This is a genomic window from Pseudoflavonifractor phocaeensis (assembly GCF_016901955.1).
GTDB lineage: Bacteria > Bacillota > Clostridia > Oscillospirales > Oscillospiraceae > Flavonifractor > Flavonifractor phocaeensis_A.
The window spans coordinates 1-56,494 of sequence record NZ_JACJLC010000001.1 but is presented as its reverse complement, the minus strand read 5'-3'; the positions used below and the strand labels follow the sequence as shown (position 1 = coordinate 56,494).

The window sequence follows — 56,494 nt, the reverse complement described above, 5'->3', positions numbered from 1 at the left end:
GGGTGGCCGTGAGCTCATCCATGATCTGATTGTCCCGGGCCATCACCGAATCCACGTCGGCCATCCGGTCCATCAGGTCGGAAAAACTCTCCGCATTGAAGAGGATGGACCAGTAGGACACGGTCCCCTGCTCCTCCATGGCCCGCACCCGCTGGCAGAAAAACTGGTATTGCTCCGCCTCCCGAGCCTCGGCCGCCTTCCGCTCAACTTCCTTTTGGGCGATCTCGCCGTCGTAGTAAGAGATCTGAGCGTCAATGGTGGCGATCTCGTCGTTGATAGCGGCCAACTGCTGGGTCAGGATCTGCCGCTGCTCCTGGGCGGCGGCCTGATCCTTCTGGGCCTCGGCCAGCTGGGCCTTTAGTTCTTCCTGCTTGGCCTGGCTGGCGGCCTGGTCGGCTTTTAATGCGTCGATCTCACTCTGGGTCACCGCCGTTCCCATCTGGAGCGCCGCCGGGACCAGCAGGACGGCGGCCAGGGCGCCGCACAGCAGCCGTCGTATGGCAGTTTTCGGATTCATTGCATCTCCTTTTCTAGAATGGTGCAGGGCCTCTTACACCTGCAGGAACTTGCGGATGGCCAACAGGGAGCCCAGCACACCGATCACCAGACCGATGAGCAGGAAATATCCCAGGACCATCAGGGCCATTGGCTGGAAGTCCATGACCTTCAGCAGCTCAATGGTGTCTGAGCCGCTGACCGCCCGGCCCACCAGGGCGTAGATCCCCCACTGGAGGAAGAAGGCCACGATGCTCCCCACCAGACCCAGGATCATACCCTCGATGACAAAGGGCCAGCGGACAAATCCGTTTGTGGCGCCACACATCTTCATGATGGCGATCTCGTCTCTCCGGTTAAAGAAGGCCAGCTTGATGGTATTGGAAATGATAAACAGGCTCACCAGCAGCAGGATGCCCACCAGAATCAGAGCCACGGCGCTGGCGATGTTGCGGATGACATTGAAGCCCTCGGCGATTTCAGGGGCGGACTTGGTGTAGGCTACTCCGGCCACCTGCTTGACCGCCGTCTCGGTCTCCTCCAGCTTGCTGATATCCTCCAGATAGATATGGAACCGGTCCCGGTACACGTCGGAGGGCAGATCCTCAAAGAGAGGGTTACCTTCATAGTCCTTCTCGAAGTCGGCCTGGGCCTCCTCCTTGGTGACAAACTCCGCCCGGGCCACATTGGGCACCGCCTCAATGTCGTCCTGGAGGGCACGGGCCTCCTCCTGAGGCACAGACTCGTCAATGAAAGCGGAAAACTGGTTTTCATTCTCCAAATCGCTGAAGTTATAAGCGGCGTTTACTGCCACCAGAGAAAAAGAACCCATGATCAGCAGGCAGCAGACGATCATACACACCGCCGCAAAGGACATGAAGCCGTGGGTGAAAATGCTGCGGAAGCCCTCGCCGATCAGATAGCCAAAATTATATCGTTGTCTCATTGTTGTAATACCCGCCTGTCTCGTCGCTGATGATTCTGCCGTTCTCAATTGCCACCACCCGCTTGGAGAAGCGGTTGACCAACTCCCGCTCGTGGGTGACCACCAGCACTGTGGTGCCCAACTCATTGATGCGCTCCAGCAGCATCATGATCTCCAGGGAGCGCATGGGGTCCAGGTTGCCGGTCGGCTCGTCGGCAATGATCATCTGGGGATTGTTCACCAAAGCCCGGGCGATGGCCACCCGCTGCTGCTCGCCGCCGGAGAGCTGGTCGGGGCGCTGATGGCTCTTCTCCAGCAGGCCCACCAGATCCAGCACGTAGGCCACCCGTTTCTTGATCTCCTTGGAGGAGGCCCCCACCGCCTGCATGGCAAAAATCAGGTTGTCCTCCACCGTCTTTTTTTCGATCAGGCGGAAGTCCTGGAATACCACCCCCAGGGTGCGGCGCATATAGGGCACCTGCCGGGGGGTGATGTTGTTGAGATTGTAGCCGTTGACCATGAGCCGACCGCCGCTGGGGGCGATCTCGGCGGTGATCAGCTTGAGGATGGTGGATTTGCCCGAGCCGGACGGCCCCACCAGGAAGACGAACTCTCCGTCGTCTATCCGCATGTTGACCCCTTTCAGGGCCTTGGTCCCGTTGTCATAGGACTTTTCAATGTCGATCAGACGAATCACGCTATGTACCTCTTTGTGTAAAATTCCAAACAAGCTCACGCGCCGCAGAAGACGTCTTTCCGGGCGTCCTCTGCGGCTCGCGTTCTATGTTCAGTTGTCGATCCCCCGGGAGATGAGGTATTTTTTCACCATCAGAGCCACCTTGAAGGTAATGGCATCGTCAAATTCCCGCAGGTCCAGGCCGGTGAGCTTCTTGATCTTCTCCAGCCGGTACACCAGGGTGTTCCGGTGGACAAAAAGCTTTCGGGCGGTCTCGGACACGTTCAGGTTGTTCTCGAAGAATTTGTTGATGGTAAACAGAGTCTCCTGATCCAGGGCGTCAATGGGATTTTTCTTAAAGACCTCCTGGAGGAACATCTCGCACAGGGTGGTGGGCAGCTGATAGATCAGCCGTCCGATGCCCAGATTCTCGTAGTTGATGATGCTCTTCTCGGTGTCGAACACCCGGCCCACGTCGATGGCGATGCCGGCCTCCTTGTAGGCCCGGGCCAGCTCCCGGATGTGGCCCACGATGGTGCCGATGCCGATGACCACCCGGATGTGGAGCTCCTCGGTGATCTTGTCCTCGATCTGCTTGGCAATCTTGTACAGGTCCCGGGTCTCCGCTCCCTCGCTGAGCTGCTTGATGAGGGCCACGTCGGTCTCGCTGATGGAGAGAACAAAGTCCACCTGTTTATCCGGGAAAAGGGCGTGGACCACGTCGATGAGGGCGGGGTCGGTGGTCTCCACCTGCCGGATGAGGAACACCGCCCGGGGGGCCTCGGAGACGAAGTGGAGCTCCTTGGCCCGGACGTAGATGTCGCCCAGCAGGATGTTGTCCGATATGATGTTCTTGACGAAGGTGGCCTTGTCGTGCTTCTCCTCATAATAGGTCTTGGCGCCGTTGAGAGCCACCGCCGCCATGGAACACACCATATGGGCCTCCATGTCCTCGCCCTTGGCAAAGACGGCGTAATCAAACTGAGAGCCCCAGCCCACCAGGGCCTTGAAGATGCGTCCCTCAAAGCGGACGGTATCCCCCTCGCCCCGGTTCACCGCCTCCACCGCATTGGGCCAATGCTCGCCAATGCAGCTGAGCTCATTACAGGCCACCACCGTGCCCTCAGAATCGATCACGCCAATGGCCCGTTCGGTGCTGTCTTTCATCTGCAAGACAACGCTTTGAAAAATTCTGCTGGACATGGTGTCAGCCTCCTTATTGTAGATACCCGCAGGGCCCAGACAGGGGGTGGCTCCTTTCCTCAGACCCGGACCGCCCCTTCCCGTTCCGCTCTCAGGCCGGTCGAACTTATCTCTTTTGCCTGTAAAACAGATATTGGAAAAGCATCAGATTCAACAGCATTTATTATACCGGTTTTTTTTGCTCTTTTCAATAGCATTTTGAAAGTTTTTTGGTGAAATTGACTAAAAGTCTCCCAAAGCGCTGCGCGGAGTCAGTCCTCAGCCTCGCCGGAAGCCAGTTCCTTCAGCTCTTCCGGGGTGAGATAGCGCCACATTCCCGGTTCCAGCCCAGGGTCCAGAGAGAGGCTTCCCATGGTCAGCCGCTTGAGGTAGACCACCGGCTTGCCCCGGGCAGCCAGCATCCGTTTGATCTGATGGTACTTGCCTTCCCGCAGGGTAACGATGGCCTCATCCGGATGTTCCAAACGCTCCAGCCCGGCAGGCATGCACACCAGGCCGTCCCCCAGGGTCATGCCTGCGGCAAAGGCGGCCGCGTCCGCCCCGTCCAGGATCCCCTCCACCCGGACAAAGTAGGTCTTGTCCACATGGCGGCGGGGGGAGAGCAGCCGGTGGGCCAGAGGCCCGTCGTTGGTGAGCAGCAGTAGGCCCTCGGTATCCTTGTCCAACCGTCCGGCGGGAAAGAGCCCCACCCGCCGCAGGTACTCCGGCAGCAGGGTGAGCACCGTGGGCTGGTGGGGGTCCTCAGTGGCCGACACCAGGCCAGCGGGTTTGTGGAGCATGATATACACCAGCCGCTCCCCGGAAATGATCTGGCCGTCCACCTGGAAGTGGGCAGCGGGATCAAATTTCCCCTCGGGAGCCCGAACCACTGCCCCGTCTACCGTGACCCGGCCCGCCCGCACCAGCTCCCTTGCCTCCTTGCGGGACCAGCGCCCCGTGTTGGCCAGTATCTTGTCCAGTCGCTCCATTCTGTCCCTCTCTTCCGTCATATCACGCCCCTCCGCCGCATAGGCTGAATCACCTGCACGTTGGAAAGGGGCGCTGCACTGTGTTTATTGTTACCGCCAGGCTCCGCAAGGGGCCCATCCTGGCTGTGGCCGCCGCGGCAGCGGCGGTATGCGGACTGCTGCTGTTCTCCTCCGGCCTGGCGGCTCGGGAAACCGCGGCCACCGGCGGGGCGGCCGCCCCACAGGTCAAAACCAATGAGGACCGGGTGGCCTATCTGGAAAGCTACGGCTGGCAGGTCTCCCCCGAGCCCGCCGCCGTAGAAGAGCTGCTCATCCCGGATGTCTTTGACGAGAGCTATACCCAATACCTGGAGCTCCAGGCCGCCCAGGGCTTCGATCTGACCAAATACCAGGGCAAGCGGGTAAAGCGGTACACCTATGAGGTTATCAATTACCCCACCGGAGAGGCCGGCATCCAGGCCGGGCTGCTGGTGTACAAAAACACCGTCATCGGCGGCGATGTGCTTTCCCCTCAGCTGGGAGGCTTCATCCACGGCCTGGCCATGCCGGAATAGGCCCGTACTCAATACGGGGCGCTCGATTGAGCGCCCCGTATCATTATTTCGGGTCGATGATATGGACATCCAACCGTCCGAAGGGGATCTGGATCCCCTCCCGGTCAAAGGCGTACTTCACCTGCTCCACCAGGTCATAGTACACGTCCCAATAGTCCTCGGTGGCACACCACGCCCGCACCGTATACTCGATGCTGCTGTCCTTGTAGGCAGAGGTCCGTACAAAGGGTTCCGGGTCTGAGAGCACCTTGGGATGCTCCTCCACCACCCGGCGGATGCAGTTCACCACCTGCTCCAGGGGGTGACTGTAATCGGCGTCAAACTTCAGATCCACCCGGCGGTTCTGGGCGGTGGTATAGTTGGTAATCTTTTCACTGGAAATCTGGCCATTGGGCACTGAGATCACTTTATTGTCCACTGTGGCAAGCTTGGTATAGGCCAGGCCTACCTCCACCACAGTTCCGCCCACACCGCCGGCCTCCACATAGTCCCCCGCCTTGAATGGCTGGGATACCAGCACCTGGATGCCTCCCGCCAGATTGGAGAGCGTCCCCTGAATGGCCAGGGAGACCGCAAGGCCCAGCACACTGAGCACGGCCACCAGGCTGGTCATGGGCACCCCCACATAGTCCAGCACAATGCATATGGTAATTAACCACAGGATCACCCGCAGAGCGGCGTGGATAAAGGTGTGCAGGCCCTTCTCTATCTCCATCCGCTGGAAGGTCTTGTCCACCAGGCGCAGGATCACCTTCATGGCCACCATACAGGCGGCGAAGAGCACCACAATAGTGACGATCTTCTTCAGATTCAAATCGTTGAAAAAACCCGTGACGGTCTGGATGGTCTCCTCCGCGTCCTCCGGGGTCAGATTGGTCAGATTGGTCAGCATGTTCTACTCCTTTCCCGAATCCGCCCTATTTTACCATACCCACTCCTTGGGGGCAATCCCTGGTCCTAAGCCTTTTCCGAAAAGTATTCCCTTACAAAATCCACATCCTCCACCGTAAAGGTCTTTCCTCTCAGGTACTCCAGAAGCCCGGCGTCGGTGGGGAAGGCAAATGTCAGCTTGTAGGAGTACAGGGCCTGGAAGGAACGTCCATACTGCTTGTTGTCCCGCTCCCGGCCATACTTACCGTCCCCCAGCAGGGGGTGGCCGGCGGCGGCGAACTGGGCCCGGATCTGGTGGGTGCGGCCGGTGAGCAGCTCGCACTCCACCAGGGACAGGCCCCGGTTGACCTTCAGTGTCTTATATAAGGTAGCGGCACTCTTTCCTCCGGGCACAGGCCGGGAGAACACCTTCACCTGGGCCCTGTCCTCGTCCTTCAACAGGAAACCCTCCAGCTTGCCCTGGGGCGGGGTCATCCTGCCGTGGATAATCGCCAGATAGTATTTGGCAATCTCCCGGTCCCGGATCTTCTGGTTGAGGATGCGCAGGGTCTCGGCGTTCTTGGCCGCCATGACGATGCCTCCGGTGTTGCGGTCAATGCGGTTGCATAGGGCTGGGATGAAGGAGTGCTCGTCTCTGGGGTTCCACTCCTTCCTTTGGTAGAGGTAGGCCTGGATGTGAGTGATAAGGGTGTTCACCTTCTCATGCTCGTCGGCGTGGCAAAGTAGCCCCGGCCGTTTGTTGAGGAGCATCAGGTTCTCATCCTCATACACGATATCCAGCTTGGGTTTGAACACCGCCAGAAAGGCGTTGTCCTCCCGGGGCTGATCAAAAAACTCGTCGTTGATGTATAATTGCAGCAGGTCCCCCACCTGCAGCCGCACATCCCGTTGGGAGCCCTTGCCGTTGACCTTCACCCGCTTCAGCCGGATATATTTCTGGGCCAGGGGAGCCGGAAGAAGAGGCAGGGTCTTGCCCAGCCACCGGTCCAACCGCTGCCCGGCGTCGTTTTTTCCTATGGTAAATTCCCGCATTGTGACCTCCAAGCCGCCTGTGGGGCGATTTTGTGTTCTGTTTTCCCATTATACCCGCCACCCGGCCGCGGCGCAACCCCGGCCTGAACCCCGGCGGAAAAATGCCATAAAAAAGTTGAAAAAAAGGTTTGACAACCAGTTGACCATTCGCTATAATATTCTGCGTACCATTATGAGGAGGGTATCATGCGCTTAAATTTGAAGGAGATACTTCATGTGCCGGGCGCGTCCCTGCCCTTTCAGTCCCAGCTGGATCTGACCCAGCTGGATTTTTACGGAGAGCGGCCTTTCGCCCACCCTGTGACCATTCAGGGGACGGTACGCAATATGGCAGGCGCCCTGCTGCTGGAGGGCAGCGCGGTCTCCACCCTGGAGTTGGTGTGCGACCGCTGTCTGAAGCCCTTTTCCCAGCCCCTGGACCTGCCGGTCAGCACCCTGCTGGCCGAAACCCTGGAGGACGAGGAGAACGACGAGATCGTGCTCCTGGAGGACGGCTGTCTGGATCTGGACGAGCTGTTCACCACCGCCCTGGTGCTCTCCATGGACTCCAAGCACGTGTGCTCGGAGGACTGCAAGGGCCTGTGCCCCACCTGCGGCACCGACCTGAACCAGGGACCCTGCGGATGCAGGAAAGAGATCGATCCACGTTTGGCTGCTCTTGCGCAGCTGTTGGATAAAGATGAGTAAGATTTGCCCGGCCAGGGCATGAACCTAAGGAGGTGTCATAGATGGCAGTCCCTAAGAGTAAAGTGTCCAAGCAGCGCCGGAATAAGCGCCGCAGCTCCGTTTGGAAGCTGGAGACTCCCGGCGTCACCACCTGCCCCAAGTGCGGTGCGTTCCGTCTGCCCCACCGGATGTGCAAGAGCTGCATGAGCTATAACGGCCATGAGTTCGGCAAGGTGGAAACCGCTGAGGCGAAGTAAATAGCCGAAAAGAACGAGGGGAGCGAAGCCCCTCTTTCTTTTTGCCCGGAATTCGGGTACAATAAAAAACAACCTACCTGTGGGCGGCCCATTTGGCCGCCCCAGGCCACACCTCCGAAGGGGGCACGTCCATGAGCCTGACCAAAATCGCATCTGTTGATCCCCACAGCCCGGCCCACCGGGCCGGTGTTCATCCCGGGGAGACCCTGACCCACATCAACGGCCACCCGGTGGTGGACGTGCTGGACTACAAGTTCTACGCCTACGACCCCCGGCTGGAGCTCACCCTCACCACCCCCGACGGCGGCAGCCGCACCGTCCGGGTGCGCAAGGAGGAGGGAGCCGATCTGGGCCTGAACTTTGAGACCTATCTCATGGACAGGGCCCGCTCCTGCGCCAACAAGTGCATTTTCTGCTTTGTGGATCAGATGCCCCCCGGCATGCGGAAAACCCTGTATTTTAAGGACGACGACGCCCGGCTGTCCTTCCTGATGGGCAACTATATTACCCTCACCAACCTGTCCCAGCGGGAAATCCAGCGGGTGATGGATCTGCGCATCAGTCCCATCAACATCTCCGTCCACGCCACCGAGCCTGCCCTGCGCACCGCCATGCTGAAAAATCCCCAGGCCGGGGAGTGCCTGGACATCATGACCCGGTTCGCCCAGGCGGGGATCACCATGAACTGTCAGGTGGTGGCCTGTCCCGGAGTAAACGACGGCCCTGCCCTGGACCGCACTCTGACCGAGCTGTCCGCCCTCTACCCGGCGGTGAACAGCATCGCCGTGGTGCCAGTGGGGGTCACTAAATTCCGGGAGGGCCTGTGCCACATCGAGCCCTACACCGCCGCCCAGGCCGCCGCCCTGCTGGAGCAGGTGGAGGGCTTCGCCGCCGCCTTTCGAAAGGAGAAGGGCACCAGCCTGGCCTGGTGTTCCGACGAGTTCTACCTGCTGGCCGGCCGATCCTTGCCGGAGAAGTCCTATTATGAGGACATGGCTCAGCTGGAAAACGGGGTGGGCATGCTGCGCCTGCTCACCAGCCAGGCCGCTATGGCCCTGGAGGATGTAGAGAGGGACGAGGCTCCCCTTTCCTTCTCCATCGCCACTGGTCTGTCCGCCGCCCCCTTTGTCCAGGAAATTGTTGACAAGCTTCGGGAAATGTGTGGTAATATAAAAGGCACTGTCTATCCCATCATCAACCGGTATTTTGGGGAGACTATCACCGTGTCCGGCCTCATTACCGGTACCGATCTGCTGGACCAGTTGAAGGGCAAGGACCTGGGGGCCCGGCTGCTCCTGCCGGACAATATGCTCCGGGCGGGAGAGCGGGTGTTTCTGGACGACGTAACCGTGGACCAGCTGGAGGCTGCCTTGGAGGTACCGGTGACCGTCGTGCCCGCCGACAGCGGCTTCGACCTGGTGGACGCCATGCTGGGTCGGGAGATCGAAACCCAGTGTCCCCTCCTGCCGCCGGAGGCGGAATACCATCTCTATAATCCGTAATCCGTAGGGACAGAAATGGAGTGAACCAATGAAACCGTTAATCGCCATCGTGGGCCGGCCCAACGTGGGCAAGTCCATGCTGTTCAATAAGCTGGTGGGCCAGCGGCTGTCCATTGTGGAGGACACCCCCGGGGTCACCCGGGACCGGCTGTACGCCGAGGCCGAGTGGCTGAACCGCAAATTCGACCTGGTGGATACCGGCGGCATCGAGCCGGGCACCGACAGCGAGATCCTGGCCTTCATGCGGCAGCAAGCGGAGATCGCCATCCAGAACGCCACCGTCATCATCTTCCTCTGCGACGTGAAAACCGGCCTCACCGCCTCCGACCAGGAGGTGGCCAACATGCTGCTGCGCTCCGGTAAGCCGGTGGTGCTGGCGGTGAACAAAATGGACCAGGTGGGCACCACCAACCCGGACATCTACGAGTTCTACAACCTGGGCCTGGGCGACCCCATCGCCGTCTCCGCCGTCCACGGCCACGGCACCGGCGACCTGCTGGACGAGTGCTTCAAGTACTTCCCCCCGGAGGAGGAAGAAGAGGAGGAGGACGACGTCATCAAGGTGGCCATCATCGGCAAGCCCAACGTGGGCAAGTCCTCCCTGGTGAACAAGATCCTGGGAGAAAAGCGGGTGATCGTCAGCGATATGGCGGGCACCACCCGGGATGCGGTGGACAGCTATTTTGAGAACCAGAAGGGCAAGTACCTGCTGATCGATACCGCCGGCATGCGAAAAAAATCCAAGGTGGACGATCCCATCGAAAAGTTTTCCGTCCTCCGGGCCACCATGGCCATCGAGCGGGCAGACGTGTGCCTCATCATGATCGACGCCAATGAGGGAGTCACCGAGCAGGACACCAAAGTGGCCGGTCTGGCCCACGAGGCGGGCAAGGCCTGCATCATCGTGGTAAATAAGTGGGACGCCATCGAAAAGGACGACAAGACCATGGACCGGATGCGCCAGGATGTGCGCCGGGACCTGGCCTATATGACCTACGCCCCCATCGTGTTCATCTCTGCCCTGACGGGCCAGCGGGTGGACCGCCTCTTCGACCTGATCAACTACGTCAACGATCAGGCCTCCCTGCGCATCACCACCGGCATGCTCAACTCGGTGCTGGCAGATGCCACCGCCCGGGTCCAGCCCCCCACCGACAAGGGCCGGCGGCTGAAGATCTACTATATGACCCAGATCGGCATCAAGCCTCCCCACTTCGTCTGCTTCTGCAACGATGCCAAGCTGTTTCATTTCTCTTACCAGCGTTACCTGGAAAACCAGATCCGTTCCACCTTTGGTCTGGAGGGGACGCCTGTGCGGCTGACCATCCGCCAGAAGAGCGATAAGGAGAGTTAATATGTTCGTTTTGACCAACACCGCCGGCGTCCTGTCCGCCGATTCCGGCACCCTGGGGTTGCTCACCCAGATCGAGGTGGCCCCCATCCTGCTGGTAGCCATCATCGCCTATTTCTGCGGCTGCTTCAACGGAGCGGTCATCGTCTCCAAGTATATCCTGCGGGACGATGTACGCACCCACGGCAGCGGCAACGCGGGCCTGACCAACTTCTACCGCACCTTTGGCGGCCCCCTGACCCTGGTTGTCATCCTCACCGACGTCATCAAGGCCATCGTGGCCATTCTGGTGGGTGTGGCCATCGTCCGGTATATGGTGGCCGACACCGCCATGCTCCTTGTGCTGGCCAAGTACTGGGCCGGCATGTTCTGCCTGCTGGGCCACATGTTCCCCTGCATGTTCCACTTCAAGGGGGGCAAGGGCATCCTGTCCGGCGGCACCATCGCCATCATGATGGACTGGCGCATCGCCCTGGTAGTGTGGGGCGGATTTATCATCCTGGCCGCCCTTACCAAGTGGGTCTCTCTGGGCTCTATCTGGGCAGGGGCCTCCTTCCCGGTGGCCACCTGGTTCGTGTATCAGGACCTGCTCATCTTCCTGCTGGGCCTGATCGTGGGCGCCCTTGTGGTATGGAAGCACCGTGGCAACCTGATGCGCATCCTGAAGGGCACTGAATCCAAATTCAGCCTGCACCATAAAATGAACGGAGGTACGACAAAATGAGGATCTCTGTGCTGGGCAGCGGCGGCTGGGGCACGGCTCTGGCCCTGGTATTGCTGGATAACGGTCACGACGTGACCCTGTGGTCCTACACCCAGGAGGAGTCCGATGTGCTGGCGGCGCAGCGGGAAAACCCCCTGCTGAAGGGCGTTCCTCTCCCCCAGGAGCTAAAGCTCACCGCCGCGCTGGACTGCGTTAAGGGCTGCGGCGCTGTGGTGCTGGCCACCCCCTCCTTTGCCGTCCGGAGCACCGCCCGGGCCGTGGCGCCCCTGCTGGAGCCGGATACCGTGCTCATCTCAGTGTCCAAGGGCATTGAGAAGGATACCTCTCTCACCCTCACCGAGGCCATCGCCCAAGAGGTGGGGAACCGTTTCCCCATCGTGGCTCTGTCCGGCCCCTCCCACGCCGAGGAGGTGGGCCGCCATGTGCCCACTGTGGTGGTCTCCGCCTCCAAGGACCGCTCTGCCGCCGAGCTGGTTCAGGACCTGTTTATGAATGAGCGGTTCCGGGTGTACGCCTCCGACGACGTGGTGGGGGTGGAGCTGGGCGCCGCCCTGAAGAACGTCATCGCTCTGTGTGCCGGCATCAGCGACGGCATGGGGTTCGGTGATAATACCAAGGCGGCCCTGATGACCCGTGGGCTGACCGAGATCGCCCGGCTCGGAGTAGCACTGGGAGGCCGTCAGGAAACCTTTGCCGGCCTGTCTGGAGTAGGCGATCTGATCGTTACCTGTACCTCTATGCACTCCCGTAACCGCCGCTGCGGCATCCTGATTGGAAAGGGCACCCCCACCGAGCAGGCGGTGAAGGAGATCGGTGCGGTGGTGGAGGGTTACTACGCCGCGGCTACCGCCCGCGCCCTGGCCCAGAAGGCTGGTGTAGAGATGCCTATTACCGAGGCAGCCTATCAGGTGCTTTACAACGGCAAGGATCCCCGAAAGGTCATCGTGGATCTGATGACACGGAAGCGCCGGCATGAGCTGGAGGACAGCTGGGTTTGATCCCTCCGAAAAAAATCTAAAAAAATTCAAAAAAACACTTGCATTCCCCAGAGGTCTGTGGTAATATAATCAAGCCGTCTGAAACAGGCGGCGACTTCCGGGTGTGGCGAAGTTTGGTATCGCGCTTGAATGGGGTTCAAGAGGCCGCTGGTTCGAATCCAGTCACTCGGACCAAAAACCCGCAATCCATTGAAACACAATGGGTTGCGGGTTTTCTGTTATCTTTTTCCATACTTTTGATTGGCAGAATAACGCGCTTGATTTTTCAAAGAAATTTGAGGAATCCGGAGTGTTGAATCATGGCAAAAATCAAGATGAAAAACAGCGTAACCGTAGCGGACACCTTTCACCACATTCTCACGGCAAGGAACGCCTGGGGTCTGAGCGAAAAGGCCATTTCCACATATGGGCAGCATTTTTCCGCATTCAGTAAGCATCTTTCTGCGGATACCCAAATAGACAAACTGAAAAAGGCAGACCTGGAGACCACGATTTCCTCCATGCGGGACGCGGGCCTTGCGGCCAACTCCAGCAAGAGCAATACCCGGACGCTGAAATCCTTCTTTTCCCGGTGCAACGCGGAGGGAGTCACCCGGCTCAACCAGCCTCTCTACAAGGCGGAGGAAACGGTGAAGGAAACCTATACCGAAGAGGAATTAAAAGCCCTGGTCTGCAAGCCCAGTACCAGGAAATGAGATTTCCCCGAATACCGGAATTGGGTCACGGTCAATCTCCTGCTGAATAACGGGTGTCGAGCGGCTGCCATCGGCAATATCAAAATCAGGGATGTGGACTTGGAGAATAAAGCATCGCTCATAGAAGCCGTTAATATGCAGGTGCATCATTTACCGATTTGCGGTATTTCATGTTTACTTGCCTGCTTTCTCACCTTTTGATATACTAAATAAAACACAAAATGGGGAGGGCTTGATGGCCATGGCGGAGTCCAATTTAACAAAGAAGGCACTGGCTTTGGCCTTAAAGAGTCTTGTGCGTAACCAAGCTTTTGAGAAGGTGGGCGTCAACGACATCTGTGAAGCCTGTCAAGTGAGCCGCAAGACCTTTTACTACCACTTTCAGGACAAGTACGCCCTGGTGGAGTGGATCTTTGAGACTGAGTTCATCAGCGTAATGAAGAACTCCCCCGCAGACGACCGCTGGGCCGTGGTGGAGGCCCTGTGCCAATACCTCTATCAGGAGCGGGATTTCTACGGAAAGCTAATGCAGTTCAGCGGGCAGAACTCCTTCCGCCAGTATTTCCAGAGTCTCTTGCTCCACTTTGTGGAGCATTTCATCATGCCGGATCCCGGCGAGCTCCGTATGGTGGCAGTCCAGGGTGGCGTGACGCCCGAGGCAGCCCAGTCCTTCTACTCCCACTTTATCTCGGACGCCGTGTTAGTCGCTATCCTTCGCTGGCTGAATGAAGGGATCGAGTTGCCGCCGGAGGATTTTGTGGCCCTGCTGCGCAGCACCGACGACCTGATCCACCTACAGGGCAGCAAGCAGGTGCAGGAGCCGGACGGGGACGCTGAACAGGCTCCTCTCCGGCATTCAGAATAATAAAACTCAGGAGCTGTCGCGATTTTGCGACAGCTCCTGTTTTCATGTCTCAAACTGGCCTGACCTGGAAAATCGTCGAAATAGCTCCTCCAGCGGCTGCGTCCTGACAGAATATATCGTAGGCTTCTCACGGCCCAGGCAATACTCCGTAACGATACCGTCCGGTAGGACTCCGAAAAAGCAGGGAGCGCCTGAGATACACCGGTCGGCATAGATGTTATCGTGATAGAAATCCAGCATCACCGTGGGATACCGCTGCTTCAGCCGGGCATCCAGCGCATATTCATAGACAGGGGAACCCTTTGGAAACGCCATATCCCCCGCTGCGACCAGCAGGGCTGCCACACCGGCCTGGGGCATAATCCGCTCCGCCCATCGCCCGGATATGATGTCCTCCACATCCTCTGGCGTGGAATAGGCGCGGTAGAGCAGATAGGGGTATTTCCCGTCCCTTAGCCACTGCACCTGCTCCATCCAGTCTTCCCCAGAGGTATCCACACCCAGGATCGTATTGGGGCAGAGCTCGTTCCGGCGCTGCTCTTCCAGACCAGGGGGCAGCATAATACAAAAGGCGCAGCCCCTATTGGACTGGCATAGGTCAATGGAGAACTGAACGGAAGGGCTATCCCTCGGAAACAGGAAATAGGTATAGACGCCCAATTCAGTCCCCTCCCGAATCAGGCAGAGATATTCCTTGGCGGAAAGGCTGTCTGGCCCCGCTTCTATATGAAAGGTTAGTGACCAGGGGATGTTGTGCCCCCGCCGGGCCTCCTCGGTCCGGATCTGCTTGGCGCCCTGGACCAGGCCGTTCCAGCCCAGATTCATTCCGAAGGTAAGTAGGCGCTCCTCATCCACCGACTGGATTGTCTTTTGGATCAGGGTGTAGTAGAGGCTGTCCTCATGGGTCAGGACCTGTTGGGCCATGCCCAGGAACTTTCTCTGAAACTGCCCCCCGGCAGTCTCCTGCCCCAGATCCACCAGATTCCGAAGCGCCCGCTTGGGGTCTCTCCGGATCGCATGGAAGCCCCGACGAACGATGACCTCCGTCATGGCCCGTTTCATTCGTGCTCCCGTCATACTCGTCTGCCACTCCTTTTCCGCAGGCTGTCTCCCCGACCCAGCGTTGGCCTTCGGTGGTTCCGCCTGGATGTCTGCCATTATAAAAAGGAGCCCCGCCGGATGATATAGACAACTTGCCCCAATTGTATAAAAAGGTAACACTTTTGAGAAAACAGCGAAAAATGACACAGTTTTCTCATGGTGTCCCATGACAAGTCCTTTATCCTGTCTTAAAATGTGGGTAATCCAAAACCGTGGAGCATCTGCCCCAACGGCGGATATCCCGCAATATTAGAAAAAGCGAGGTCATTTTTATGAGTATCTCAGACAAGGCCAAAAACGCCGCACTCCGTGTGGCCATCAATCAGGCCTTGAGCTACTTGGAAAAGGATCCGGAGGCCAATATTCCAAAGCTGATGGATCTGGTGGACAAGGTGGTCCCTGACGACTGGTATGTCTCCCAACGGAACGCGTTCCGGAACGTGATTACGGACAAGAACAACAACTGGTACCAGCTTATCATGCGAGTGTATGCCTTGGATCCCGGGGTCCGCAAGGCCTTCTTCCGGAATTTCATACTCAACGCTAGTCTAATGGGCAGCGCCACCCAAGATGAGACGGCAGCCCGGGAAAACTGTAACATACCCTGGGCCATTCTGCTGGACCCCACCTCTGCCTGCAATCTCCACTGCACCGGCTGCTGGGCGGCAGAATACGGCAACAAGCTGAACCTGTCCTTTGATGAGATGGACTCCATCATCACCCAGGGCAAGAAGTTGGGCACCTATATGTATATTTTCACCGGCGGTGAGCCTCTGGTGCGCAAAAAGGACGTTATCGCCCTGTGCGAGAAGCATCCCGACTGTGAGTTCCTCTCCTTCACCAACGGCACCCTCATTGACGAGGATTTCTGTCATGAGATGCTGCGGGTAAAGAACTTCGTTCCCGCCATTTCTCTGGAGGGCTTCGAGGAGGCCAACGACGGTCGCCGTGGACAGGGTATCTATGAAAAGGTACATCAGGCCATGGTCCTGTTGAAGTCCCACGGTCTGCCCTTCGGTATCTCCACCTGTTACACCAGCGCCAACTGGCAGGATGTGAGCAGCGAGGCCTATTTTGATCAGATCATTGATGCCGGCGCTCTGTTCATCTGGTTCTTCCACTACATGCCCGTGGGGAACGGGGCTGTCCCCGCTCTGCTGCCTACCCCCGAGCAGCGAGCGGAGATGTACCGCCGCATCCGGGCTTTCCGCGGCACCAAGCCCATTTTCTCCATGGACTTCCAGAACGACGCAGAGTATGTGGGCGGCTGTATCGCCGGTGGGCGGCGCTACCTGCACATCAACGCCCGGGGCGATGTGGAGCCCTGCGTGTTCATCCACTATTCCAACGTGAATATCCGGAACTCCACTCTGCTGGCGGCTCTGAAATCCCCCATCTTCATGGCCTATCACGACGGCCAGCCTTTCAATAAAAACATGCTCCGGCCCTGTCCCATGCTGGAGAACCCGGAAAAGCTGCGGGCCATGGTAAAGGAGACGGGAGCCAAATCCACCGACTACGAGGCCCCAGAGGATGTGGACACCCTCTGCGACCGCACCACGCCCTATGCGGAGAGCTGGAGGCCCACGGCGGACCAGCTGTGGAGCTGCACCGGATGCCAGCACCCCTGCGGAAATCAAACATAAATAATCAGAGCGGAGGTTCTGTAGCAGCATACTGCTACAGAACCTCCATCCATTAAACGACCCGGATGCGTAAAGCGGGAGCGTTGCAGGTAAATACCGCAACGCTCCCGTTGTCATTGCTCATAATCCATTAGATCATATGGCAGCCCCCCACCGGTTTCGTGCAAGCTGTGCATAATGCTGGTACAGGATCCCAAACCGGCGGATATACTTGGGCTTCCAGGGCTTTTCCTTACCGCAGAAGTGAAGAATCGCCGTGTGCGCCATTACCCACCGCAGGTCGTAAAGGCCTCCACTGCGCAGCAGATAGCTTCTGTAGTAGCGGGCATCGTAATTCCACAGGGCGTCTTCCAGAGGCAGGATCCGCTGGTTGTACAGGGCGTTGAGCACATCCTGATCGGGGAGGATCAGCTCTCTGCCGTGGCGCGCAACATAGTCAAAGAGATGTTGGGGCAGGATCTCCCTCCGCCCAGCCTCCAGATCCATCAGCAGGACCCCGGAGTTGTAGTAATCTCCCTCCGTCCCCAACCGAAGCTGGTTGACGCCACTGGCCAACTCGGTCTTACCCGTATGTGCGGCGGCGGCAAACAAGTTCCCCTTCAGATCGGTCTCCCATAGGGGGCGAATGGGGTTGATGACCAAGGTGTCCGGGTCCAGGTAGAGAACCCGTTTGATCTCCCGGGGCAGTAAATGAGGCGCCAGGAGCCGGTAGTACATCTCCTTGGGGTACTGCCGGGTGACGGGGGCCCCCTGAAACAGACGGTCGTCTACCCGGATAGGGCAAAATGAATATCCGCAGGCGTCGCACTGATTCCGGATGGATGAGAGTCTCTCCTCCGGGATAGCACTATGGAGCAGGACCAGGGTGACAGCCTCTCCCGGGTTATTAACAGCCAGAGAGGTGAGCAGCACCTGGAGCTGGGGTAGGTAATTCTGATCCAAGGTGGTTAAAAGGCACATCGGTTCCACAGGATTGTCTCCTTCCTTACCATCGCTTTCCCATACGGCTGACCGCCATCACCACACTGTCCACACCCAGCAGGATCAAATAGGCACTGGCAAAGCAGCGGATGGTGGTCAGAGTAAACAGCGGATAGACAGCCATTAGGATACCCAAAAACAGTCCGATGATGTTGATGGTCAAAATGAAATAATAGATCCCGTTTCCCGCTACAAAGCGGATATGTCCCAGATGGGCCAGCCGGGAGACACAGTGGGCAATAAACCAGATAGGGAACAGAACAGTGAGCACCAACACTCCCGTACCGGGATATACCACCAGCATCAGGCCGGACATCACGCTCATAATTCCTGAAATCAGGGAGAGCATGGGGCCAAAACCCGTGTATCGCTCCACCCGGATATACAGGATGATGTCCGCCACGCCCATGGCCACCGCGGCGACACCATAGGCGAACACCAAGCCAGTCAGGGCCAGATCCGGCTTGACAAAGGCCAGGACGCCCAGCAGAATCAGCAGAATGCCGATCCCTAACTCCAGCCAGCCAAAGCTTGAGTGCTTCCTCATTGCCGCTCCCCTCCTGTCAGGATCTCCATAAACTCCTCTCCGGTAATGGTCTCTTTTTCATAAAGGAACCCGGCCAGCTGGTCCAGCTGGTCCAGCTTGTCCCGATTGTCCTCCAAGAGCTTTTTGGCCTTTTGATGCTGGGTCTTTACCAGCTCTACCACCTTCCGGTCGATCTCTCGCTGGGTCTCAGGAGCGCAGGCCAGAGAGGAATCGCCTCCCAGGTATTGGTTGTTCACCGTCTCCATTGCCACCATATCAAACTCCTCGCTCATGCCATACCGGCTGATCATGGCCCGGGCCAGCTTGGTGGCCTGTTCGATGTCATTGGATGCGCCGGTGGTGATGGAACCGAAAACCACCTCTTCCGCCGCCCGACCGCCGGTATAGGTGGCAATCTTATCCTCTATCTCTTCCTTGGTCAGCAGGTACTTGTCCCCGGTGTCCACCTGCATGGTGTAGCCCAGGGCGCCGGAGGTGCGGGGGATGATTGTGATCTTCTGTACCGGGGCGGAGTGGCTCTGCATAGCGGCCACCAGGGCGTGGCCGATCTCGTGATAGGCCACCACCTTCTTCTCCCGGTCGGAGAGGACGGCATTCTTCTTCTGATACCCAGCGATGACCACCTCGATGCTTTCCTCCAGGTCAGACTCGTTGACGATAACGCGGCCACCGCGCACCGCCCGAAGGGCGGCCTCGTTGATAATATTGGCCAGTTCCGCACCGGAGGCTCCAGCCGCCATGCGGGCGATGGTGTGGAAGTCTACATCCTCCGCCGTCTTGATCTTCTTGGCGTGGACCTTCAGACGGTACTCGCCGGTCAAACCGGCCAGGGCGGGTGAGAGCAGGGTCCAGGGACTCCGGCCGGTTGGTAGCGGCCAGGATGATGACGCCGGTATTCTCCTCAAATCCGTCCATCTCAGTGAGCAGCTGGTTGAGGGTCTGCTCCCGCTCGTCGTTGCCGCCGTAGCCGCCCCCCGAACTACGCTTCTGGCCGATGGCGTCGATTTCGTCGATAAACACGATACAAGGCGCTTTTTCCTTGGCCTGCTTGAACAGGTCCCGGACCTTGGAGGCCCCCATGCCCACAAACATCTCCACAAACTCCGACCCGGAAATGGAGAAGAAGGGAACGTCGGCTTCACCGGCCACCGCCTTGGCCAGCATGGTCTTGCCGGTACCCGGAGGGCCCACCAGCAAGATTCCCTTAGGCATGGCAGCCCCGGCCTGGCTGTATTTGCCGGGGTTGTGCAGATAATCCACCACCTCGGCCAGGCTTTCCTTGGCCTCGTCCTCGCCGGCTACATCGGAAAAACGGATCCCCTTGGTGGACTGCACATAGATCTTGGCATTGCTCTTTCCCATTCCAAATGCCATGGAGCCTTTGCCGCCACCCGCCTGCTCCATCAGCTTTTTGCTCATATATTGACCCAGGGCGGCAAAGATCAAAATAGGTAGCACAAAGGTGAGCAGGAAGCTCCAAATGGGCGAGATGGGCTCTTCGATCACCCGGGTAAATTCCGCCCCCGTGTCATGGAGACGCTGGGTGAGGGTGGGATCCTCCATCAGGCCGGTTTTATATAATGCGCTCCCATCCTTGTCCGTAAACAGGATCTGGGTATCCTCCACCTGTACCGCGCCCACATCCTCCGCCTCGATCATGTCCATGAAGGTGCCGTAGTCCACCTCCACCACCTGATTGCGGGTAAGCAGAGGAGTCACAAGGATGTTGAACAGAAAAATGATCAGTAATACAATACAGTAATAGTAAACCAGGGGTTTTTTGGGCGTTTTTACTTCTTTCATGACAACGCTTTATCTCCTTTCCGTTCCATATCCTGGGCGTCGATCGCCTCCATAGCCAGTAGCAGAGCCCGGTTGGCCGCCTGGAGAGCAAAATCCAGGGCGTATTCCGCCAGGAGGATCTTTCCCTCCGCCGCGCTCTCCGGGTCACCGCTCTGGGATATCTGCTTTCGCAGCGTGGTCCTGGCTTGTTTCAGGCTCTGCTCCACCTCGCCGTAAGAGCCCGCTAGAACGGACGCCACTTCCGCCCGGGAATGCGTTAGCCTTGTCCGCAGAGTCAGTTCCGTTTCGGCACACTCCCGGCGCAGGGCCCGGATCTCCTGCTGTAATTGCGGGCGGCCGGCTGTTTCGCTCAGATGGATGCGGCTGCTCAGCCGAGCCAGCTGGTCCTCCAGCTCACAGAGCTTGACAGAAAGAATCTCATGGGCCATGCTCCCGCCTCCTTTCTGCTATTATTATAAAGAATGGCCTTTTACCCGCAATGAGCAGAAGTTTCTCCGTGTATAGACACAAAGCGCCGGAGTGTAAAAACCTTTTACACTCCGGCGCTTTTGGCAAGCAAAATATCAGCCGCGGCTATCCCAGGGCGGGATCTCCGCTGTCATGATGTGGTAAACGGTGTGGACAATCTGATCCAGCCGCTCGGTATCCTCCTCCGTCCATTCTTCCAGCAGGCCCAGAATGGCCTGACTGTGATAGCGCAGTATGACCTCCAGCTGGGAATGGGTGCAGTTGGGGTAAAAATGCTTCCGCTGGGAGGCCAGGGCGAAATATCGGTGAAAGCTCTGCCGCAACAGCCGCTCCAGCTCTTCTCCGTAGTTGCTTTTCATCCCATGGATCACATAGGGGGCGGCGTTGATGGCCAGGACAAAAAAGCAGCGCAGCCCCGCCTCTCCGTCCTCCTGGGCCATGGTCTCTTCCATCATCTTCTCAAAGTAGCCGTCGATCATCCAGCGAAGCAACTCGGGGATTCCCTCAAAGTGATAATAAAAGGCCTGCCGGGTAATGTGGCACTGTTCCACGATATCCTTGACTGTCAACTTCTTCACATGACGCTCGGTCAGCAGAGTCTGGGCAGCCTCCGCGATGGTTCTTTTCATATCGGTGGGCACGGCGGCTCAGCCTCCTTTGTACACGGGATCTTATCGGGGTAACAGCCTGTCCGAACCGGCGCTCACCGCTGGTCAAACAGCTTCTGTACCGGTACCCCCAGGGCATCGGCAATATCCAGCAGAGTGGACAGGCTGGGGACGGCAGTAGCCGCCTCGATCCGCTGCATGTGATTCCTGCTCAAATCAACGGCCTCCGCCAATTCCATCTGCGTCCAGCCTCGTTCTTTACGATAATACATGATATTCAGCCCTATTTGAACAAATACTTTATAATGCCTTCCATCCATTGCTCTCGCTCCTTTAAATAAAGTGTAGCGAGAGTCTCTCGCTTTGTAGGCAATTTATTTTATCCCTTATACACCATATTATATTGTATTTTGTCAGTACTTGTGGTACTATGACCATTGAGGCATGGATATGTGCTCCAACAGATTCAAAGCATACTTTGCCTATTTCCCGGACTGAAATAAATATGACAAGGCGGAAAATGTCCTGTTTACCATGACGCGCATCACCTTTTCCGCCGGCGGCGCTCCGTTCCAGCAAGGATGGATCTTCAAGCTACCCCTGTCTCACACCTCCATACCAGGAAGAGAAACCGTAAAATCCCTGAAAAGTCCTGTTTTATTATTGACATTTTTCGCAATACCATATATATTTGTTTCGTCAATAGGGCGTACCCAACCGCCGGTTTGGGTACGCCTTTTAATGCCATTCAGAAATGGGGGAGGATACATGTCCAAGGAACTGATCCGCCTGTCGGATTGCTTCATGAAATTTGACGACGACGTTATCCTGGATCACATCAATCTCTATATCAACGACAAGGAATTCCTCACGCTGCTGGGCCCCTCCGGGTGTGGTAAAACTACGACACTGCGGATCATCGGCGGGTTTCAGAAACCCACCTCCGGCGACGTGTACTTTGACGGTGTGAGGATCAATGACGTTCCCCCCCACAAGCGGAAGGTCAACACTGTCTTTCAGAAATACGCTCTGTTTACTCACATGAACATCTTTGAGAATGTGGCCTTCGGCCTGCGGGTGAATAAGGTACCTGACCCCCAAAACCCGGGTAAGCTGATGAAGGTACCTGAGTCCGAGGTCAAGGAGCGGGTGGAGGAGGCTTTGGCCCTGGTGAATCTGGCCGGCTTCGGCAAACGGTCGGTAAACTCCCTCTCCGGTGGCCAGCAGCAGCGGGTTGCTATTGCCCGGGCCATTGTCAACCGGCCTCAGGTCCTGCTGCTGGACGAGCCCCTGGGCGCCTTGGACCTGAAGCTGCGGAAGGATATGCAGATCGAGCTCAAGCGTATCCAGCAGCAGGTGGGCATTACCTTTGTCTATGTCACCCACGATCAGGAAGAGGCCCTCACTATGTCCGATACCATTGTGGTGATGAACGAGGGCAAAATTCAACAGATCGGCACCCCGGAGGACATTTACAACGAGCCCAAAAATGCCTTTGTGGCCGACTTCATTGGCGAGTCCAACATCATTGACGGCATCATGCACGAGGACTATGTGGTGGGCATGTACGGCCGGAAGTTCCGGTGTCTGGACAAGGGCTTCGCCCCCGGCGAAGCGGTGGATGTGGTCATCCGGCCGGAGGACATCGATATCGTGCCTGAGGCCGAGGGCCAGCTCACCGGCACCGTTACCGAGGTCACCTTCAAGGGCATCCACTATGATATCATCGTGGATTTCCGGGGTTTCAAGTGGCTGATCCAGACCACAGACTACTCCCCCGTTGGGGCAAAGATCGGGGTGAAAATCGACCCAGACGGCTTCCACATCATGAAAAAGAGCCGGTATTCCGGCACCTTTGGCGACTACAGCTCCTATTCCTCCGAGTATGACGAGCTCAACCAGGATGGACCGGAGGAGGGAGACGGCGATGAGGAATAAGTGGCTGGCCGCACCCTACGTGGTCTGGATGGCGATTTTTGTGGTGGCTCCTCTGGTACTGGTGGTGGTCTTTGCCTTCACCGGTCAGGACGGCAGCCTTACCCTGAACAATTTCAGCAATATGGGCACCTACGTGCCCGCCTTCCGCAACTCCTTCGTACTGGCCTTTGTGGCCACCGCCATCTGCATCCTCATCGGCTATCCCCTGGCCTATTTCCTTTCCCGGGAGAGCCTGATGGTGCGCAAGGTGGCCATGATGCTCATTATGCTGCCCATGTGGATGAACTTCCTGCTGCGGACCTACGCCTGGATGACCATCCTGGACGACAACGGTCTTATCAACCAGTTTTTGTCCGCCATCGGCTTTATTGACCTTTGGAACGCCATTTTCGGCACCGATCTGAAATTTTTTCACATGATCAACACCCAAGGGGCCATCGTGCTGGGTATGGTGTACAACTTCCTGCCCTTCATGGTGCTGCCCATCTTCTCGGTCATCGACAAGATCGACCCCAAGGTTATCGAGGCAGCCCAGGACCTGGGGGCCAACAGCTCCATGGTGTTCCGGAAGGTGATCTTCCCCCTGTCCCTGCCGGGGGTGCTGTCCGGGGTGACCATGGTGTTCATTCCCTCAGTATCTACCTTTGCCCTGTCCCGGCTACTGGGCGGGGCCAAGACCCTGCTGCTGGGCGACCTGATTGAGATGCAGTTTTTGGGCAATGCCTACAACCCCCACCTGGGCTCAGCCATCGCCCTGGTGATGATGGTGATCGTTCTGGTACTGATGGCCCTCATGAACCGCTTCGGCGAGGGTGAAGAGGGGGTGGCGGTCCTGTGAGAAAGCATCGGATTCCCTCCCGGGTCTTTACCCTTCTGGTCTATCTCTTCCTCTACGCCCCCATCGTGCTGCTCATCATCTTCTCTTTCAACGCCACCAAGAGTAATCGGGTGTGGGGGGGCTTCTCCCTGGCCTGGTACGGGGAGCTGCTGAACAACGCCCGCCTGCTGGGGGCAGTCCGCACCACCGTGATCCTCTCGGTTCTGGCCGCCTTTATCGCCACCATCCTGGGCACCGCCGCTGCCATCGGCTTCTACTCCATGCGCCGCCGTGCCCGTGGTGTGTGTATGTCCGTCAACAACATTCCTCTGACCAACGCGGACATCATCACCGGCGTGTCCATGATGCTGCTCTTTGTGTTTGCCATCGGGGTGTTCAACGGTAGTTTTCTCAGCGATCTGTTGGGGGTGCGGTGGAGCACCGGCTTTGGCACCCTGCTCATTGCCCACATCACCTTCAACGCCCCCTACGTCATCCTGTCGGTGATGCCAAGGCTGCGGGGGCTGGACCCCAACGTGTACGAGGCCGCCCAGGACCTGGGGGCCTCCGGGTGGTACGCCTTCCGGAAGGTCATCCTCCCGGAGATCATGCCCGGCGTGCTCAACGGCCTGATCATTGCCTTCACCATGTCTATCGACGACTTTGTCATCAGCTACTTCACCAAGGGCTCCGGCGTCACCACCCTGGCGGTGGAGATCTACACGGCGGTGAAAAAGCCGGTGACCCCCGAGATCAACGCCCTGTCCACCCTCATGTTCCTGGTGGTGTTCGCCCTGCTGCTGACGGTGAACATCCGGCAGGTGCGGCAGGAAAACGCCTTTGCCCGGCAGCGGGCCAAGCTGAATCCCGGACAGTAATCGTGGTAACAAGCCCTCCGGGGCTGGTTATAGTAGAAATTTCCGAAAGGGGATAAAGAAAGAAATTGAAAAAGTCTCTTGCGCTCCTGACCGCCTCCGCCCTGGCCTTCGGCCTGCTGGCCGGCTGCGGCGGCACCACCTCCGGCGAAGCCAAAGACCCCGCCTCCGCTGACAAGGGCGTGGTCAACGTGTACAACTGGGGCGTCTATATCGACGAGTCCGTGCTGGAGGACTTCACCGCCGAGACCGGCATCGAGGTGGTGTACGACACCTTCGAGAGCAACGAGTCCATGTACGGCATGCTGAAGAACGAGGGGGCCAGCTACGACGTGGTCATCCCCTCCGACTACATGATCTCCCGGATGATCGAGGAGGACATGCTGGAGCCCCTGAACTTTGACAACATCCCCAACTTTGAGGATATCGACCCCGCCCTGAAGAACCCGGACTACGACCCGGAGAACCTGTACAGCGTGCCCTATATGTGGGGCCTGTTGGGCATCATCTACAACACCACCATGGTGGAGGAGACCCCCACCAGCTGGGCCACTATGTTCGATGAGAAATACGCCGGCCAGATTCTCATGTTCAACAACTCCCGGGACGCCATCGGCGTAGCCCTGAAGTACCTGGGCTACTCCTACAACACCACCGATCAGGCCCAGATCACCGAGGCGGTGGATCTGCTCATCCAGCAGAAGCCTCTGGTGCAGTCCTACGTGATGGACGAGATCTTTGAAAAGATGCAGGGCGGCTCCGCCGCCATCGGCGCCTACTACTACGGCGACTTCCTCACCATGCAGGAAATCAACCCCGACCTGGCTTTCTGCCTGCCGGAGGAGGGCACCAACCTGTACGTGGACGCCATGTGCATCCCCAAGAACGCCGAGAACAAGGAGAACGCGGAGATCTTCATCAACTATATGTGCTCCACCGCCGCCGGCCTGAAGAACTGCGAGGAGATCTGGTACTCCACCCCCCTGCTGTCCGTTCGGGAGGAGCTGGACGAGGAGACCGCCAACGATCCCTACGCCTACCCCGACGAGTCCATCCTGGCCAACTGCGAGAGCTTCCAGAATCTTCCCGCTGACATTCTGGCCTTCTACGACTCTGAGTGGACCCGCCTCATGCTGGCCGCCAGCTGACCGGCCTTATCAAAAAAGCCGCGCCATTAGGCGCGGCTTTTTCCTTGCTATTTGGTAGATCTTGCGGTAGAATAAGGCCAGAACCACCCAATCTGATACAAAAGGAGTCAAATCAAATGCCGATTACCGTTGGACTGAAGGGGAAGGCCGAAACCGTGGTCACCCCCAACAATACCGCCGATGCCGTGGGCAGCGGCCTGGTACCCGTGTTCGCCACCCCCTATATGGTGGCTCTGATGGAAAACGCTGCTGTCAACGCCGTCCAAGACCACCTGGAGGAGGGCCAGGGCACCGTGGGTACCCGGCTGGACGTGACCCACGATGCCGCCACCCCCATCGGCATGAAGGTGTGGGCCGAGGCCGAGGTCACCGCCGTGGAGGGCAAAAAGATCACCCTGGCCGTCCGGGCCTTTGACGAGGCCGGCCCCATCGGCGGCGGCACCCATGAGCGTTTTGTCATCACCGTAGACCGCTTCCTGGCCAAGGCTCAGGCCAAGAAGGGGGGCAACTGAGCCTTGTCCATCGAGAAATGCCGGGCCTACCTGGCCCAGCGGGGCTATGAGGATCGCATCCGGGAGTTTGACGTGTCCAGCGCCACCGTGGAGCTGGCCGCCCAGGCGGTGGGCTGCCAGCCCGCCCACATCGCCAAGACCCTCTCCTTTCTCCATGAGGATGGGGCCGTCCTCATCGTGTGCGCCGGGGACGCTAAAATCGATAACTCCAAGTTCAAGGCTCAGTTTCACCACAAAGCCACCATGCTCAGCCCGGAGCAAGTGGAAACCTTCACCGGCCACCGGATTGGCGGCGTGTGCCCCTTCGCCATCGAGCACCCCAATACAGTTACCTACCTGGACGTGTCCCTCCGGCGGTTTGAGACCATCTACCCCGCCGCCGGCAACGCCGCCTCCGCTGTGAAGCTCAACTGTGACGAGCTGGCCCGGCTGTCCAACAGCCTGGGTTGGATTGACGTGTGCAAGGGCTGGCAGACGCCAGCCCAGTGAAAGGTTGTGTTTTCCCGTGAAAAACCGGCTGAAAAATATGACGGTGAGCTATGTATTCCTGTCTATTCTATACGCTGTTCTAGGCGTGGTGCTTCTCATCTGGCCCACCACTGTGATGAACCTGATTTGTTACCTCTTTGGGGCCATTCTGCTGCTCTACGGTATCTTTGCCATCTGGGGCTACTACCGCAAGGACGACCGGAAGGGCAGCGCCTTTCTGGGCCTCTTCCTGGGGATCGTAGCCGCCGCTGTCGGGGCGGTGATGGTGATCTATCCTCCTCTCATTCAAGGCATCATTCCGGTCATCCTGGGGCTGTACATCGCTATTGACGGTCTGCTCAGCGTCAAGCGGACCCTGGAGCTGCGGCGCATCGACTACGCCCACTGGAACATCAACCTGATCCTCTCCCTGGCGGTGACCGCCCTGGGCATTCTGGTCATCTTCCACCCCCTGCTGGCTGAGGAGACCCTGTTCCGGGTGGTGGGCGCAGTATTGCTGTATACCGGAGGCTCCGACCTGTGGACCCTCTACCAGCTCTCCCACTGCACCAAGGAGTACCGCAAAACCCATCCAGTGGACGTGGACCCGCTGGATCTGTAACAAAAAAGACTTCCGCAATTGCGGAAGTCTTTTTTTCGTTATTCCCAAGGCTGGAACTGGCTGTCCAGCACTGCCCGGCGATGGAACACCGCGTAGTCGGGGGCGGCATCAGGGCAATAGGTCCGAATAGCAGCCACCAACAGTTCGGGGTTGAGTCCCGGGTTCTGCGCTTTCAGAATCAAATCCAAGGCGATGGTGTCCCGCCGCTCCTCCACAGTGGCCTTAGCTACCAGGGGGATGAGATCCACCTCCACCTTGCCGGTCTTTGCCTTTTTGCTCCGCTTCTCCATCACCAGGGAGGGCCGCTCCAGCAGGCTCCGGATGGCGGTCTCCGCCCCGAAGGGGGCTCCCGCCTCGTACTCCAGGGTGACGATATAGTTGACATAGGCCAGTTCCTTTACCGGCCGTACCCCCTCATAGCAGCGATGGACGGTGATCCCGGCGGGGAGAGCGGCGTTCATTCGCTCCGGCACCTCCTCCAAAGGGGTGTTCAACACCTGACACTCCAGCACCTCGCAGCCGCTGGAGAATCCCACCGACAGGGGTAGAGGGATAGATACAAAGGCGTGAGGATTGAAGCCCTCCGTGTGCTTAATGACGATTCCCGCCCGGAGGAAGGACCGCTGGAAGGTGCGCATCAGGTCCAGGTGGGAGATGAATTTGGCGGTGTCCGCCTTGGAAAAGGCCAGTCTATGCATCGCATTTCCCTCCCGGATAGAGCTTGTTGGCCCCGCAGCCGGTGCACTGGACCCGACAGTCCGGGGTAATGACGGCCTCATAGGCCCGCTCCCGCTCCCGCCACAAAAAGTCCTTGGTCACACCCACCGAGGTCACATCCCAGGGCAGCACCTCGTCCTTCTCCCGGGCCCGGTTGGCGTAAAAGGCGGGATCCACACCGCAAGCGGCAAAGGCAGCCTGCCAGCGGTCAAAGTCAAAATACTCGCTCCAGGCATCAAACTTGGCCCCATTGCGCCAGGCAGTCTCGATGACCTGGGCGACCTTCCGGTCACCCCGTGCAAAAACGGCCTCCAGGAAGCTGGTCTGAGAATCGTGCCAGTTGTAGCGGATGGAACGGCCCCGCATATGCTCCCGCAGCAGCTTCACCCGCCGCTGGTACTCCTCCATGGAGATCTGGGGCTCCCACTGGAAGGCGGTGTGGGGCTTGGGCACGAACCAGGCCGTGGACACGGTGATGCTCACTCCCCGCTTGGGGTTGGGGGTGGTCTCCTTCCAGGCCTTGTACACCTTCTCCGCCAGGTCAGCGATGCCCAGCACGTCCTCGTCGGTCTCGGTAGGCAGGCCCAGCATAAAATAAAGCTTTACGCTGCTCCATCCGCCGGAAAAGGCAGTGCGGCAGGACCGGAGCAGATCCTCCTCAGTGACGTTCTTGTTGATGGCGTCCCGCAGCCGCTGGGTGCCTGCCTCAGGGGCAAAGGTAAGCCCTGATTTGCGCACATGCTGCACCCGCTCCATCAGCCCCAGGGAAAAATTGTCCGCCCGCAGGGAAGGCAGGGAAAGCGACACCTTGTTGGGCTCGCACCACTCCAGCAGCCCGTCGCACAGCTGCTCCAGAGGCCGGTAGTCGCTGGTGGACAGGGAGGACAGGGTCATCTCCTGGTAGCCGGAATCCTTGCAGGCCTCAATACCCTGCTGCAGCAGGAGCTCCGGATCCCGGGACCGGACCGGCCGGTAGGCATATCCCGCCTGGCAGAACCGACAGCCCCGGATACAGCCCCGGAAGAGCTCCAGCATCACCCGGTCGTGGACGATCTCGGTAGAGGGCACAATGGTCTTGACTGGGAAATAGCTCTTGTCAAAGTCCTGAACAATCCGCTTGGTCACCACCGCCGGAGCCCCCTCCTGGGGGACCACCCGGTCCAGGGTACCGTCAGGCTTGTAGGTCACCTGGTAGAGGGAGGGCACATAGATGCCAGGCACCTGGGCAGCGGAGGCCAGGAACTCCTCCTTGCTCCAGCACTCCTCCCGGGCCTTGCGGTAGAGGTGGATGAGCTCCACGCTCACATCCTCTCCCTCTCCCAGGACGAACAGGTCCACAAAGGGGGCCAGGGGTTCCGGGTTGTAGGCGCAGGTCCCGCCGGCCACCACGATGGGGGCCAGGCCGTACCGCTCCTCGCTGCGTAAGGGGAGCCCCGCCAGATCCAGCATGTTGAGCACGTTGGTATAGGCCATCTCATAGCCCAGGGAGAAGCCGATCAGATCGAAATCGGCGATGGAGTCGCCGCTCTCCAGGCCGTAGAGCAGAATGCCCTCCCGGCGCATCTCCTCCTCCATGTCCCCCCAGGGGGCAAACACCCGCTCGCACCAGACGCCGTCCATCTGGTTCATCACGCCGTAGAGAATGCGCATGCCCAAGTTGGACATGCCGATCTCATAGGTGTCTGGAAAGCAGAGGGCGTAGCGTACATCCACGCTCCGCCGGTCTTTTACCACCGCATTATATTCACCGCCGGTGTAGCGGGCCGGTTTCTGCACCCGGGGCAGAATATGTTCCAACGTACGATTCATGGTATGCCGAACCCTCTCTGTATGGTATACCGCCCCCGGTGGGGACGGTCAAGTCCGCAAAAGTTGCAGGATAATATTATACTGCAAATGTCAGGCAAACACAAGACGGTATCCCAGTCTTTTTCTCACATTTCGACCCAATTTAGGGAAGGAGCATCCCCATGACCACGGCGGCGCCCCCCAGAATGGCAAGGGCCACCACATTGGCTGCTGTAAAGACCAGCAGATAGCGGCCCGCCCGGGCCCCGAGGGACTTGAGATAGGCCTTCAGGGAAATCAGGCTGGCCAGGGATGCAATGGGGGTGCCCAGGCCGCCGATATTGGTGCCCACCAGCAGGCCCCGCCAGTCGTTGGTGAAGCCGGAGAGTAGCACCGCCGCCGGCACGTTGCTGATGATCTGGCTGGCCACGCCGGAGGTGAGGGCGGTGTTCCGGGCCATCACCTGGGTAAGGGCCTCCCGCACCGGCTGGCAGGCCCCGATGTTGCCTGCGAACAGGAAAAAGCAAAAGAAGGTGGCTAGCAGGCCGTAGTCTACCTTAGCGAAGAGGGGCCGGTCGAAGATGAGCATCCCGGCGAGCACCACCGCCAGCAGAGCGGGATAGGGCAGCACCCGGAACACCGACAGCAGGCAGAGCACAAACAGCAGGGCCATTAGCCCCAGCCGGCCGGGGGCCTGGATCTCCGCCTTCTCGGCAAAGGTGACCTTGATGCCCTCGGGCTTGACGCACAGAGAAGCTACAATGAGTCCCGCCAGACTCACCAGGGACAGGGGGAGCATTACCGAAAAGAACTGCCCGGCGGTAAGCTCGTAATCAGCATATAAAAACAGGTTCTGGGGGTTGCCCACCGGAGTTGCCATACTGCCCAGGTTGGCGGCGATGGTCTGGAGCACCACAATGTAGATCAGCCGCTCGGTGCGGCCGATGAGCCCCAGCACCAGGATGGCAAAGGGTACGAAGGTGATGAGGGCCACGTCGTTGGTCACCAGCATGGACACAAAGAAGGGCAGCAGCACCAGGGTCAGGGTGACGAACCGCATCCGCCGCTCCCCGGCCAGCAGCCGCTGAGCCAGCACGGCGAACACACCGCACTGCTGGAAACCCGCTACCACCGCCATGAGACAGAACAGCAGAGAGAGCACCCGCCAATCTATGTAGTTCAAATAAGCCGCCGAAGGCGGATTGAGGGCTATGGAAGCCACCGCGCACACCGCCGCGATACACAGTACCGGCTCTTTTTTCCAAAAGCCCAGCAGGCCACCTCTGTTTTCTTTCATCTCCCGCTTTCCTCCTCTGAGCGCAAGGAAAAAGCCACCCGGGCGGGTGGCTTTTCATCTGAGCATCATTAGCCTATGGCCTGTTTCAGTTTACCTGATTCTTTGGAAGCGGTCAAGTATCCGGTGGAATTTTTCCCCGGCCTAATTTGAAAATAGCGATATACCCAGCGATGGGGCGGCCATTTTCAGACAGAGCCTAGGACCGGCGAAAATCCTCCACCACGTCTGCCAGGTGGATGGGGGACAGGCCGGCGCTGTTGCAGCACTGGGCCAGCCGGTTGACCTCCTGAAAGTCGGTTGAGATCCGCCCTACCCGGACGCCGCCTCTTCCCTGAATGCCATACATCTGAGGCAGGGATGCCTGATCCAGATAAACCCGGTACGTCATGTGGTTTTGCTTCATGCTTCCTCTCTCCTCGTTTTTTCTGTTCTTGTACTTATTTTCCCCTGTTACGACGGTTTTCGAGGGATTTTTCCCTCGGTCAGAGCTATACTAGCTTCGCTCCTTTCTCCCCCTTTCCAAATCCAGATTCCAATATATTGGTATTTCTTCCCCTCGGCATACTATATACTGTATTTTCTCCCCATTGTCAATTCCAGAGGATGATTTTGCCCGCCGGCCGGGTCCATTTGACCGCATTCGGTCGGCACCAGACCGGAGGTGTGCCTATGTCTATGATGGTGGAAAAGCTGGCCTATGTGAAAAAGCTGCGACATCTGACCTCGGAGGAAATCTCCCGGCTGTCCGGCGTTCCCCTGGGCACACTGAACAAGATCTTCTCCGGCCAGACCAAAAACCCCGCCGTGGGCCCCATGGACAAGATCACCCAGGTGCTGCGGGTACCCATCCGCTATCTGCTGGACGACGAGCTGCCTCCGGAGTGCTGGGTCACCGCCTCAGCGCAGGACGGCATCGTCCTTCTCTCCCCGGAGGAGCTGACGCTTCTTCTTCAGATCCGCCAGCTGGACCCCCGCCGCCGACAGACCGCCGGGCTCATACTGGCCCTGCTGAACACACCCGCTGGCCGGGCCATCGGTTCGGTGCCTGTCAAGCGCACCGTTTGCCTAGCCACCGGCGGCCGCCCGCCGCGGCCCTTGCTGGTGCCCGAGGTGGACCGGGCCGCCCGGGAGGAGGATTTCGCCGTGTTGCTGGGCGACGGCAGCATGGAACCCCTCTATCCCCAGGGGGCCATCCTCCTATGTCGCCAGGGAGAGCCTTCGCCCCAGGAATACGGGGTCTACCTGCTCAACCAGGAGCTGCTGCTGCGCCGACTGGTGCGCCGCCGGGGCACCAGCCGCCTGCTGGCCCCCAGCCTGTCCTTCCCTGACCTGTACCTGTCGCCGGAGGACCGGCTGGACTGCCTGGGCACCGTGCTGGGACAGGCCAAAGGTTGTCGCTGGGAGCAGCTCAAAGATTGAGCCTTGACAAGCATCACTGGCAGTGCTATAGTTCTCCCTGTTGAAAAACGGGAAGGCGCTTCTTCCCCACATAGCGACAAGGGAAGTCCACAGGAAAAAGCCGCAATGCTTACCGAAGGAGCAAAACTCTCAGGTGTCTCCCATGGAGATGAGGACTGTGGATGGATGTGGCTCTGGAGAAGTCCCCTCAGCGGGGATGCCGAAGGTGCAACGGGCCCGGTTTCGGACCCGAATCTCTCAGGCAAAAGGACAGAGTGAATCTCAGCGGCATATGGGCCACCGGAGGCCCATATGCTGTACGTTCAGAGCCAGACCGCCGTAACAGGCGGTCCGGCTCTTTTTCTTTGCCGCAATCCAGACGGAAAGAGGAGATAAACAATGGAGTTGATCGAAAGCGTCGTGGGGGCGGTCAATACCGTCCTGTGGGACTATGCGCTGCTGTTTCTTCTGGTGGCCACCGGCATCTATTTTACGGTACGTCTGGGCTTTATCCAGATCCGCAAGTTTGGCGAGGGTATGAGACGACTCTTCGGTAACTTTTCCCTGTCGGGCAAAAAAGCGGGCAAGGACGGTATGTCCTCCTTCCAGGCTCTGACCACCGCCATCGCCGCCCAGGTGGGCACCGGCAACATTACCGGCTGCGCCACCGCCCTGTACTCCGGCGGACCCGGGGCCATCTTCTGGATGTGGCTGTCCGCTTTCTTCGGTATGGCCACCATCTACTCCGAGGCGGTTCTGGCCCAGAAATTCCGCACCACCGACGCCGACGGCCACGTCACCGGCGGTCCCTTGTACTATATCCGGGCCGCTTTCCGGGGTAAGTTCGGCAAGTTCCTGTCCGGGTTCTTTGCCATCGCCATTATCCTGGCTCTGGGCTTTATGGGCAATATGGTCCAATCCAACTCCATCAGCGACGCCTTCTACACCGCCTTCGGCGTCCCCCATCTGGCGGTGGGGATCGTGGTGGCCGTCATCGCCGCCTTCATCTTCCTGGGGGGTGTGCGGCGTATCGCCTCCTTCACCGAGAAGATCGTTCCTGTCATGGCCCTGTTCTACATCGTGGGCAGCCTCATCATCCTGTGCATCAACCGGGCCAACCTGCTGCCCGCCCTCCAGTCTATTTTCGTGTGCGCTTTTGATCCCCAGGCTATGCTGGGCGGCGCCCTGGGTCTGACCATGCGGGAGGCCATGCGATACGGCGTGGCCCGAGGCCTCTTCTCCAATGAGGCCGGTATGGGATCCACCCCCCACGCCCACGCCATGGCCCAGGTAAAGCGGCCCCAGGATCAGGGGATCATTGCCATGATGGGGGTGTTCATTGACACCTTTATTGTCCTCACCCTCACCGCCCTGGTGATCCTGTCCTCTGGCCTGTTGGAGCCGGTCACCGGCGCTCTCAAGGGCACCCCCCTGGCTCAGGCTGCCTTCAACACCGCCTTTGGCCCCTTCGGCAACGCCTTTGTGGCTATTTGTATGTTCTTCTTCGCCTTCTCCACCATCATCGGCTGGTATTTCTTCGGCGAGGTCAACGTGAAGGCTCTCTTTGGCAAGGGAGCTGTCAAGGTATACGCCCTGCTGGTAGTGGTCTTTATCGTTATCGGCTCCATGCAGAAGGTTGATCTGGTGTGGAACCTATCCGATATGTTCAACGGCCTGATGGTACTGCCCAACCTGATTGGCCTGCTGGCCCTCAGCGGCCTGGTGGCCCGAATCACCAGGGGTAAGGAGGAAACCCACAAGCTGTCCTGACTCCACAACTATAAATAGCCTGCCGCGGGCATTGCGGCAGGCTATTTTTAATTAGTCTGGCAGCAGTTCCATGGGGTCCACCGGCTCTCCCGCCCGGGTGACGGAGAAGTGCAGGTGAGAGGGCAGAGCGCTCTCTGAGATGGCGGTCTCCCCCACCGCGCCGATGATGTCCCCTACCGACACCTGGTCTCCCACCTCCACAGTGGGAGTAGCGGCCAGGTTGGCGCAGGTGGTGCGCAGGTCCCCACCGTGGTCAATGACCACCGTGGTACCCAGCATCACGTCCTGAGTCACCAAGACCACCTCTCCGGCGGCGGGGGCCCGCACTTCGGCGCCTACCGCGGCGGCAATGTCCACCCCCGCATGGGTACGCCAATCTCCCATGGTCACGTCATAGGCCAGAGTCTCCAGGCTATGGCCGGTCAGCACCTCTCCCGTCACCGGCCAGGCCAGGGATGTGGGGGCGCTCCTGGGAGTAGCAGTGGGCTGAGGCGTGGGAGAGGGGGTGGATGATACCACGGCCGCAGCGGTAGACGTAGGTTTAGGCGTGGCGGTCAGTACGGGCTTTTCCGGCGTAACGGCAACAGTGGCCACAGGGGTAGGCATGGGGGTAACGGTGATCACCGCATTTCCCCCCACCGGGGTCTCAGGCTGGTCCGGAGTCAGTGAGGAGAAGAGCACCCAGCCAGACACGCCGATGGCCGCCAGGCAGAGCGCCAGGACAATGTAAAACCCTTTCCCCTCGATGAAGTCACCGACCTTGTGATAAAAGGATTTTTTCATACAAACACCTCCGAGCCCTAGTTTTGACAGGCCGGAGGCGGCTTATACCTGCTCCTGGGAAAATTTGTACGCTGACAGCAAAGGGCCTGCCGCAAAATACGCAAAGTACACAGACCCCGTCATTCCGAGAAAAACGGCCGCCCACCGGGCGACCGTTTTTCGTGGGGATCCGTCTCCGTTTGCTGCAAAAACGGATTGCCACGCCAGTGCGCGCACTGGCTCGCAATGACAGGCTTGTGCAAACCGTCAGTTCTGCAACAGGCCCCTGTTTCTCTAGGTCACGGGCCGGGCCACGATCACCCGGATGCGCCCGCCGTCCTTCTGCTCCTTGTCGTACCAGCCGGTGAGGGTGTACTCCCCGTTGAGGATGTGCTGCAGGTCAGAGATCCGGTAGATCCCGTTTTGATAGAGGTAGACCACCACCGACTGGGACAGCTTGTAGGTCTGGTTGTTGGTGCCCACAGCAAAGGTGTCGCTGACGCTGTTCAGCTTCCGCTCGGTCAGGTTGTAAGGCCGGTCCACCTCCGTGTCGCTCTCCAACACCACCTGGCAGGGGCCCACCTTCAGCCGGTAAATGGTGTCAGGCACCACCAGCGTCGTGCGCTGGCCTCCGATGTCATAGACATAGGTGCCGGTAAGGGTGAGGTCGCCGTTGGGCTGGAGGATCTCCTGTTCGTCGCAGGTGGTGAGGATCCCGTATTGATGGATGTCTCCGGTGGCGTCGTTGAGGATCAGATGGGAGATCTCTCCCTGCTCATTGAGGGCATAAAACCGTACCATATCCTTGGTGAGGGTCATCCCGGCCAGGCGGCTGGGGTAGATCCGCAGGGGGGTGCACGCCTCGTAGGTGTCGATGATCTGCACATCGGCGGCCACGGTCTTCAGGCCGATCTTGGAACCGTCGGAATTGACCCGCCCCTCGATCCGGGTATTGGACAGCCGGGTCACCGACACTCCCCCGGAGCTCTGGACCACCTGCACCATGTCTCCCTCATCCAGGTAGGTGTCGGACACCGCATACCAGTAGGTGTTGCCGTCGGTAGCCGTCATTGACACCGAACGGGCGGTATAGCTGCCGCCGTCCCCGTCGTCATAGGTCCGGTCCTCCACCGCGGTGATCACACCGTACAGCAGGGCCTCCTGCTCTTCCGCCGAGCCCACCGCTGCCACGCCGCCGTCCCGGCCCAGCAGCAGGGTAACGGTATCGCCGATGGCATACCCGCCCAGATCGGACAGGGCATAGGCGGCCTCCATGGATTCAATGGCGTAGGTCCTGCCCGCCACCGTCACCGAGGTGGGGGAGGAGGCGCTGGGGGAGCGCCCCTCCAGCAGCCCGGTGACCTTGTCGGAATAGGCCCAGACCGTGCGGACGATCTCTGAATAGTACAGCACGTCCTGGGTCTGGATGGCGTCCGCCATGGAAACCTTGCCGTTGCGGTAAATGACGGCGTCCTCCAGGTCGAAGGGGATGGAGGCTTCCCATCCCCGGCCTGCCACCAGGGGACCCTCCATATCGGAATTGATGAGGGCCATCCGGTCAAAGTCCCCGTCGGCGGTGACCAGATCGCGGTCGGGCTCCAGCACGTTGAGATAATAGGCCCCCGCCTTGGTTTTGGTGAACATCAGATTGGTGAAGAGGGTCTGGGCGTCCTGACGGGTCATGCTGTCATTCTGCCCGCAGGCGATCCCCTCGTCCAGCTCCAGGGCCCGGTACTGGGCCATCTGGCCGGCGGGCCACGTCCCCGCGAAGTCGCCGTCCTCATAGCCCAGCAGCCGCAGCACCATGGTGACCCCCTCGGCCAGGGTGATCTCCCGGTCCGGGTTGAACAGCCCCGACAGGTCCCCCTGCACCAGCCCCATGTCGGTGGCCACCTTGATGTAAGAGGCGGCCCAGTGGGTCTGGGGCACGTCGGGATAGGGCTTCACCGTCACCGTGTCCCCCACCGTGTCCCGGCTGGTGGAGGCGGCCACAGCCATTTTGGTGAACTCCGCCCGGGTAATGGTACGGTCCAGGGCCAGATCTCCCTTGTCGTCTCCCACCATGATATCCAGGGCTGCCAGCAGCTGGGCGGATTCCGTCTCCGTGAGCTCGGCTGCCAGAGCGGCGGAGGCCAGTCCAAGGGCAAGAGCCGCCGCCAGCAGGACGGACAGAAATCGTTTTTTCATACCATTTCCCTCCATTTTATCCCGGTATACGGGGACCGCAGGCCTGATCTGTCATTTTTATTTTAATCTGTCCGTCCACCCCTGTCAACGGACCGGTCTGCTCTTCACAATTTCTTTTCATTTGCCTTCCAACTCCAGGTCCATTCTTCAGGCTGGTTTCAGGGTAAAACAGTATGCTGAAAGAAATGCCCCTCCAACTATGACCAGAAAGGATCTCAGATATGAAAGTTTTGATCGTGGAAGACGAAACGCGCCTGGCGGAGGCCCTAGGCCAGATTATGGGTGAACAGCATTACCAGGCGGAGCTGGCCCATGATGGAGCGAAGGGGCTGGATCTGGCCCTTACCAATCCGTACGACGTGATCATTCTGGACGTGATGCTGCCCGGGCTGAATGGGCTGGAGGTGGACCAGCGACTGCGGTGTGCCCATGTGACCACTCCGATCCTCATGTTGACCGCCCGAGATGAGACCCGGGACAAAATTGTCGGCCTGGATCAGGGGGCCGACGACTATATGACCAAACCCTTTGACGCGGAAGAGCTGCTGGCCCGGGTACGGGCCCTGACCCGCCGTCAGGGCGAGGGATCGGGCGACCGGCTGGCGGTGGGAGACCTGTCTCTGGAGCTTTCCTCCCGCTGCCTATACCGGGATCAGCAGTGGGTGCGGCTGGGCTTCAAGGAGTTTGACGTACTGCGGCAGCTAATGCTCCATCCCCGGGCCGTGGTACCCAAGGAGGATATCATCAACCAGGTGTGGGGGCTGAATTCCTCCGCTGACGACAACAATGTGGAGGTATACATCTCCTTTCTGCGGAAAAAGCTGGTATACCTCCACTCCACCGTGGGCATTGGCACTGTGCGCAAGGTGGGCTACTACCTGGAGCTTCCTGCACTATGATCCCCCGTCTGCGCCGGAAGTTTACCCTCATCAATCTGCTGCTGGTGGGCATGGTGCTGACGGTGGGGCTGGCCCTACTGCTGGCTGCCAACGCCCGACGTCTGGAAAACCAAACCTACTCCGCCCTGGAAGTGGCCCTGGAGCTGGGAGACGGGGACAGCCCGCCCCGGCTGGAGGTGGGCGCCTCCCTGCCCAACCAAGAATCATTGGATGAGGGCTACAGCTTCCTGATTCCCTTTTTCCTGGTCTCGGTCCAGGAGGATACGGCGACCCTTCTCATCAGCAGCGGACAGCTCCAGGTTTCCCAGGAGACCGCCCGGCAGGCGGCGGAGCTGGCTATGGACAGCGGTCAGGAGGCCGGGGTGTTAAAGGAGCTCCACCTGCGCTATCTGATCAGAACTCAGGCTGACGGCAGTGTGCGCATCGCCTTTGCCGACCGCAGCTGGGAGAGTGACACTATGGGCAGCCTGCTGCTCACCTGCCTGCTGATCTGGGGGCTGGCCATGGCCGCCTTCTTCTTTGTCAGTCGGTTTCTGGCCACCCTGGCACTCAAGCCCGTGGAGCGGGCCTGGCAGCAGCAGCGACAATTTGTGGCCGACGCCTCCCATGAACTGAAAACCCCGCTGACAGTGATCCTGGCCAGCACCGACATCGTCCTCTCCCACCCGTCGGATCTGGTGTCCGATCAGGCCAAGTGGCTATCCAACACCCGGGAGGAGGCCAGGCAGATGAAGGGGTTGGTGGAGGACCTGCTCTTCCTGGCCAGGTCGGACGATGCCCGGCTGGCCTTCCGCCCCATGGAGACCGACCTGAGTCAGCTGGTGGAGGGCTGCCTGCTCCCCTTTGAGCCGGTGGCCTTTGAGGCCGGGGTGACGCTGACGGCGGAGCTCTCTCCCGGCCTCACCGTCCAGGGTGACGAGAGCCAGCTGCGGCGGCTAGTCCGCATTCTGCTGGACAACGGCGTCAAATACGCCGGCGGCCCTCAGCCCGCCGTCACCGTCACCCTTGTCCGCCAGCAGGACAAGATCCGCCTCACCGTACACAACACCGGCGACCCCATCCCGCCAGAACACCTGCCCCACCTGTTTGAGCGTTTCTACCGGGCGGACCCCTCCCGGGACCGTGCCCAGGGGGGCTACGGCCTGGGCCTGGCCATCGCCAACAGCATCGTTCTCTCCCACCGGGGCAGGCTCACCGTCACCAGCACCCGGGAGGCAGGCACCTCCTTTGCCGTGCTTCTTCCCCGGGGGTAGGCTTGTAATTTCCCACCGGTTCCCGTATACTGATGTCAACAAAAACGCGAGGTGTGCTATGGATCTTTGCAACAGCAATGACATCAGGGCCCTGCTGGGCCGACACGGGTTCCGTTTCTCCAAGAGCATGGGCCAGAACTTTCTTATCGAGGGCTGGGTACCCCGGGACATTGCCGACGCCTCCGGCGCCGACGGGGACTGCGGGGTGCTGGAGATCGGCCCGGGCATCGGCCCCCTCACCGTCCAGCTGGCCCGGCGGGCGGGTAAGGTGGCGGCGGTGGAACTGGACCGCTCCCTCCTGCCCATCCTGGCCGAGACCCTGGCCCCCTATGACAACGTAACCGTCATTCCCGGGGATGTGATGAAGCTGGATCTGTCCGGCCTGGCCGCGGAGCAGTTCCCAGGCCTCATCCCCATGGCCTGCGCCAACCTGCCCTATAACATCACCACTCCGGTGCTCACCGCCCTCATTGAGGCAAACTGCTTTGCCGCCATCACGGTGATGATCCAGCGGGAGGTGGCCCTGCGCATCTGCGCTTCTCCCGGCACCGCCGACTACGGGGCCTTTTCGGTGTTCTGCCAGTACCACACCCAGCCGGAATTTCTCTTTGAGGTGCCCCCGGAGTGTTTCCTCCCCGCCCCCAAGGTAACCTCGGCGGTAATCAGGCTGGTCCCCCGGAAGGAGCCTCCTCAGGATCTGGTGGATGATGCCTTCTTCTTCCAGGTAGTGAAAGCCGCCTTTGCCCAGCGGCGCAAAACGCTGCTCAACGGCCTGACCTCCGCCTTTGGGGACAGGCTGAGCCGGGACCAGTTACGGCAGGCCATCGCCGGCGCTGGATTGCCGGAAACCATTCGGGGAGAAAGGCTTGGCATCCCGGAGTTTGCTGCCCTGGCCCGAGCCCTTCGGGCTTTGGGGGCCTGAACGTCCCGGCTGGCCACAAGCTGATTTGAAACCGTCCGAAAAGAGAATTGCAAAATTGTCCATGCCAGAGAATTGACTTTGGCTCCAATCCTGTGTATGATTATGGTCATAGCATTGACAGCTTCCGGGGCTTGACCGCCCCTGAGAGATCACTACGGGAAAAGAGGTCATGTATTATGGCAAATATTGATTTGAGTCAATACGGCATCACCGGCGTTACCGAGATTATCCACAACCCCTCCTATGAGTTCCTGTTCCAGGAGGAGACCCGCCCCGATCTGGAGGGCTATGACAAGGGTCAGGTCACCGAGCTGGGCGCCGTTAACGTCATGACCGGCATCTACACCGGCCGTTCCCCCAAGGATAAGTTTATTGTTATGGACGAGAACTCCAAGGACACCGTGTGGTGGACCTCCGACGAGTTCAAGAACGACAACAAGCCCGCTTCTCAGGAGGCCTGGAGCGCCTGTAAGGAGCTGGCCATTAAGGAGCTGTCCAACAAGAAGCTGTACGTGATGGACGTGTTCTGCGGTACCAACAAGGATACCCGCATGGCTATCCGCTTCATCATGGAGGTGGCCTGGCAGGCTCACTTCGTGAAGAACATGTTCATCCAGCCCACTGCCGAGGAGCTGGAGAACTTCAAGCCTGACTTCATCTCCTACAATGCCTCCAAGGCCAAGGTGGAGAATTACAAGGAGCTGGGCCTCAACTCCGAGACTGCTGTCGTCTTCAACATCACCTCCCGTGAGCAGGTCATCCTGAACACCTGGTACGGCGGCGAGATGAAGAAGGGCATGTTCTCCATGATGAACTACTACCTGCCTCTCAAGGGCATGGCCTCCATGCACTGCTCCGCCAACACCGATATGAACGGCGAAAACACCGCCCTGTTCTTCGGTCTGTCCGGCACTGGCAAGACTACCCTGTCCACCGATCCCAAGCGTCTGCTCATCGGCGATGACGAGCACGGTTGGGACGACAACGGCGTGTTTAACTTCGAGGGCGGCTGCTACGCCAAGGTCATCAACCTGGATAAGGAGTCTGAGCCCGACATCTACAACGCCATCAAGCGCAACGCCCTGCTGGAGAACGTCACCGTGGACGCTGAGGGCCGCTGCGACTTCAACGACGGCTCTGTTACCGAAAACACCCGTGTCTCCTACCCCATCGACCACATTGAGAAGATCGTGCGTCCCGTCTCCGCCGGCCCCGACGCCAAGAACGTGATCTTCCTGTCCGCCGACGCCTTCGGCGTGCTGCCTCCCGTGTCCATCCTGACCCCGGAGCAGACCGAGTACTACTTCCTGTCCGGCTTCACCTCCAAGCTGGCCGGCACCGAGCGGGGCATCACTGAGCCCACCCCCACCTTCTCCGCCTGCTTCGGCCAGGCCTTCCTGGAGCTCCACCCCACAAAGTACGGCGAGGAGCTGGTGAAGAAGATGCAGAAGAGCGGCGCCAAGGCCTATCTGGTGAACACCGGCTGGAACGGCACCGGCAAGCGCATCTCCATCAAGGATACCCGGGGCATCATCGACGCCATTCTGGACGGTTCCATCCTGAAGGCGGAGACCAAGACCATCCCCTACTTCAACTTTGAAGTGCCCACCGCCCTGCCCGGTGTGGATACCAACATCCTGGACCCCCGGAACACCTACTCCGACCCCACTGAGTGGGACACCAAGGCCAAGGATCTGGCCACCCGCTTCGTGAAGAACTTTGCCAAGTACACCAGCAACGACGCCGGCAAAGCCCTGGTGGCCGCCGGACCCAAGGTGGACTAAGCCCCCAAGTACATAGGTTCCAAGGGCCTGCTGCGGCGCACGCGGCAGGCCTTTTCTCTTATCCCCTCATCTCCGCCCTGCGCGTTGTGCACAAATATACACCCCGTCCTATTGGTGTAGAATGTACAAAAATTTATACATAATGGTCATCCATCCTGGAATTTCTCTTCTAAAAATGCTAAAATAGCATCAAAAGAAAGGAGGGATCCCATGTTCCAGGTGGGAGATCTGATCGTTTACAGCGGCAGCGGCGTCTGCCGGGTGATGGCAGTGGGACAGCAGACCGCCCGTACCGGCACCCAGCGGACCTACTACACCCTACGCCCCCTCCAGGGCACCGAGATTATCTACGCTCCGGTGGACTCCTCTGTATCCATGCGCCCCGCCCTTACCAGGGGGGAGGCCGACGCCCTCATCCGCCGTCTGCCCACCATTCAAGCGGCCGCCGTCACCGGGACCAATGCGCAACTGCTGAATCACAGCTACCAGGCTCTTTTTCAGTCCAACAGCTGTACCGACCTGGTAGGACTGTTGAAGTGCATCCACGGCAAGGACATCGCCGCCCGGAAACAAGGCAAGCGCCCTGGCAAGGTGGAGGAACGCTACCGCAAGCGGGCGGAGGAGCTGCTGTATGGAGAGCTGTCGGCAGCATTAGAGTTGCCGGTGGAGGAGATTCCAAATTATATCCGCCACCGGCTGGGAGAGCAGACCGAGGCGGGCTAAGCACCATTATCAGGACCTCCTTTTTGCGCATAGTATGGGCAAAAGGAGGTCTTGCTATGCCCATCATTTACCTTTCTCCTTCCACCCAGGAGAACAACCTGTATGTCAGCGGAGGCACTGAAGAGGAGTGGATGAACCGCCTGGCCGACGCCATGGAGCCCTACCTCACCGCCTCCGGCATCCGCTATTCCCGCAATACCCCGGACATGACTGCCGCCTCCTCTATCCGGGCCTCCAACGCCGGGACCTACGACCTCCACCTGGCCCTCCACTCCAATGCCGCCCCGGAAGGGATCTACGGCCAGGTGCGGGGGGTGCTGGTCTTTTACTATCCCGGTTCTACCCAGGGGAAGCGGGCGGCAGAGCTCATCGCCAACGGCCTGAAAACCATCTATCCCCTGCCCAACAAGGTGCGGGCGGAACCTACCACCACCATCGGCGAGGTAAAGCAGGTGCGCGCCCCCGCCGTCTTTCTGGAGTTGGGCTACCACGACAACCCAGACGACGCTGCCTGGGTTAAGGGCAACCTGGATGCCATCGCCCGTAACCTGGTACTCTCTCTCACCGAGTTTTTCGGCCTGCCCTTCCTGGAGCCCCAGAACCCCCGCCCCGCCGTGGTGGACGTAAACTGGGGATACCTAAACCTGCGGGACCGCCCCTCCGTCAACGCCCCGGTTCTGGCCCGGGCCTACGACGGAACGGCCCTGACGGTGCTCAATCAGTGGGAAGAATGGTATGTAGTGCGGTTGGACGGTCTGGTGGGCTGGGCCAACGAGCGGTACATCACCCTGCTGTAGCTGGCGTTGTTCACAAATCATTCACACTAAGTTCCAAAACGGTTCATCACTTCCCACAGAAACATGGTATGATAAATAGCGTCAGGACGAAAGATAACAAACAAAACTCCTCCTCTCTCTTCTCTCTTTTCAAGCACCAACACACTGTCTCTCCGCGGGGCGGCAAGGGTCCCCCGCGGAGTTGACAGACAAACGGGACGCGTCTCCGCCGGAGGCGCTTTTTTGCTGTGTAAAGGCATAGCAAAAAATATAATGTGCCCTTTTCCCCCTCCGGGACAACCGAAAATGATGCATAAAAACTTCATACGCAAGGCTTTCGCATCCATCGTGTGCGCTGCAATACGCATGAAGTTTCATGCCCTGGTATGGGCTCTCACAGATGAGGGCATACTTTCCTTGCCTGTATCCACAGGCGGGAGGTGAAGCATGGCATACGTAGATCCCTTTGTCCGGCCCCAGTTCGACGCCCTGCCCTTCTGTGTTCAGGAGGGCATCTTGGCCATGGGCACCCGGCTGGAGACCGGCGCCGACCTGGCCGGCTGCCTGGCCCGGTTGGCTTCCAGACGGCGGCAGGAAAATTTTTTTGGAAAATTCTAAATTTCCTCTTGCATTCTGTCATGAGCTGTGGTAGTATAATTAAGCTGTCAGCGAGAGATGATTTCCTGACATGCGGCTGTAGCTCAGTTGGATAGAGTGTTTGGCTACGAACCAAAAGGTCGGGGGTTCGAATCCCTTCAGCCGTACCAAAAGCGCGCCTGCGATAGCGGGTGCGTTTTTATTTTCTCAATGTTTTGGTTTATAAAGCAAAGCCTTACCGCAACAGAAAGCGGCAAGGCTTTGCTTTATATATCTTTGTATCAATGTTCAGGACAACAGACCGGAGGCCTTGCTCTCCCGCCCCAGCCGTCCACACAGCAGAACGCCCCCCAGCAGCAGCACTGGAAACACAATGGCCATCAGGATACCCACCCGCAGGTCATCCCCGAAAAGACTGGATATCGCCCCCACCAAAGTAGGACCTCCACCGCAGCCCAGGTCCCCGCCCAGGGCCAGCAAAGCAAACATGGCAGTGCCTCCCCTGGGCAGTGCGGCCGCCGCCTTGCTGAAGCTGCCCGGCCACATACAGCCCACCGACAGGCCGCACAGCCCGCAGGCCACCAGACTGAGCTGGGGGATGGGCAGCAGGGAGATCCCCAGGTAGGACGCCACACACAGCACGCTGCTGGAGATCATAAACCTGTCCAGGGGGATGCGCTCGCCGTACTTTCCGTAAAAAGCCCGGGACAGCCCCATGAGGATGGCAAAGAGCATGGGGCCTGCCAGGTCCCCCATGGTCTTGGAGATGCCCAGTCCCTGCTCGGCAAAGGTGGAGGCCCACTGGGCCACCGCCTGCTCGCTGGCCCCGGCGCACACCATCATCACCATCAGCACCCAGAACACCTTCAGGCGGAAGAGATCCCGCACCCGCAGCCCCTGCTCCCCCTCGTCCAGCAGAGAGGCGATGGGCACCCGGGTAAACACCAGAGCGTTACCCAGTGGGATAAGGGCCCACAGCAAGGCCAGCACCCGCCAGTTCTCCACACCAAAGAGCTGGAAAAACAGCGTGGAGAAGAATACCACCCCTACGTGGCCCCAGCAATAGAAGGAGTGGAGCAGGCTCATGGTCCTTTCCTTGTTGTCCGATGGACAGGCCTCCACCATGGGACTTACCAACACCTCCAGCAGTCCGCCACCCACAGCGTATACCGTCACCGCCGCCAGGATGCCTGCGAAAGGGTCGGGCAGTAAGTCCGGGAGCACAGCCAGCAGGGCGAGCCCTCCGGCGGACAGCAGATGGGCCAGCACCATGGCAGCCCGGTAGCCGATCCGGTCCACAAATTTTACTGATACCAGATCCACCAACAGCTGCACTCCAAAGTTGAAGGTCACCAGCAGCGTGATCTGGGCCAGAGGGATATGATAGCTCTTCTGAAAGGTGAGAAACAGCAGGGGCGCAAAATTATTCACAACCGCCTGCACGATATACCCCACAAAGCAGGCCCGGATGGTCTTTTCATACGAGGGTCTCATAGAACCCCTCCCTTCCGGAGGTGATTATACCATAGTTCGCCGGGAATGTCACCGGAAAGCAGCTCAAAAATCTCCTGAGGATTGTAGCATACTTATCATTCTTTTTTCTTCAAATTATGGTATGATAGACAAGACAATTTATCTGCGCGGCCCCCAGGCCGTTTTCAGGATAGAGATCCATCACACAGGAGGAATCAATATGCGCAGCGACAACGTGACAAAGGGCGTGGAGCGCGCCCCCAACCGCTCCCTCTTCTACGCTCTGGGCTACACCAAGGAGGAGTTGGAGCGCCCTCTCATCGGCGTGGTGTGCTCCTATAACGAGATCGTCCCCGGCCATATGAACCTGGATAAGATCGCTGAGGCCGTCAAGGCCGGTGTCCGTGCCGCCGGCGGCACCCCGGTGGAGTTCCCCGCCATCGCCGTGTGCGACGGCATTGCCATGGGTCACATCGGCATGAAATATTCTCTGGTCACCCGGGACCTCATCGCCGACTCCACCGAGGCAATGGCCCTGGCCCACCAGTTTGATGGTCTGGTCATGATCCCCAACTGCGACAAGAACGTGCCCGGCCTTCTGATGGCCGCCGCCCGGGTGAACATCCCCACCATCTTCTGCTCCGGCGGCCCTATGCTGGCCGGTCGGCTCAACGACGGTCGCCGCTCCTGCCTCTCCCACATGTTTGAGGCGGTAGGCGCCTACAAGGCGGGCAAGCTGGACGAGGCCGGCGTGGAGGACTACGAGAACAACGCCTGCCCCACCTGCGGCTCCTGCTCCGGCATGTACACCGCCAACTCCATGAACTGCCTTACCGAGGCCATTGGCATGGGTCTGCGGGGCAACGGTACCATTCCCGCCGTGTGGTCCGCCCGGCTGCGGCTTGCCAAACACGCCGGCATGCAGATCATGGAGCTGGTGAAGCGGAATATCCGGCCCCGTGACATCATGACCCCCGCCGCCTTCCACAACGCTGAGACGGTGGACATGGCCTTGGGCTGCTCCACCAACACCATGCTCCACCTGCCCGCCATCGCCCATGAGTGCGGCATTGAGCTGGATCTTGACATGTCCAACGAGATCTCCTCTAAGACCCCCAACCTGTGTCACCTGGCGCCCGCCGGCGACACCTATATGGAGGATCTGGAAGGGGCTGGCGGCGTGTACGCCGTGATGAAGGAGCTGACCAAGAAGGGCCTGCTGGACACCTCTGTCATGACCTGCACCGGCAAGACCCTGGAGGAGAACCTGGAGGGCGTGGTCAACCGCAACCCCGAGCTCATCCGCCCCATTGAAAATCCCTACTCCCAGGACGGCGGCATCGCCGTGCTCAAGGGCAACCTGGCCCCTGAGGGCTGCGTGGTGAAGCGTTCCGCCGTGGCTTCTGAGATGATGACCCACACCGGCCCCGCCCGGGTGTTTGACAGCGAGGACGAGGCCATCGCCGCCATCTATGAGGGCAAGATCGTCTCCGGCGACGTGGTGGTCATCCGGTACGAGGGCCCCAAGGGCGGCCCCGGCATGCGGGAGATGCTCAACCCCACCTCCGCCATCTGCGGCATGGGCTTGGGTGAGTCTGTGGCACTCATCACCGACGGCCGGTTCTCCGGCGCAACCCGGGGAGCCTCCATCGGCCACGTGGCCCCTGAGGCCGCCCTGGGCGGCCCTATCGCCTTCGTGGAGGAAGGGGACATTATCTCCATTGATATTCCCAGCTGCTCCATCACCTTGCAGGTGGACGAGGCCACCCTGGCGGCCCGCAAGGCCAAGTGGGTTTGTCCGGAACCCAAGGTCAAGACCGGCTATCTGGCCCGGTACGCCAAGCTGGTCACCTCTGCCGCCCGGGGTGCGGTACTGGAGTAATCAATCTGTCCCAAACGCGGGACGGCGCAAGCCGTCCCGCGTTTTCTTCCGTTGGACATAAAAAACGGCTGCCGTATGGCAGCCGTTTTTTATGTCTAACTATCCAATCAGTCCAGGGGCTTCATGGTGGGGAAGAGGATCACGTCCCGGATGGAGTCGGAATCGGTGAGCAGCATGACCGCCCGGTCGATGCCGATGCCCATGCCACCCGTGGGCGGCAGGCCGTACTCCAGGGCGTTGATAAAGTCCTCGTCCATCATGCCGGCCTCATCGTTGCCCATGTCACGGAGCGCCAGCTCATGCTCGAAGCGGCCCCGCTGGTCGATGGGGTCGTTGAGCTCGGAGAAGGCGTTGGCAAACTCACAGTGGTTGATGAACAGCTCGAAGCGCTCGGTGAGGCGGGGATCCTTGGGAGAGCGCTTGGTCAGCGGGGAGACCTCCACCGGGTACATGGTGATGAAGGTGGGCTGCACCAGCTTCTCCTCCACCCGCTGGTCAAAGGCCTCATACAGGGCGGTGCCCCAGGTGCGCTCGCAGCCCTCCATGTCGATGCCCTTGGCCTCCACGGCCTTGCAGGCCTCCTCGTCGTCGGAGATGGCGTCAAAGTCCACGCCCACGTACTGCTTGACCGCGTCGATCATGGTCAGGCGGGGCCAGCCGGGGGTCAGGTCGATGTCCACCCCCAGCCAGTTGACGTGATAGGACCCCAGGATCTCCTGGGCGGCGGTGGACAGGATGCCCTCGGCGATGTCCATCATGTCGTGGAAGTCGGCGTAGGCCTCGTAGAGCTCGATGGTGGTGAACTCCGGGTTGTGCTTGGGATCCATGCCCTCGTTGCGGAAGATGCGGCCGATCTCATACACCCGCTCAAAGCCGCCCACGGTGAGCCGCTTCAGGTTCAGCTCGGTGGCGATGCGCATATACATGTCGATATCCAGGGTGTTGTGGTGGGTAATGAAGGGCCGGGCGGTGGCGCCGCCGGAGATGGTGTTCAGGACGGGGGTCTCCACCTCCAGGTAGTCCCGGTCATCCAGATACTTGCGCACATGCTTGATGAAGGCGGTGCGGATCTGGAAGGTGCGGCGCACGTCCTCGTTCATGATGAGGTCCACGTACCGCTGGCGGTAGCGGGTCTCCTTGTCGGTCAGGCCGTGGAACTTCTCAGGCAGGGGCTGGAGAGACTTGGAGAGGAGCGTCACGCTGTGGGCCTTCACGGAGATCTCGCCCCGCTTGGTCTTGAAGACCTCCCCTTCCACGCCCACGATGTCGCCGATGTCCAGCTTCTTGAACTTGGCGAAGGCCTCCTCACCCAGCTCGTCGATGCGGACATACAGCTGGATACGGCCCTTCACATCCTGCAGATCGCAGAACACGGCCTTGCCCATGCCACGCTTGGACATGATGCGGCCGGCGATGGAGGTCTCAGTGCCCTCCAGGGCCTCAAAGTTCTCCTTGATATCGGCGGAGTGGTGCTTCACCACATACTTGGTGATGTGAAAGGGATCCTGGCCCGCGTCCTGAAGCTCCTTGAGCTTGGCACGGCGAATCAGGCGCTGCTCGGACAGGTTCTGCTGCTCCTCAGTCTGGTTGACGCTTCTCTCTTCAGTACTCATCGTTCTTGCTCCTTACTTTTGAATCTCTAGGATACGATACCTTAATACGCCGGCGGGAGCCTCGACCTGGACCTCCTCGCCCACCGCTCTGCCCAGCAGAGCCTTGCCAAAGGGAGAATCCTCGGAAATGCGGCCGTTCATAGGATCAGCCTCCTGGGAACCTACCACCTGATAGGTCTCCTCCTCCTCAAATTCCAGATCCAGCACCTTGACGCTGGAGCCCAGGCGGACGGAATTGGGATCGCTCTCGTGCTCCTCGATGACCACGTAGTTGGCCAGGATGTTCTCCACCTCCGCAATGCGGGAGTAGAGCTTACCCTGCTCGTTCTTGGCCTCATCGTACTCGCTGTTTTCCGACAGATCTCCGAAGGAGCGGGCCTCCTTGATCTGATCTGCCACCTCTTTTTCCCGCACCGTTTTCAGATAGGTGAGCTCCTGTTTCAGTTCCTCCAGGCGCTCGGCGCTCAGTTTGTATTCCTTTGCCATGTCGATCGTGCACACCTTTCTTGTTTGCATTGCGATATTGATAAGGGCCCGTTCCAGGGCCTCCGGCAAATTCAGAACGGAAACACTCCGCCACGTTAATACGATATTATATGTACTTTCCCCCCTCCTGTCAAGTCAATTGTCCGGGACGGGGTGGTAAAAAAGTCACCTGCTCCGTATCCAGCTGTCCCGCCTCCCACAGCAGCGCCAGCAGGGGCAGCCGCGCCAGGCCGGCGGGCAGTCTGGCTCCCCGGACCACCGGCACAAAGCCTGCCAGATCCGGCCTGGGACCGTAGAGGCGGAAGGTCACACCGCCCCCGGCGCATCCCGGCCCGAAGGCCAGCGATATATCCGGACACATCCCATCCGGCGGCTCCACTCCCGCGCCAAACTCCAGCCGAAGCCACTGGGCCAGTTCCTCTCCCGCTTCTCCCGCGTCCACCGCCAAGCGGCGCACTCTGGGGCACAAAAGCTCCGCTGCCTGGACCAGCGCGGGGGTCACCCGGGGCGCTGTCAGCAACACCGCCGCCCGCTCCGGGGCTTTGTCCCGCCAGGTAAGGGCGGCCAGCGTCAGGGGCTCCGCCAGCGTCTGGGTAAAGGTCTCCGGCTCCACCGGCCGCAGGCCGGCCCCCTCCAGTACCTCCCAGTAAGGAAAGTCCTCCGCCGTCAGTACCCGCCGTGTCCCTGCCCGTACCAGGGCCGCCGCGCCCCTCCTCACCTGTCGGAGCAGCCGCTTCTCCTTCCAACCCACCCGGACCGGCACTGTAACCGCCGCCCACCGCAGGCCCAGCATCCGCCGCTCCTCCAATTTCGGCCGTCCCCGGCCCTCTTCCAGCTCCAGGATCCCTACCATGCGTCGCTCACCCCGGCTACAGCCTATGCGCTTCCCCTCCGGTTATGCGGCCCCTTGTTTTGTTCTTTACAAAGCCTTACCGGGATTTTTCACTTCTTTACCTGGGCATGATAGCAGCGGCGTAAGTCCTCAGGTATGATATGCCCGTCTCTTGAAAAGAGGAACCTGACAACTGTTTTGGAGGAATCATTGTATGAACTGGAAGCGACCCCTTGCCCTCTCTCTGGCCGTCCTCTCCCTGGGCGGCTCCCTGACCGCCTGCGGCAACACCCCCGCCGGCTCCACTCCCTCTCCCTCCGCCCAGCCTGTGGTGGAGTCCCCCGCGGCGGAGTCCCCTGCGGTAAACACCAGCGGCGAAAAGAGCCCCAAATACGTATTCCTGTTTGTGGGCGACGGCATGAGCTATCCCCAGATCCAGTCCACCGCCGACTTCCTGGGCGCCCTGGAGGATGACGACTACTGGCAGGCCGCCCCCAGCCTGGACGACAATGGCGGCGCCATCCTGGACGGTCCCTCCTATCTGAATTTTATGAATTTTGAAGCCGCCGGCTCCGCCGTCACCTATGACTCCAACAGCTTCTGCCCCGACTCGGCCTCCACCGCCACCTCCATTTCCACCGGCCACAAGACCTACTCGGGCACCATCAACATGGACGAAACCGGCTCTACCGCCTACGAGACCATTGCCGAGAAGGTCCACGACCAGTTGGGCATGAGCGTGGGGGTCATCTCCTCTGTGAACCTGAACCACGCCACCCCCGCCGCCTTCTACGCCCACCAGGCCAGCCGCAACGACTACTACGAGATCGGCCTGGAGCTGGTGGAGTCCGGCTTTGAGTACTTCTCCGGCGGCGGCCTGCTGAAGCCCACAGGCGCCGAGGAGGATCAGGAGGATCTGTACACCCTGGCGGAGCAGGCGGGCTACACTGTGGTCAAGACCCAGGCCGAGGCGGAAGCCGTCACCGAGGGCCCCGTCATCATCGTCGACGAGCATCTGGCCGACGGGGACGCCATGGCCTATGAGCTGGACCGCACCGACGACATGTGGTCCCTGGCTGACCACGTGAAAAAGGGCATTGAAGTACTGGAGAAGGACGAGGATGGCTTCTTCATGATGTGCGAGGGCGGCAAGATCGACTGGGCCTGCCATGCCAACGACGCCGCCTCCACCATCCACGACACCCAGGCCCTGGCTGACGCGGTGCAGGTAGCCATCGACTTTGCCGCCGAGCATCCCGATGAGACCCTCATCCTGGTCACCGGCGACCACGAGACCGGCGGCCTGACCATCGGCTTCGCCGGCACCGATTACGACACGTACCTGGACCTGTTGGAGGCCCAGAAGATCTCCTTCGCCAAGTTCGACAGCGATTATGTAGCGGCCTACAAGGAGAACAAGACCTCCTTTGAAGATGTGCTTAAGGACGTGGAGGAGCTCTTCGGCCTGAAGGCCCAGGGCGAGGAGGGGGACAAGCTGGTGCTCACCCCCTACGAGCTGAGCCAGCTCAAGACCGCCTATGAAAAGAGCGTCAACGAGACCGACACCGGCATGGACGAGCAGCAGGAATATGTGCTCTACGGCACCTACGAGCCCCTGTCCGTTACCATTACCCACATTATCAACAACAAGTCCGGTGTGTCCTTTACCTCCTACAGCCACACCGGTCTGCCGGTTGCCGTGCTGGCCCAGGGCGTCAACGCTCAGGTATTTAACGGCTACTACGACAACACCGAGATCTTCCACAAGCTGGCCGATATGCTCAACGTGGCCTGAGTTTCCCTTCTCTCTCCGCCGCGGCCCCGCCCAAAAGGCGGGGCCGCGGTAATCTTGTACAAAGAGGTATCACTATGAAATTACCTTCCATCTCCTGGTCGGTCCGCTACCACGCCCCCGTGCTGGTGTGTCTGCTGGCCATCGCACTTTTATGGTTTCTGCCTACTGGGTACGAGGGGGCTCTGCTCTACCAGGAGGCCGAACGATGCACCGCCCAAGTGGTGGCCACCGACGATTCCGCCATCATTGACACCGGTCTGGTCCGCTCGGGGGAGCAACGCTGTACCCTGAAGCTTCTGAACGGGGCCTTTGCCGGCCAGACTGTCACCGGGGTCAATATGCTCAACGGCTCCCTGGAGCAGGACAAGCTGTATGTCCCTGGGGATCAGGCCCTGGTGGTGGTAAGCCACGACGGGGATATCATTACCAACGTCACCATGTCCGATCACTACCGGCTGGGCTGGGAGGGGGTGCTGGCCGCTCTCTTCGCTCTCTTCCTCATTCTCTTCGCCGGGCGCACCGGGATCCGTGCCATCGCCTCCTTTGCCCTGACGGTGCTTACCCTGTGGAAGGTGCTGGTGCCGCTCTACCTAAAGGGGTTCAACCCCATCTGGGTGGGGCTGGTCATCACCCTGTTCCTCACCGTGCTCATCATCGCCCTGGTGTACGGCTTTGACCGCCGGTGCGCCGCCGCCGTGTCCGGGGCCTGTCTGGGTGTCCTGGTGACCTGCGTGCTGGGCCTTGTGTTCACCAACCTGTTTCAGATCCACGGGGCTGTGATGGCCTACTCGGAGAGTCTGCTGTACGCCGGCTACCAGCACCTGAACCTGACCCAGATCTTCATGGCCTCCATTTTCATCGGGGCCTCCGGGGCAGTGATGGACCTGAGCGTGGACATCACCTCGGCTGTGTACGAGGTGGTGGAGAAACGGCCCGACATCTCCCGATGGGAGGCTGCCCGCTCAGGGATGAACGTGGGCCGGGCCGCCATGGGCACCATGACCACCACCCTGCTGCTGGCCTACTCCGGGGGCTATGTGGCCCTGCTGATGGTGTTCATGGCCCAGGGCACCCCGGTGGACAACATCCTCAACTATAAATATGTGGCCTCGGAAATCATCCACACGGTGGTGGGCTCCTTCGGCCTGGTCACCGTGGCCCCCTTTACCGCCCTCACCAGCGGCTTTCTGCTGGCGGGCCGGGGGGAACGGCAGGCCCTGCCCCAGGCGGAATGATCCGCCTGCTTTTTCGTTCCGCTCTTGCTTTTTTTCGCCGCAGGAGTTACAATATGGTTTCGTATCAAAGAGAAGGAGTGAAAGACTATGCCAGAAGAGCTGAAAGCCACCATGACGCAGAACTTCATCCATGATTTCATCGACGAGGACATCGCCCAGGGTGGTCAGTTCCAAGGCATGACCGTCCACACCCGGTTCCCGCCGGAGCCCAACGGCTACCTGCACATCGGCCATGCCAAAGCCATCTTCATCGACTTCGGCACCGCCGAGAAGTACGGCGGCCTGTGCAACCTGCGCATGGACGACACCAACCCCACCAAGGAGGACGTGGAGTACGTGGAGGCCATCCAGGAGGACATCCACTGGCTGGGCTACGACTGGGGCGACCGCTTTTTCTACGCCTCGGATTACTTTGAAAAGATGTATGAGTACGCCGTGGAGCTGATCAAGAAGGGCCTGGCCTATGTGTGTGAGCTCACCCCCGAGCAGTTCCGGGAGTACCGCGGCGACGTGAACACCCCCGCCCGATCCCCCTACCGGGACCGGCCTATCGAGGAGTCCCTGGACCTGTTCGCCCGGATGCGGGCGGGCGAGTTCCCCAACGGGGCCATGACCCTCCGGGCCAAGATCGACCTGGCCAGCGGCAACTTCAACATGCGGGACCCGGTGATCTACCGCATCAACCACATGCACCACCACCGCCAGGGGGACAAGTGGTGCATCTACCCCATGTACGACTTCGCCCACCCCCTGGAGGACGCCCTGGAGGGGATCACCCACTCCCTCTGCTCCCTGGAGTTTGAGGATCACCGGCCCCTGTACGACTGGGTCATCGCCAACTGCCCCGTGCCCGCCAAGCCCCGGCAGATCGAGTTTGCCCGACTGGGCATCAACTACACCGTCATGAGCAAGCGCAAGCTCCGCCAGCTGGTGGAGGAGGGCCGGGTGTCCGGCTGGGACGACCCCCGGATGCCCACCCTGTGCGGCCTGCGCCGCCGGGGCTACACCCCCCGGGCCATCCGCAGCTTCTCCGAGCGCAACGGCGTGAGCAAGGCGGCCTCCACTGTGGAGTTTGCCTTCCTGGAACACTGCCTGCGGGAAGACCTGAACCTCACCGCCCAGCGGGTGATGGCGGTGCTCCGCCCCATCAAGTTGACCATCACCAACTACCCCGAGGGCCAGAGCGAGACCTTCTCCGTGGAAAACAACCCCAATGACCCCGCCGCTGGTAGCCGGGAGATCACCTTCTCCCGCACCCTGTATGTGGAGGCCGAGGACTTCCTGGAGACCCCGGTGCCCAAGTACAAGCGGCTTTATCCCGACGGACCCGAGTGCCGCCTGAAGGGCGCCTATCTCATCCGCTGCACCGGCTGCGCCAAGGATGAGAACGGCAATATCACCGAGATCTTCGCCACCTATGACCCGGAGAGCCGGGGGGGCGACCCCGCCGACGGCCGCAAGGTGAAGGGGGCCACCATCCACTGGGTGGACGCCGCCACCGCCGTGGACGCCGAGGTCCGGCTGTATGACAACCTGTTCACCGACGCCGATCCCGACGCCGGGGACAAGAACTTTCTGGACTGCCTGAACCCCAACTCCCTGGAGATCCTGTCCAACGCCAAGGTGGAGGCCGGCCTGGCCAATGTGGAGGCACCCGCCTCCTTCCAGTTCCTGCGGCAGGGCTACTTCTGCGCCGACAACAAGGACAGCGCCCCCGGCCACCTGGTGTTCAACCGGTCTGTGAGCCTGAAGGATTCCTTTAAATTTTAAATGACCGGCGGGCGGCCACAAGGCCGCCCGCCCTTTTGATGGAGGGAAAGGACATGAAATACTGGTTCCGCAACGACTACTCCTTCGGGGCCCACCCCAAGGTGCTGGAGGCGGTGTGCGCCGCCAACCTGGAGGGCAACATCGGCTACGGCGACGACAAGTACACCGACCGGGCCAAGGACCGCATCCGGGAGGTGTGCGGCTGCCCCGACGCCATGGTGGAGTTCCTGGCGGGAGGCACCCAGACCAACGTGGTGGCCTGCGCCTTCCTGCTCAAGCCCTGGGAGGCCGCCATCTGCCCCCACTCCGGCCACCTGAACGGCCATGAGGTAGGGGCCTTCGAGGCCACCGGCCACAAGATCCTCACCGTGGAGGCCGACGCCGACGGCAAGATTGCCCCCGACCAGCTGGTCCCCCTGCTGGAGCTCCACAAGGACCCCCACCTGACCAAGCCGGGGCTGGTGTACATCTCCAACGCCACCGAGAACGGGGCGGTATACACCAAGGCGGAGCTCACCGCCCTGTCGGAATTCTGCCATGCCAACGGCCTGTATCTCTTTGTGGACGGGGCCCGGCTGGGATGCGCTCTGGCCTCCGACGCCAACGACATGACCCTGCCCGAGTTTGCCGCCCTGTGCGATGCCTTCTACATCGGCGGCACCAAAAACGGCGCCATGTTCGGCGAGGCCCTGGTCATTACCCGGCCCGAGCTCACCGACGGTTTCTTCCGCATGAAAAAGCGGCTGGGGGCCGTCATGGAAAAGGGCTGGATCCAGGGGGCCCAGTTCCTGGCCCTCTTTGAGGACGACCTGTACTTCAAGATGGGCCGCCAGGCCAACCAGATGGCCGCCCGGCTCCAGGCCGGTCTGAAAGCCAAGGGCTGGCGGCTGTGGGTGGAATCCCCCACCAACCAGGTCTTTGTCATTGCCCCCAACGACAAAAAGCCGGTGCTGGACGAGGTGTGCCAGTATGAGGACTGGTGCCCCTACGACGAGACCCACACTGTGGTTCGCTTCGTGTGCTGCTTCCACACCGGCGAGGCAGACGTGGACGGCCTGCTGGCCGCCCTTCCCAATTTGGACTAAGGATAAAGGTTGAAACATTGTAATTTAGGCACCATTCCGAAAAAAGGCGCACAAAACCCAGCCCCCTAAAAGCGGGCAAAATTGAAGTCATGCTTAAAGTCTACGCAGTAGGAG

At 59.8% G+C, this 56,494-nt stretch carries 53 protein-coding genes, 2 tRNA genes, 2 pseudogenes and 2 riboswitches (1 of these 59 cut by a window edge); of the genes and pseudogenes, 33 read left to right on the top strand and 24 right to left on the bottom strand.

Going from position 1 to position 56,494, the window contains the following annotated elements; all coding sequences use genetic code 11:
- The 5 genes from H6B51_RS00285 to H6B51_RS00265 all read right to left on the bottom strand — a co-directional run.
- Window positions 1-517, bottom strand: partial view of a murein hydrolase activator EnvC family protein gene (locus tag H6B51_RS00285; protein ID WP_204881773.1) — the 5' end (the start) only. 806 nt of this gene lie to the left of the window's left edge; the window shows 517 of its 1,323 coding nt (coding positions 1-517); its start codon is at window positions 515-517; its stop codon lies off the left edge, out of view.
- A 33-nt stretch (window positions 518-550) separates the two neighbouring features.
- A complete protein-coding gene (gene ftsX, locus H6B51_RS00280; RefSeq protein ID WP_204881772.1) occupies window positions 551-1,441 on the bottom strand; it encodes a permease-like cell division protein FtsX in 891 nt (296 codons plus the stop codon).
- The gene (ftsE, locus tag H6B51_RS00275; RefSeq protein WP_204881771.1) at window positions 1,425-2,117 is read right to left on the bottom strand and encodes a cell division ATP-binding protein FtsE; all 693 of its coding nucleotides are present in this window, start codon (window positions 2,115-2,117) and stop codon (window positions 1,425-1,427) included. Before ftsE ends, ftsX begins: the two co-directional genes overlap by 17 nt.
- A 90-nt stretch (window positions 2,118-2,207) precedes the next feature.
- Window positions 2,208-3,299, bottom strand: coding sequence for a PucR family transcriptional regulator (locus H6B51_RS00270; RefSeq protein ID WP_204881770.1), 1,092 nt, complete (start codon window positions 3,297-3,299; stop codon window positions 2,208-2,210).
- A gap of 251 nt (window positions 3,300-3,550) precedes the next feature.
- Window positions 3,551-4,267, bottom strand: a complete 717-nt coding sequence (locus H6B51_RS00265) for a pseudouridine synthase (RefSeq protein ID WP_204881838.1) — start codon at window positions 4,265-4,267, stop codon at window positions 3,551-3,553.
- An 80-nt stretch (window positions 4,268-4,347) separates the two neighbouring features.
- Here H6B51_RS00265 and H6B51_RS00260 point away from each other — a divergent pair, with 80 nt between their 5' ends.
- A complete protein-coding gene (locus tag H6B51_RS00260) occupies window positions 4,348-4,821 on the top strand; it encodes a DUF4830 domain-containing protein (protein WP_204881769.1) in 474 nt (157 codons plus the stop codon).
- 43 nt (window positions 4,822-4,864) lie between these two features.
- Here the strand turns inward: H6B51_RS00260 and H6B51_RS00255 are convergent, their stop codons facing one another.
- Both H6B51_RS00255 and H6B51_RS00250 read right to left on the bottom strand, forming a co-directional pair.
- Entirely contained in the window at window positions 4,865-5,713 is an 849-nt protein-coding gene (locus H6B51_RS00255) for a mechanosensitive ion channel family protein (RefSeq protein WP_204881768.1), read from the bottom strand.
- Between the two features lie 65 nt (window positions 5,714-5,778).
- The gene (locus H6B51_RS00250; protein ID WP_204881767.1) at window positions 5,779-6,744 is read right to left on the bottom strand and encodes an RluA family pseudouridine synthase; all 966 of its coding nucleotides are present in this window, start codon (window positions 6,742-6,744) and stop codon (window positions 5,779-5,781) included.
- 186 nt (window positions 6,745-6,930) lie between these two features.
- Here H6B51_RS00250 and H6B51_RS00245 point away from each other — a divergent pair, with 186 nt between their 5' ends.
- From H6B51_RS00245 to H6B51_RS00205, 9 genes are all read left to right on the top strand, one after another.
- Window positions 6,931-7,431 (top strand): YceD family protein, encoded by a 501-nt coding sequence (locus tag H6B51_RS00245; RefSeq protein WP_204881766.1) that lies wholly within the window; start codon window positions 6,931-6,933, stop codon window positions 7,429-7,431.
- Window positions 7,432-7,472: 41 nt separating this feature from the next.
- Window positions 7,473-7,667: a 50S ribosomal protein L32 gene (rpmF, locus tag H6B51_RS00240; RefSeq protein ID WP_130869493.1), complete on the top strand. Its 195-nt coding sequence runs from the start codon at window positions 7,473-7,475 to the stop codon at window positions 7,665-7,667.
- A 131-nt stretch (window positions 7,668-7,798) separates the two neighbouring features.
- A complete protein-coding gene (locus H6B51_RS00235) occupies window positions 7,799-9,169 on the top strand; it encodes a DUF512 domain-containing protein (RefSeq protein ID WP_204881765.1) in 1,371 nt (456 codons plus the stop codon).
- A gap of 28 nt (window positions 9,170-9,197) precedes the next feature.
- Window positions 9,198-10,523 (top strand): ribosome biogenesis GTPase Der, encoded by a 1,326-nt coding sequence (gene der, locus H6B51_RS00230; RefSeq protein ID WP_204881764.1) that lies wholly within the window; start codon window positions 9,198-9,200, stop codon window positions 10,521-10,523.
- 1 nt (window position 10,524) lies between these two features.
- Window positions 10,525-11,244 (top strand): glycerol-3-phosphate acyltransferase, encoded by a 720-nt coding sequence (locus H6B51_RS00225; RefSeq protein WP_204881763.1) that lies wholly within the window; start codon window positions 10,525-10,527, stop codon window positions 11,242-11,244.
- The gene (locus tag H6B51_RS00220) at window positions 11,241-12,242 is read left to right on the top strand and encodes an NAD(P)H-dependent glycerol-3-phosphate dehydrogenase (protein WP_204881762.1); all 1,002 of its coding nucleotides are present in this window, start codon (window positions 11,241-11,243) and stop codon (window positions 12,240-12,242) included. Before H6B51_RS00225 ends, H6B51_RS00220 begins: the two co-directional genes overlap by 4 nt.
- Before the next feature lie 97 nt (window positions 12,243-12,339).
- Window positions 12,340-12,416, top strand: a tRNA-Pro gene (locus H6B51_RS00215).
- Between the two features lie 125 nt (window positions 12,417-12,541).
- Window positions 12,542-12,937, top strand: a complete 396-nt coding sequence (locus H6B51_RS00210) for a site-specific integrase (RefSeq protein ID WP_204881761.1) — start codon at window positions 12,542-12,544, stop codon at window positions 12,935-12,937.
- A gap of 295 nt (window positions 12,938-13,232) precedes the next feature.
- Window positions 13,233-13,802, top strand: coding sequence for a TetR/AcrR family transcriptional regulator C-terminal domain-containing protein (locus tag H6B51_RS00205; protein ID WP_204881760.1), 570 nt, complete (start codon window positions 13,233-13,235; stop codon window positions 13,800-13,802).
- A 42-nt stretch (window positions 13,803-13,844) separates the two neighbouring features.
- On the opposite strand, the gene H6B51_RS00200 is transcribed toward H6B51_RS00205, so the two are convergent.
- A complete protein-coding gene (locus tag H6B51_RS00200; RefSeq protein ID WP_204881759.1) occupies window positions 13,845-14,879 on the bottom strand; it encodes a hypothetical protein in 1,035 nt (344 codons plus the stop codon).
- A 296-nt stretch (window positions 14,880-15,175) separates the two neighbouring features.
- Here H6B51_RS00200 and H6B51_RS00195 point away from each other — a divergent pair, with 296 nt between their 5' ends.
- Entirely contained in the window at window positions 15,176-16,549 is a 1,374-nt protein-coding gene (locus H6B51_RS00195) for a radical SAM/SPASM domain-containing protein (RefSeq protein WP_204881758.1), read from the top strand.
- A 135-nt stretch (window positions 16,550-16,684) separates the two neighbouring features.
- On the opposite strand, the gene H6B51_RS00190 is transcribed toward H6B51_RS00195, so the two are convergent.
- The 6 genes and pseudogenes from H6B51_RS00190 to H6B51_RS00165 form a co-directional block, all read right to left on the bottom strand.
- Window positions 16,685-17,509, bottom strand: coding sequence for a glycosyltransferase family 8 protein (locus H6B51_RS00190; protein ID WP_204881837.1), 825 nt, complete (start codon window positions 17,507-17,509; stop codon window positions 16,685-16,687).
- A 25-nt stretch (window positions 17,510-17,534) separates the two neighbouring features.
- Window positions 17,535-18,077 (bottom strand): HdeD family acid-resistance protein, encoded by a 543-nt coding sequence (locus H6B51_RS00185; protein WP_204881757.1) that lies wholly within the window; start codon window positions 18,075-18,077, stop codon window positions 17,535-17,537.
- Window positions 18,074-19,880 (bottom strand): annotated as a pseudogene (ftsH, locus tag H6B51_RS00180) (ATP-dependent zinc metalloprotease FtsH). Before ftsH ends, H6B51_RS00185 begins: the two are co-directional and overlap by 4 nt.
- Window positions 19,877-20,308, bottom strand: coding sequence for a hypothetical protein (locus H6B51_RS00175; protein ID WP_204881756.1), 432 nt, complete (start codon window positions 20,306-20,308; stop codon window positions 19,877-19,879). The pseudogene ftsH and the gene H6B51_RS00175 overlap by 4 nt, the downstream one beginning before the upstream one ends.
- Before the next feature lie 135 nt (window positions 20,309-20,443).
- Complete coding sequence (locus H6B51_RS00170) at window positions 20,444-20,989, bottom strand: TetR/AcrR family transcriptional regulator (protein ID WP_204881755.1); 546 nt, start codon at window positions 20,987-20,989, stop codon at window positions 20,444-20,446.
- Window positions 20,990-21,051: 62 nt separating this feature from the next.
- Complete coding sequence (locus H6B51_RS00165) at window positions 21,052-21,228, bottom strand: helix-turn-helix transcriptional regulator (RefSeq protein ID WP_335342072.1); 177 nt, start codon at window positions 21,226-21,228, stop codon at window positions 21,052-21,054.
- A 496-nt stretch (window positions 21,229-21,724) separates the two neighbouring features.
- On the opposite strand from H6B51_RS00165, the gene H6B51_RS00160 reads away from it, so the two are divergent.
- From H6B51_RS00160 to H6B51_RS00130, 7 genes are all read left to right on the top strand, one after another.
- Window positions 21,725-22,894: an ABC transporter ATP-binding protein gene (locus tag H6B51_RS00160; RefSeq protein WP_204881753.1), complete on the top strand. Its 1,170-nt coding sequence runs from the start codon at window positions 21,725-21,727 to the stop codon at window positions 22,892-22,894.
- On the top strand, window positions 22,884-23,732 hold the full coding sequence (locus H6B51_RS00155; RefSeq protein ID WP_204881752.1) for an ABC transporter permease: 849 nt from the start codon (window positions 22,884-22,886) through the stop codon (window positions 23,730-23,732). Before H6B51_RS00160 ends, H6B51_RS00155 begins: the two co-directional genes overlap by 11 nt.
- Entirely contained in the window at window positions 23,729-24,589 is an 861-nt protein-coding gene (locus tag H6B51_RS00150; protein ID WP_204881751.1) for an ABC transporter permease, read from the top strand. Before H6B51_RS00155 ends, H6B51_RS00150 begins: the two co-directional genes overlap by 4 nt.
- A gap of 65 nt (window positions 24,590-24,654) precedes the next feature.
- Window positions 24,655-25,734, top strand: coding sequence for an ABC transporter substrate-binding protein (locus H6B51_RS00145; RefSeq protein ID WP_204881750.1), 1,080 nt, complete (start codon window positions 24,655-24,657; stop codon window positions 25,732-25,734).
- Between the two features lie 116 nt (window positions 25,735-25,850).
- On the top strand, window positions 25,851-26,246 hold the full coding sequence (locus H6B51_RS00140) for a thioesterase family protein (RefSeq protein ID WP_204881749.1): 396 nt from the start codon (window positions 25,851-25,853) through the stop codon (window positions 26,244-26,246).
- A gap of 3 nt (window positions 26,247-26,249) precedes the next feature.
- Window positions 26,250-26,735, top strand: a complete 486-nt coding sequence (locus H6B51_RS00135) for a YbaK/EbsC family protein (RefSeq protein WP_204881748.1) — start codon at window positions 26,250-26,252, stop codon at window positions 26,733-26,735.
- A gap of 16 nt (window positions 26,736-26,751) precedes the next feature.
- Window positions 26,752-27,336, top strand: a complete 585-nt coding sequence (locus tag H6B51_RS00130) for an HdeD family acid-resistance protein (protein ID WP_335342071.1) — start codon at window positions 26,752-26,754, stop codon at window positions 27,334-27,336.
- A 38-nt stretch (window positions 27,337-27,374) separates the two neighbouring features.
- Here the strand turns inward: H6B51_RS00130 and H6B51_RS00125 are convergent, their stop codons facing one another.
- The 4 genes and pseudogenes from H6B51_RS00125 to H6B51_RS00110 all read right to left on the bottom strand — a co-directional run.
- A complete protein-coding gene (locus H6B51_RS00125; RefSeq protein WP_204881747.1) occupies window positions 27,375-28,034 on the bottom strand; it encodes a TIGR03936 family radical SAM-associated protein in 660 nt (219 codons plus the stop codon).
- A complete protein-coding gene (locus tag H6B51_RS00120) occupies window positions 28,027-29,862 on the bottom strand; it encodes a TIGR03960 family B12-binding radical SAM protein (RefSeq protein ID WP_204881746.1) in 1,836 nt (611 codons plus the stop codon). The genes H6B51_RS00125 and H6B51_RS00120 overlap by 8 nt, the downstream gene beginning before the upstream one ends.
- A gap of 142 nt (window positions 29,863-30,004) precedes the next feature.
- Window positions 30,005-31,138 carry an SLC13 family permease gene (locus H6B51_RS00115; RefSeq protein ID WP_204881745.1) on the bottom strand — a complete coding sequence of 378 codons (1,134 nt, stop codon included), beginning with the start codon at window positions 31,136-31,138 and terminating at the stop codon, window positions 30,005-30,007.
- Window positions 31,139-31,334: 196 nt separating this feature from the next.
- Window positions 31,335-31,562, bottom strand: a pseudogene (locus H6B51_RS00110) (DUF6514 family protein); the annotation flags it as partial.
- Between the two features lie 245 nt (window positions 31,563-31,807).
- On the opposite strand from H6B51_RS00110, the gene H6B51_RS00105 reads away from it, so the two are divergent.
- Entirely contained in the window at window positions 31,808-32,557 is a 750-nt protein-coding gene (locus H6B51_RS00105) for an XRE family transcriptional regulator (protein ID WP_204881743.1), read from the top strand.
- Between the two features lie 80 nt (window positions 32,558-32,637).
- A riboswitch (glycine riboswitch) is annotated at window positions 32,638-32,725 on the top strand.
- Window positions 32,726-32,728: 3 nt separating this feature from the next.
- Window positions 32,729-32,812: riboswitch (glycine riboswitch) on the top strand.
- A 123-nt stretch (window positions 32,813-32,935) separates the two neighbouring features.
- Window positions 32,936-34,306 carry an alanine/glycine:cation symporter family protein gene (locus H6B51_RS00100; RefSeq protein ID WP_204881742.1) on the top strand — a complete coding sequence of 457 codons (1,371 nt, stop codon included), beginning with the start codon at window positions 32,936-32,938 and terminating at the stop codon, window positions 34,304-34,306.
- A gap of 51 nt (window positions 34,307-34,357) precedes the next feature.
- On the opposite strand, the gene H6B51_RS00095 is transcribed toward H6B51_RS00100, so the two are convergent.
- Entirely contained in the window at window positions 34,358-35,089 is a 732-nt protein-coding gene (locus H6B51_RS00095; protein WP_204881741.1) for a peptidoglycan DD-metalloendopeptidase family protein, read from the bottom strand.
- A 273-nt stretch (window positions 35,090-35,362) separates the two neighbouring features.
- Window positions 35,363-37,255 carry an S-layer homology domain-containing protein gene (locus tag H6B51_RS00090; RefSeq protein ID WP_204881740.1) on the bottom strand — a complete coding sequence of 631 codons (1,893 nt, stop codon included), beginning with the start codon at window positions 37,253-37,255 and terminating at the stop codon, window positions 35,363-35,365.
- A 221-nt stretch (window positions 37,256-37,476) separates the two neighbouring features.
- On the opposite strand from H6B51_RS00090, the gene H6B51_RS00085 reads away from it, so the two are divergent.
- The 8 genes from H6B51_RS00085 to H6B51_RS00050 all read left to right on the top strand — a co-directional run bounded on the left by H6B51_RS00085 (window position 37,477) and on the right by H6B51_RS00050 (window position 44,379).
- The gene (locus H6B51_RS00085; RefSeq protein WP_204881739.1) at window positions 37,477-38,154 is read left to right on the top strand and encodes a response regulator transcription factor; all 678 of its coding nucleotides are present in this window, start codon (window positions 37,477-37,479) and stop codon (window positions 38,152-38,154) included.
- The gene (locus tag H6B51_RS00080; protein ID WP_204881738.1) at window positions 38,151-39,407 is read left to right on the top strand and encodes a sensor histidine kinase; all 1,257 of its coding nucleotides are present in this window, start codon (window positions 38,151-38,153) and stop codon (window positions 39,405-39,407) included. Before H6B51_RS00085 ends, H6B51_RS00080 begins: the two co-directional genes overlap by 4 nt.
- A 58-nt stretch (window positions 39,408-39,465) precedes the next feature.
- Complete coding sequence (gene rsmA, locus H6B51_RS00075; protein ID WP_204881737.1) at window positions 39,466-40,329, top strand: 16S rRNA (adenine(1518)-N(6)/adenine(1519)-N(6))-dimethyltransferase RsmA; 864 nt, start codon at window positions 39,466-39,468, stop codon at window positions 40,327-40,329.
- A gap of 176 nt (window positions 40,330-40,505) precedes the next feature.
- The gene (pckA, locus tag H6B51_RS00070; protein WP_204881736.1) at window positions 40,506-42,113 is read left to right on the top strand and encodes a phosphoenolpyruvate carboxykinase (ATP); all 1,608 of its coding nucleotides are present in this window, start codon (window positions 40,506-40,508) and stop codon (window positions 42,111-42,113) included.
- Between the two features lie 210 nt (window positions 42,114-42,323).
- Window positions 42,324-42,836: a CarD family transcriptional regulator gene (locus H6B51_RS00065; RefSeq protein ID WP_204881735.1), complete on the top strand. Its 513-nt coding sequence runs from the start codon at window positions 42,324-42,326 to the stop codon at window positions 42,834-42,836.
- Window positions 42,837-42,892: 56 nt separating this feature from the next.
- The gene (locus H6B51_RS00060; RefSeq protein ID WP_204881734.1) at window positions 42,893-43,633 is read left to right on the top strand and encodes an N-acetylmuramoyl-L-alanine amidase; all 741 of its coding nucleotides are present in this window, start codon (window positions 42,893-42,895) and stop codon (window positions 43,631-43,633) included.
- Between the two features lie 426 nt (window positions 43,634-44,059).
- Complete coding sequence (locus H6B51_RS00055; RefSeq protein WP_204881733.1) at window positions 44,060-44,230, top strand: hypothetical protein; 171 nt, start codon at window positions 44,060-44,062, stop codon at window positions 44,228-44,230.
- Window positions 44,231-44,302: 72 nt separating this feature from the next.
- A tRNA-Arg gene (locus H6B51_RS00050) sits at window positions 44,303-44,379 on the top strand.
- Between the two features lie 118 nt (window positions 44,380-44,497).
- Here H6B51_RS00050 and H6B51_RS00045 read toward each other — a convergent pair.
- Window positions 44,498-45,703, bottom strand: coding sequence for an MFS transporter (locus H6B51_RS00045; protein WP_204881732.1), 1,206 nt, complete (start codon window positions 45,701-45,703; stop codon window positions 44,498-44,500).
- Between the two features lie 199 nt (window positions 45,704-45,902).
- On the opposite strand from H6B51_RS00045, the gene ilvD reads away from it, so the two are divergent.
- Complete coding sequence (ilvD, locus tag H6B51_RS00040; RefSeq protein WP_204881731.1) at window positions 45,903-47,564, top strand: dihydroxy-acid dehydratase; 1,662 nt, start codon at window positions 45,903-45,905, stop codon at window positions 47,562-47,564.
- A gap of 107 nt (window positions 47,565-47,671) precedes the next feature.
- On the opposite strand, the gene lysS is transcribed toward ilvD, so the two are convergent.
- The 3 genes from lysS to H6B51_RS00025 all read right to left on the bottom strand — a co-directional run bounded on the left by lysS (window position 47,672) and on the right by H6B51_RS00025 (window position 50,516).
- A complete protein-coding gene (gene lysS, locus H6B51_RS00035; RefSeq protein ID WP_204881730.1) occupies window positions 47,672-49,177 on the bottom strand; it encodes a lysine--tRNA ligase in 1,506 nt (501 codons plus the stop codon).
- Window positions 49,178-49,189: 12 nt separating this feature from the next.
- On the bottom strand, window positions 49,190-49,663 hold the full coding sequence (gene greA, locus H6B51_RS00030) for a transcription elongation factor GreA (RefSeq protein ID WP_204881729.1): 474 nt from the start codon (window positions 49,661-49,663) through the stop codon (window positions 49,190-49,192).
- 130 nt (window positions 49,664-49,793) lie between these two features.
- The gene (locus H6B51_RS00025) at window positions 49,794-50,516 is read right to left on the bottom strand and encodes a hypothetical protein (protein WP_204881728.1); all 723 of its coding nucleotides are present in this window, start codon (window positions 50,514-50,516) and stop codon (window positions 49,794-49,796) included.
- A gap of 193 nt (window positions 50,517-50,709) precedes the next feature.
- Here H6B51_RS00025 and H6B51_RS00020 point away from each other — a divergent pair, with 193 nt between their 5' ends.
- From H6B51_RS00020 to H6B51_RS00005, 4 genes are all read left to right on the top strand, one after another.
- On the top strand, window positions 50,710-52,290 hold the full coding sequence (locus H6B51_RS00020) for an alkaline phosphatase (RefSeq protein ID WP_204881727.1): 1,581 nt from the start codon (window positions 50,710-50,712) through the stop codon (window positions 52,288-52,290).
- Between the two features lie 74 nt (window positions 52,291-52,364).
- Window positions 52,365-53,525: a YibE/F family protein gene (locus H6B51_RS00015; RefSeq protein ID WP_204881726.1), complete on the top strand. Its 1,161-nt coding sequence runs from the start codon at window positions 52,365-52,367 to the stop codon at window positions 53,523-53,525.
- Window positions 53,526-53,612: 87 nt separating this feature from the next.
- Complete coding sequence (locus tag H6B51_RS00010) at window positions 53,613-55,295, top strand: glutamine--tRNA ligase/YqeY domain fusion protein (protein ID WP_204881725.1); 1,683 nt, start codon at window positions 53,613-53,615, stop codon at window positions 55,293-55,295.
- 53 nt (window positions 55,296-55,348) lie between these two features.
- Window positions 55,349-56,380 (top strand): threonine aldolase family protein, encoded by a 1,032-nt coding sequence (locus H6B51_RS00005; RefSeq protein ID WP_204881724.1) that lies wholly within the window; start codon window positions 55,349-55,351, stop codon window positions 56,378-56,380.
- Window positions 56,381-56,494: the final 114 nt, after the last annotated feature.

Bases quoted from the DNA above. Each gene is read 5' to 3' on its own strand.
- ftsX (WP_204881772.1), bottom strand. From the start codon at position 1,441: ATGAGACAACGATATAATTTTGGCTATCTGATCGGCGAGGGCTTCCGC.
- H6B51_RS00270 (WP_204881770.1), bottom strand. From the start codon at position 3,299: ATGTCCAGCAGAATTTTTCAAAGCGTTGTCTTGCAGATGAAAGACAGC.
- H6B51_RS00265 (WP_204881838.1), bottom strand. From the start codon at position 4,267: ATGGAGCGACTGGACAAGATACTGGCCAACACGGGGCGCTGGTCCCGC.
- H6B51_RS00255 (WP_204881768.1), bottom strand. From the start codon at position 5,713: ATGCTGACCAATCTGACCAATCTGACCCCGGAGGACGCGGAGGAGACC.
- H6B51_RS00250 (WP_204881767.1), bottom strand. From the start codon at position 6,744: ATGCGGGAATTTACCATAGGAAAAAACGACGCCGGGCAGCGGTTGGAC.
- H6B51_RS00245 (WP_204881766.1), top strand. From the start codon at position 6,931: ATGCGCTTAAATTTGAAGGAGATACTTCATGTGCCGGGCGCGTCCCTG.
- rpmF (WP_130869493.1), top strand. From the start codon at position 7,473: ATGGCAGTCCCTAAGAGTAAAGTGTCCAAGCAGCGCCGGAATAAGCGC.
- H6B51_RS00235 (WP_204881765.1), top strand. From the start codon at position 7,799: ATGAGCCTGACCAAAATCGCATCTGTTGATCCCCACAGCCCGGCCCAC.
- der (WP_204881764.1), top strand. From the start codon at position 9,198: ATGAAACCGTTAATCGCCATCGTGGGCCGGCCCAACGTGGGCAAGTCC.
- H6B51_RS00225 (WP_204881763.1), top strand. From the start codon at position 10,525: ATGTTCGTTTTGACCAACACCGCCGGCGTCCTGTCCGCCGATTCCGGC.
- H6B51_RS00220 (WP_204881762.1), top strand. From the start codon at position 11,241: ATGAGGATCTCTGTGCTGGGCAGCGGCGGCTGGGGCACGGCTCTGGCC.
- H6B51_RS00210 (WP_204881761.1), top strand. From the start codon at position 12,542: ATGGCAAAAATCAAGATGAAAAACAGCGTAACCGTAGCGGACACCTTT.
- H6B51_RS00200 (WP_204881759.1), bottom strand. From the start codon at position 14,879: ATGACGGGAGCACGAATGAAACGGGCCATGACGGAGGTCATCGTTCGT.
- H6B51_RS00195 (WP_204881758.1), top strand. From the start codon at position 15,176: ATGAGTATCTCAGACAAGGCCAAAAACGCCGCACTCCGTGTGGCCATC.
- H6B51_RS00190 (WP_204881837.1), bottom strand. From the start codon at position 17,509: ATGTGCCTTTTAACCACCTTGGATCAGAATTACCTACCCCAGCTCCAG.
- H6B51_RS00185 (WP_204881757.1), bottom strand. From the start codon at position 18,077: ATGAGGAAGCACTCAAGCTTTGGCTGGCTGGAGTTAGGGATCGGCATT.
- H6B51_RS00175 (WP_204881756.1), bottom strand. From the start codon at position 20,308: ATGGCCCATGAGATTCTTTCTGTCAAGCTCTGTGAGCTGGAGGACCAG.
- H6B51_RS00165 (WP_335342072.1), bottom strand. From the start codon at position 21,228: ATGTATTATCGTAAAGAACGAGGCTGGACGCAGATGGAATTGGCGGAG.
- H6B51_RS00160 (WP_204881753.1), top strand. From the start codon at position 21,725: ATGTCCAAGGAACTGATCCGCCTGTCGGATTGCTTCATGAAATTTGAC.
- H6B51_RS00155 (WP_204881752.1), top strand. From the start codon at position 22,884: ATGAGGAATAAGTGGCTGGCCGCACCCTACGTGGTCTGGATGGCGATT.
- H6B51_RS00140 (WP_204881749.1), top strand. From the start codon at position 25,851: ATGCCGATTACCGTTGGACTGAAGGGGAAGGCCGAAACCGTGGTCACC.
- H6B51_RS00125 (WP_204881747.1), bottom strand. From the start codon at position 28,034: ATGCATAGACTGGCCTTTTCCAAGGCGGACACCGCCAAATTCATCTCC.
- H6B51_RS00120 (WP_204881746.1), bottom strand. From the start codon at position 29,862: ATGAATCGTACGTTGGAACATATTCTGCCCCGGGTGCAGAAACCGGCC.
- H6B51_RS00115 (WP_204881745.1), bottom strand. From the start codon at position 31,138: ATGAAAGAAAACAGAGGTGGCCTGCTGGGCTTTTGGAAAAAAGAGCCG.
- H6B51_RS00105 (WP_204881743.1), top strand. From the start codon at position 31,808: ATGTCTATGATGGTGGAAAAGCTGGCCTATGTGAAAAAGCTGCGACAT.
- H6B51_RS00100 (WP_204881742.1), top strand. From the start codon at position 32,936: ATGGAGTTGATCGAAAGCGTCGTGGGGGCGGTCAATACCGTCCTGTGG.
- H6B51_RS00095 (WP_204881741.1), bottom strand. From the start codon at position 35,089: ATGAAAAAATCCTTTTATCACAAGGTCGGTGACTTCATCGAGGGGAAA.
- H6B51_RS00090 (WP_204881740.1), bottom strand. From the start codon at position 37,255: ATGAAAAAACGATTTCTGTCCGTCCTGCTGGCGGCGGCTCTTGCCCTT.
- H6B51_RS00085 (WP_204881739.1), top strand. From the start codon at position 37,477: ATGAAAGTTTTGATCGTGGAAGACGAAACGCGCCTGGCGGAGGCCCTA.
- H6B51_RS00080 (WP_204881738.1), top strand. From the start codon at position 38,151: ATGATCCCCCGTCTGCGCCGGAAGTTTACCCTCATCAATCTGCTGCTG.
- rsmA (WP_204881737.1), top strand. From the start codon at position 39,466: ATGGATCTTTGCAACAGCAATGACATCAGGGCCCTGCTGGGCCGACAC.
- pckA (WP_204881736.1), top strand. From the start codon at position 40,506: ATGGCAAATATTGATTTGAGTCAATACGGCATCACCGGCGTTACCGAG.
- H6B51_RS00065 (WP_204881735.1), top strand. From the start codon at position 42,324: ATGTTCCAGGTGGGAGATCTGATCGTTTACAGCGGCAGCGGCGTCTGC.
- H6B51_RS00060 (WP_204881734.1), top strand. From the start codon at position 42,893: ATGCCCATCATTTACCTTTCTCCTTCCACCCAGGAGAACAACCTGTAT.
- H6B51_RS00055 (WP_204881733.1), top strand. From the start codon at position 44,060: ATGGCATACGTAGATCCCTTTGTCCGGCCCCAGTTCGACGCCCTGCCC.
- H6B51_RS00045 (WP_204881732.1), bottom strand. From the start codon at position 45,703: ATGAGACCCTCGTATGAAAAGACCATCCGGGCCTGCTTTGTGGGGTAT.
- ilvD (WP_204881731.1), top strand. From the start codon at position 45,903: ATGCGCAGCGACAACGTGACAAAGGGCGTGGAGCGCGCCCCCAACCGC.
- lysS (WP_204881730.1), bottom strand. From the start codon at position 49,177: ATGAGTACTGAAGAGAGAAGCGTCAACCAGACTGAGGAGCAGCAGAAC.
- greA (WP_204881729.1), bottom strand. From the start codon at position 49,663: ATGGCAAAGGAATACAAACTGAGCGCCGAGCGCCTGGAGGAACTGAAA.
- H6B51_RS00025 (WP_204881728.1), bottom strand. From the start codon at position 50,516: ATGGTAGGGATCCTGGAGCTGGAAGAGGGCCGGGGACGGCCGAAATTG.
- H6B51_RS00020 (WP_204881727.1), top strand. From the start codon at position 50,710: ATGAACTGGAAGCGACCCCTTGCCCTCTCTCTGGCCGTCCTCTCCCTG.
- H6B51_RS00015 (WP_204881726.1), top strand. From the start codon at position 52,365: ATGAAATTACCTTCCATCTCCTGGTCGGTCCGCTACCACGCCCCCGTG.
- H6B51_RS00010 (WP_204881725.1), top strand. From the start codon at position 53,613: ATGCCAGAAGAGCTGAAAGCCACCATGACGCAGAACTTCATCCATGAT.
- H6B51_RS00005 (WP_204881724.1), top strand. From the start codon at position 55,349: ATGAAATACTGGTTCCGCAACGACTACTCCTTCGGGGCCCACCCCAAG.